The organism is Actinomadura sp. RB99 (assembly GCF_014706005.1).
Taxonomy (GTDB): Bacteria; Actinomycetota; Actinomycetes; order Streptosporangiales; family Streptosporangiaceae; genus Spirillospora.
This window is the reverse complement of the sequence record NZ_JABMCA010000061.1, coordinates 1-56964: the sequence shown is the minus strand read 5'-3', so window position 1 is coordinate 56964 and position 56964 is coordinate 1. Positions and strand designations below refer to the sequence as shown.

The window sequence follows — 56964 nt, the reverse complement described above, 5'->3', positions numbered from 1 at the left end:
AGCCGAGGGCCCACTGGCCCTCGCCCTTCTTGCGCTTGATCGCGGGTGGCACGGCGCGCGTCCTCATCTGTGGTGGTGAGGGACGCGTAGCGCACCGGCGCTCTGAGGCAGCCGGCTCGACGCTGAGCAGGATGAAGTCAAAGGTGACGCCGATGCACCACGCGCCCGGCTGAGCAAGGGGGCGTGGTCTGGGGCGTCAGCGACAGATCGCGCTGCGGACGCGGAGGAAGTCGACGTGCCGGCGCTTGGCCAGCAGCGGGTCCGCAGCAGTCATGCTCAAACTGTGACACGCCGTCTCGCGGGCTGTCCAGTGACGTCCGGAATGTGAACGAGTGAGAAGTGTCATCCTTGACGCTTCCAGTTCACGGGCGGTTCGGCGCCCTGCGCCCGCTCCCCGGACGGCGCGGTCCCCCCGGCGGGCCCGGACGGCTCCGACGGCGTCGCGGGCGCGGCCTTGTGCTGGCAGTCGCACCACGAGCCGCCACGGCACTCCCCGTGGTGGCGTTCTCGGCAGGACTGGCAGATCACCCCTTCATTGTCACCGATGGGCATCGATGCTCGCGCACCCGGCCGCGTGGGCGCGGTGCCCGTGCGCGCCGGCGGCCCACGCCCTACGGTTGGGCGGTGTGACCACCGTCTCGGACGCCGGCGGCGACTCCCCGGCCAGGGACGACGGTGCCCCTCCCGCCGACATGGGAGGCGCCGTCGGCCCGGCCGCCGCATCCCCGGGCTGCGTGCCCCCGGCGCGGAAGGGGTCGCCCGGTGCGTCGTCCAAGCGCGCGCGGGCGGACCGGAACCCCGATGACGGGGCCTCCGATCATGGGGCATCGGATCACGGGCATACCGCTCTCGTGCGTTCCGACCACGCCCCGCGCCGCGCCGCGGGCCCGGCCGCGCGCGTCCGCAGGGCGGCGGCGCGCGTCCGGGCCGCCGCCGGCCGTGTCCGCACGGCGTTCTGCGCCGCGCTGGGCGTCCTCGCGCGCTCCGGCGGCCCGGTGGGGTGGCGGCTGGTCAGGGGGACGGCGGTCGGGGCGTTCCGCTACCGGGTGACCGGGCTCGCCGCCGAGATCGCGTTCTTCGCGCTGCTGTCGCTGCCGCCGCTGGCCCTCGGGCTGATCGGCACCATGGGCCACTTCCACAGCGTGATCAGCAAGGAGACCGTCGAGGACATCCGCAACAGGGCCATCGAGCACGCCCAGACCGTGCTGACGCCCAACGCGGTGAACACGGTCGTCAGGCCGCTGCTGGACGACGTGATCAAGGGCGGCAGCCCCGACATCGTGTCGATCGGCTTCGTGCTGTCGCTGTGGGCGGGCTCGCGCGCGGTCAACGTCTGCATCGACACGATCACGATCGCCTACGGGCTGTCGGGCATCCGCGGCGTCATCCGCACCCGGACGCGCGCGTTCATCCTGTACGTCCTCGGCCTCATCGTGGGGCTGGTGGTCGCCCCGCTGCTGGTGGCCGGGCCGACGCTGGCGCGGCAGGCGGTGCCCGAGAGCGCCACGGTCGTGCAGGTGCTGTACTGGCCGGTCCTGGTGGGCCTGTCGGTGCTCTCCCTGGCGCTGCTGTACCACATGAGCGTCCCGGTGCGCACGGCCTGGTGGCGGGAGGTGCCGGGCGCGGTGCTGGCGCTGCTGATCTGGGTCGTCGGCAGCCTGGTCCTGCGGATCTACCTGAGCGGGTCGCTGAGCGGGGTGTCGGTGTACGGCTCGCTGGCCGCCGCGATCGCCGTGCTGGCGTGGCTGTACGTGGCGGCCATCGCGGTGCTGATCGGCGCCACGCTGAACGCCGAGATCGACCGGCTGTGGCCCAGCGCGGACACGGCCCGGGCGCGGGCCCTGGGGGAGGCGTCCCGCGGGCAGGGGCCGGGCGCGACCGCCGCCACGGCCGTGCCCGCGCCGGACGAGGACGCGAGCGGCGCCGGCGGCGCCGGGACGAATGGTAAAAACTGCAACGAATAAGGCTCTGAAAAGGCCAAACATGTCGTAGCCTCGCTTTCCATGACCCCCCGAGAGGACACCGGCCGGCTCCGGACCGTGACCGGCACGATCGCGACGTCCGACATCACCGGCCCGGTGCTCTCCCACGAGCACCTGGGGATGGACCTGCGCTGGCCGGCCCGGCCGCAGCAGGTGGCGTCCGACCCGGGGCGCTGGCTGGACGAGGAGAAGGGCGTCCAGCGCGAGCTGAACGAGCTGCGCAAGGAGCGCGGGCTCGGCCTCGTCGTCGACCTGACCTGCTCGGGCATGGGGCGCAACGCCGCCGCGCTGGCCCGCGTCAGCGCCGGCTCCCGGGTCGCGGTGGTCGCCGGGACGGGCGTGTTCACCGAGCCGTTCCACCCCGCGTTCGTCCGCGAGGCCCTCGCCGCCGGCCCCGGCGCGCGTCATTCTGGGGGGACGACCCCCCAGGCCCCCCGGCAAGAGCTGGAAGGCCAGTCGGGCGTGGACCGGCTGGCCGAGCGGCTGCTCGCCGAGATCGGCTTCGGGATGGACGGCACCAACGCGCTGCCCGGCGTGATCGGCGAGATCGGCACCTGGGGCGAGGCGCCGACCGAGGCCGAGGAGCTGTGCCTGCGGGCCGCCGCCCGCGCCGCCCGCTACTCGGGCCTGTCGGTGGCGACCTACGGCCGCGCCGGCCTGGCCCAGCTGGAGATCCTCACCGCCGCGGGGCTGCCCGCCGACCGCGTCGCCGTCGGCCAGCAGGACCGGGTGGACGACCCCGGCCAGCACCGCAAGATCGCCGAGTCCGGCGCGTACGTGTCGTTCGGCACGCTCGGCCTGGCGGGCGAGGACCACGCGGCGATCGGGGCCCGCGTGCGCGCGGTCATGGACCTGATGGAGGCCGGGCACGCCGACCGGGTGCTCCTGAGCACCGGCGTCTCGCGGATGGAGCAGATCGTCCGGTACGGCGGCAGCGGCTACGGCTACCTGTTCGACACCTTCCTGCCCGCGCTGCGCGCCGCCGGCGCCGACGACGCGACCCTCGACGCGGTCCTGCGGGACAACCCGCTGCGCTGGCTCACCGCGGGCTGAATCCCGGCGCGCCCGGCGGGTAGGGCTCTCCCAGGAGCTCTTCCGCGACCCCGGGAGGGGGTGCGCCGAATGTCTTGGAACAGAACGGCGAAGCGGGCGGCGGCGCCGGACGAGACCGTCCCGCTGCCCTACGCCGACCGCGCGGAGGCGGGCCGGGTGCTCGCCGCGCGGCTCGCTCCGATGGGCCTGGACGGCGCCGTGGTGCTCGCACTGCCCCGGGGCGGCGTCCCGGTGGGGTTCGAGGTCGCGCGGCGCCTGCGGTCGCCTCTGGACGTCCTGGTGACCCGCAAGATCGGGTTTCCGCCGCAGCCGGAGCTCGGCGTGGGCGCGATCGCCGAGGGCGGCGAGCCGGTGTTCGACCGCGGCCTGCTGGACCGGCTCGGCCTCACCGAGGACGACATGGCCGCGACGGTGCGCGCCGAGCGCGCCGAGCTGGAGCGGCGGGTGACGGCCTACCGCGGCGGCCGGGGCCTGCCGGACGTCGCCGGACGCGCCGCGGTCGTCGTGGACGACGGCCTCGCCACCGGCGGGACCGCGCGCGCGGCCGTGCGGGCGTTGCGGGGGCGCGGGCCGTCCCGGCTGGTCCTGGCGGTGCCGGTGGGCGCCGAGGACACCGTGCGGTCGCTGGAGGCCGAGGTGGACGACCTGGTGGTGCCCGCGGCGCCCTGGGACTTCCGCGCGGTCGGCCAGTGGTACCGCGACTTCGACCAGCTGACCGACCGGGACGTGACCGGGTGGCTGGAGCGCGCCGGAAATGGGCGCGGCGAATTCGGGTGAAAAAGCCACACGGAAGCGCCGGCTGCGGTAAAGGCGGCCGGGAAATCCGCGCGGGCCGCAACACAGATGTGACGCACATGTGACGAACGAACGCGCCAGGGCCCGGCCATGGCGGCCGGGTCCTGGGCAACGCAAACGGCCCCGCGGGGCGGGGCCGTGTCGTTTTTCGGTGGCGTGCCGGGGTGCGCGCTGGGAGCGGTTCTGGCGTGCCGTGCGACGGTCAGGCCGCGTTGGCGCGGCGCATGCGACGGCGGCGCTCGGAGGCGCGCTCGTCCTCGTTCAGACCGCCCCACGTGCCGTACTTCTCGGGCCGGGACACGGCGTAGTCCAGGCATTCCGTGCGGACCGGGCAGCCCATGCAGATCTGCTTGGCCTTGCGCTCGCGGATCTCACGCTCGGGCTGGCGCTCGCCGTCGGGGCCGAAGAAGAGCACGAGGTCTTCCCCCCGGCACGCCGCGGCGTCCTGCCAGCCCCAGCTGGGACGAGGGAGGTTTGCCTGCCGACGTACCTGAGCCATGGAACACCCACCTTGATTGGTTTCGAACAATTTCGGGACATGGACGCATCGACGTGCTTCGGGTGACATGAGTCAGAAGCGCCGAAAGTTCCAACGTCTGGAGTTGCCGCTCTGTTCCCCGTCCGGTTACTCCGGAAACCTGGGGCCGTGCGACAGGGAGACCCTCGAATGGGGCCTTCGAGAGATTACACGAGGGCGGCCGCGTTGAGAAGGGTGAGTTCCGTAACAGCGTAGGTTCTCAGGTTCTCGCCGCACGCCGGCCCGCACGCGGGCTGCTCGACGGCCTCCAGGATGACCCGGTAACGGCTCTCCTGAACGGTGACGACCGCTTCGTAGCGGGATGTCCCTGTGACCGACTCCACGGTCACGGTGTCCAGTTCGAGGCGCCCGGTGTGCGCGCGGACGAAGTGCTCCGCGGCCTGCGCGGGCTCGGGCCGCCCGGCCCGGCCGCGCAGCCGGTCGAGCACGACCTCGCCGCGCAGATAGGCGTCGATCGCGGCCACGGCCTGGGTCTCGCCGAGGTCGCCGTAATAGATCCCGTGAGGAAGACATACAAGGTTCGCTGCGAATCGGTCACCACCGACGTGGGTGGTTTCCCAGACAAGGCGGTCAAAACGTCCGGCGAGGGATCGGGCCAGCGGGGCGCCCGTCCGCGCGCAGCAGGCGTTGTGCCGGCCGTGCGCGCAGACCAGCAGGACGGGGTCCGCCTGCCGCTCGCCGAGCCCCGGCGACCGGCCCGAGGCGAGCGCGTGCAGGTCCAGCGCGGCCAGCTCCCGCGGATCGGCCAGTTCCCGGCCCTCGATCCACGCCTCGCGGCCGTACGAGAACCCCGCGTAGACCTGGACGGGCGGCGTCGCGCGGCGCCGCCCCGGCCGCCGGATGAGCTGCGGCCGCACGCCGGCCGCCTGCGCGGCCCGCACGGCCTCGGCGACCGGGTCCGGCCCGGCCAGGTCGGCCACCCGCTCGGGCCAGGGGCCCGGGTGCTCGATCAGCAGCCAGGAGCGCGCCTTGGCGGTCGCGCTCGCCAGGCACGGCCGCTCGCCGGTGTGGCTTCCCGGGCAGTGCCCGCAGCCCTTCCCGCGCGTCAAATGAGTCCCCCCGGCCGTACGGTCGCGATCATCGATGATTAGGTAAGGGTAACCTAAGCTTCGCCGGTCGCACCAGCGGGGTCCCCGGAACACCAGTCTAAATGAGGGGGTATCGGGGCCTTTAGGGGCGTCTGTCGGATGCCGGGATCTCAGTGCAGCGCGGTGCGGGGGAGGAGCGACTCCGCCGCCGGCAGGGCGGCGGCGCGGTCCGCGGCCACCAGGCCGACGCGGGTGCGCCGGTCCAGCAGGTCCCCGGCGTCCAGGGCGCCCTCGTGCAGCGCCCCCCACGCCAGCTCCACGCCGAGCACCGGCAGCCCGGGCACGACCGGCTCCAGCAGCGCCGGGTCGTCCCTCCCCAGCGCGGCCAGCAGCGGCGCCTCCGTCCCGTAGCGCTGGACGAGGCGGCGCGGCGCGTCCAGCGCGTCCAGCCGGTCCCGCGGCGCCGCGCCGACCAGCGGCAGCGACGCGGTGCGGCTCGGCCCCGCGGCCAAGCCGCGGCCCGCGACGACCGCGTCCACGGCGTCCTGCGCCATCCGCCGGTACGTCGTCAGCTTCCCGCCGACGATCGTCACCACGCCGTCCCGCGAGGTCAGCACGGCGTGCCGGCGGGACAGGTCCGCGGTGGCCCCGTCGCCGCCGTCCAGCAGCGGGCGGAGCCCGGCGAACGCCCCCAGCACCTCCGCGCGCCGCACCGGCACGTCCAGCGCCGACCCGAGGATGTCCAGCAGGAAGCCGATCTCGCCGGGCGTTGGCTCCGGCACGTCGGGGATCGGGCCGTCCGCCGGCTCGTCGGTCAGCCCCACGTAGACGCGGCCGTCGCCCTGCGGGATCACCAGCATGAACCGGCTGGTCGCGCCCGGGATCGGCACGTGCATCCCGGCGGCGAGGCCGCCCAGCGCCTCCGCGCGCAGCACCAGGTGCGTCCCCCGGGACGGGCGCAGCCGCACCCCGTCCACCAGCCCGCCCGCCCAGACGCCCGCCGCGTTGACCACCGCGCGGGCCCGGACGGCGATCTCCCGGCCGGTGAGCTCGTCGCGGACGAGCGCGCCGGAGCCGGTCAGCTCGACCGCCCGGCAGCGGGTCAGGATCCGGGCGCCGTGCGCGGCGGCGGTCCGGGCGACGGCCGTGACCAGGCGGGCGTCGTCGGCGAGCTGCCCGTCCCAGGACAGCAGGCCGCCGCGCAGCCCGTACGGGCGCAGCGCGGGCGCGAGCCGCAGCGTCTCCACCGGCGACAGCCGGCGCGGGCCGGGCAGCACCGAGCGGGGGGTGCGGGCGGCCAGCCGGAGCGCGTCCCCGGCCAGCAGCCCCGCCCGCGACACCGCCGCCTGCGACCGCGACACCAGCGGCGTCAGCGGCAGCACGAACGGCAGGGCGCGCACCAGGTGCGGGGCGGTCCGGCACATCAGCACGCCGCGCTCGACGGCGCTCTCGTGCGCCACGTCCACCTGCCCGGACGCGAGGTAGCGCAGGCCGCCGTGGATCAGCTTGGAGCTCCACCGGGACGTGCCGAAGGCCAGGTCGTGCGCGTCGATGGCGGCGACCGACAGGCCCCGGGACGCGGCGTCCAGCGCGGCGCCGGCGCCGGTCGCGCCGAGCCCGACGACCAGGACGTCCACGACCTCGTCGGGGAGGGCGGCGAGCTCGCGCTCGCGGCGGGCGGCGGTGAGCGACGCCGAGGGCGGCGCGGCGGCGGAGGTCACGGCGAGAGCATCCTCTCCAGGATGTGCCGGAGTTCGGCGTCGAAGGCGTCGGAGCGGAGCTCGGGGTCGGTCTCGTCGATCACGATCTGCGCGGACAGCCCGAAGGACTGCACGACCAGCAGCAGCGCGCGCGCCTGCCGGCCGGGGTGGTCCACGCGGATGGTCCCGTCGGCGTGCCCGGCGGCGAGCGCCTCCTCGAAGATCTCGAGGAAGGCCTGCTGGCTGGCGCCGCAGCGGTCCAGCAGGTAGGGCAGCAGCGCCTCCGGGTCGACCTCGACGATCTTGCGGAGCAGCGGGTGGTCGCGGAACATGCGGACGCCGGTGACCAGGCCGTCCACCAGCAGGGGCCGGACCGGGCGGCCGTCCTCGGCGGGCCGCATCGCGGTGCCGATCGCGGTCCACTCGCGGGTCATCAGGTCGGCCACGATCGTGCGGACGTCCGGCCAGCGGCGGTACAGCGTCATGCGGGAGACCCCGGCGCGGCGCGCGATGTCGGTCAGCGTGGTGCGGCGCACCCCGACCGCCAGCACGCAGTCGCGGGCGGCGTCCAGCACCGCGTCGTCGGCGGTTCGGGCCGCCGTCCTGTTGTGACGATTCGACGTCATGTGTCACAGTGTAAGCCCACGCGACGGGCGGACGGGAACACAGGCGGACGGAACACGGTGCCGGGAGCGGCCCGGTGAAGGGGAGGCGCCTTGACTACCAGCACTGGGACGGCGGGCACGGAAACGGCCGGCACCGGGCGGAGGCGGGACATGCTGTGGAGCGGCTGGGGCGACCCCGCCCAGGCCGCGCCGCTGCCGGAGCCGATCGTCGGGCTCCTGCGCGACCTGCTCGGCGTGAAGACCGGCGACGCGGCCCCCGTCGCCCTCGACGCGATCGAGGTCGCCGCCCCCCGGCTCGGCGAGGACGCCCTCGCCGCGCTCGCCGCGGCGGTCGGCGCGGAGCACGTCCGCACCGACGCCGAGTCCCGCGTCCGGCACACCCGCGGCAAGTCGACCCCCGACCTGGTGCGCATCCGCGCCGGCGAGACCTCGGACGCGCCCGACGCCGTCGTGCTGCCCGGCTCCCACGACGAGGTCCTCGCGGTGCTGCGGGCCTGCGCGGAGCGGCGCGTCGCGGTCGTCCCGTTCGGCGGTGGCACCTCGGTCGTCGGGGGGCTGGCCCCCGAGGGGGTGGACGCGTTCGTCGCCCTCGACCTGCGCCGGATGGACGCCCTGGTCGCCCTCGACGAGGTGTCCCGGACGGCCGTCCTGCAGCCGGGCATGCTCGCCCCGCGGGCCGAGGAGCTCCTGGGCGAGCGCGGCTACACGCTCGGGCACTTCCCGCAGTCGTTCGAGTGGGCGACGATCGGCGGGTTCGCCGCCGCCCGTTCCAGCGGGCAGGCCTCCGCCGGGTACGGCCGGTTCGACGACATGGTCACCGGCCTCACCGTCGCCACGCCGGAGGGCACCCTGGAGCTCGGCCGGGCGCCGAAGTCGGCCGCCGGGCCGGACCTGCGCCAGCTCGTCCTCGGCTCCGAGGGCGCGTTCGGCGTGATCACCTCGGTGACCGTGCGGATCCGGCCCGTCCCGCCGGAGCGGGCGTACGAGGGCTGGCGGTTCGCGTCGTTCGCCGACGGCGCCGCCGCGCTGCGCCGCCTCGCCCAGGACGGCCCGCTCCCCGTGGTGCTGCGGCTGTCCGACGAGACCGAGACCATGATCGGGCTCGCCGACCCGGCCGCCATCGGCGGCGGCTCGGCCGCCGCCGGATGCCTCGCCGTCCTCGGCTACGAGGGCACCGCCGGGGAGATCGCCGAACGCCGGGCCCGGACCGCCGCCGCGCTGCGGGAGGCGGGCGGCGAGCCGCTCGGCGCCGGACCGGGGGAGAAGTGGCGGCACGGCCGCTTCAGCGCCCCCTACCTGCGCGACGCGCTCCTCGACGTCGGCGCGTTCGCCGAGACGCTGGAGACGGCGGCGTTCTGGAGCGACGTCCCGAAGCTGTACGAGGCCGTCCGCCGCGCGCTGATCGGCACGCTGTCCGGGGCCGGCACGCCGCCGCTGGTCATGTGCCACATCTCGCACGTCTACCCGGCGGGCGCCTCGCTGTACTTCACGGTCGTCTCCGCGCAGGGCGACGATCCCGTGGCGCACTGGGACGGCGCGAAGCGGGCCGCCTCCGACGCGATCATCGACGCGGGCGGGACGATCAGCCATCATCACGGCGTGGGCACCGACCACCGCGACTGGTACGCCCGGGAGATCGGCCCGCTCGGCGCCGCGATCCTGCGGGCCGTGAAGGACCGCCTCGACCCGGCCGGGATCCTCAACCCCGGCGTCCTCGTCCCACCGGCCGCCGGGAAGTAGCCGCCATGACCACCCCCCGCGTCTTCACCGCGATCGTCAACCCGGCCGCCGGCGGATCGGCGTCCGCGTCCTCGCTGATCCCGCTCGCCCGGCTGCTGCGCGAGGCCGGCGCGGAGGTCGCCGTCGAGTACAGCCGCGGCCTGGACCACGCGCGCACCGTCGCCCGCCACGCCGCCGAGGCCGGCCGCGTGGTGCTCGGCGTCGGCGGCGACGGCATGATCGGCTGCGTCGGCGGCGCGCTCGCCGGCACCGGCGCCGTCTTCGGCATCGTGCCCGCCGGGCGCGGCAACGACTTCGCCCGCCAGCTCGGCGTCCCGGCCGACCCGGAGCGGCTCGCCCCGCTGCTGCTGGACGGGGAGCCCCGCGCGGTCGACGCGATCGAGGCCAACGGCACCCCCGTGCTCGGCAGCGTCTACGCGGGCGTGGACGCCGTCGCCAACGCCAACGCCAACAAGACCCGGCTGCTGCGCGGGTCGGCGGCCTACTACGTCGGGGCGCTGCGCGCGATCGCCTCCTGGCGCGCGGCCGACTACCGGGTGATCGTGGACGGCGAGGAGCACCGCCGCGAGGGCTACACCGTCGTCGCCGCGAACTCCGGCTACTACGGGTTCGGCAAGCACGTCGCGCCGGACGCCCGCGTGGACGACGGCCTGCTCGACGTGGTGCTCGTCCGCAACGCGTCCCGGCTGCTGTTCTTCGCGGTGATGCGGGAGCTGGAGGCCGGCACGCACGTCCGGCGGCCCCAGGTGGAGGTGCTGCGCGGCCGCGAGGTGCGGATCGAGCTGGCCGGGCCGCCCGGCCGGACGCTGCCCTACGGCGCGGACGGGGAGCTGCCGGGCGTGCTCCCGGTGACCGCGAAGGTGATGCCGGGGGCGCTCCGCGTCCTCGCCCCGTAGAACGGCGATTCCGGGCCGCCGAAAGGGCGTCCGACCTGCGCGGACGCCTGATCCACGGTTTTTGGACCCTCGTTTGGGGCGGTTTACACACCCATTACGGCCCTCCGTATAGCGTCAATTACGTCCCGCTTTCGGGACCTTGGGGTCGTCTGTGGAGGCATCATGAGAAGGCGATCGCTCGCCGTTCTGGGGGGACTCATGATGGCCGCAGGCGCCCTCCGCGTGGTGGCGCCGGCGTCTCTGGGGGTGGCGCCGGCGCCCACCACGGTCCGGTTCCGGCTCGGTCCGGTTCGCCCGGTGCCGATCCGGAGCCTCACCGCCGGACGCGCCCCGGCGCGCCCCGTTCCCGCGCGGACGGTCCGAGCCTAGGCTGAGCCGGTGCGCACCCTCCTCAATCTGATCTGGCTCGTGTTCTCGGGCCTCTGGCTGGCGATCGGGTACGCGATCGCCGGCGTCATCTGCTGCGTGCTCATCATCACGATCCCCTTCGGCATCGCCGCGTTCCGGATCGCGATGTACACGCTCTGGCCGTTCGGCTACACCGTGGCGCGCCGCCGCGACGCCGGCGCGGGCTCGGCGATCGGGAACGTCATCTGGGTGATCGTGGCGGGCTGGTGGCTCGCCCTCGGCCACCTGTTCACCGGGATCGCGCTCTGCGTCACGATCATCGGCATCCCGTTCGGCATCGCCAACTTCAAGCTGATCCCGGTCTCGCTGCTGCCCCTCGGCCGCGAGATCGTCCCGTCCGGCGACCCCCGCTCCTTCGGCGCCGCCTGAACGACCCCTCCGAGCGACACGCCGTCTCTCCACGGCGATGTCGCTTGACGCCCCAGATCGCCTCCGGACAGGCTGGGAGCACCCCCCTTCACCCCCGCCGGAGGCCCCCTTGTGCGCCGAGCAAGCCGCCGCCCCCGAGAACTCCCGCGCGTCCGAGGCGGGCGCCGGCTGGGCGTGCCGCAAGCCGGGCACGTTCCGCGATCTGCTGCCCGAGCACGTCCCCGACTTCTCCTGGCGCCGCCCGAAGGTGCTGTGGCGGTCCCGCAACGACGTGGTCGCGCGGCTGTTCGGCGACCCGTCCAACGCGATCCGCCGCCGGGCCGTGGCCGCCCTCCGGGAACGCGGGACCCCCGCGGCGTTCACCGTCCACCGCCCGGAAGAGGAGTTCTCCTTCACCCTCCTGGGCGACACGGGCGAGGGCGACCGGTCGCAGTACGCCGTGGTGCCGCCGCTGCTGCACGCGGCCGCGGGCACCGACTTCATGGTGGTCGCGAGCGACGTCATCTACCCCACCGGCGACGCGGGCGACTACCCCGAGAAGTTCTACCGGCCCTACCGGGACTATCCCGCGCCCATCTACGCCGTCCCGGGCAACCACGACTGGTACGACGGGCTCCGCGGGTTCCTGCACGTGTTCTGCGGCCTGGACGCGGACTGCTCGCCCCACTGGCGGGGGCCGCTGTCGTTCATCCCGCGCCTGTTCTGGCGGCACTCGGGGAAGGTCGACCGGCGCGCGCTCGCGGAGGCCCGGTCCCTGTACCGCGGCGCGCCGGACCAGCAGGCCGTCCAGCCCGGACCGTACTGGGCGATCGACACGCCGTCGCTGCGCATCATCGGCATCGACACCGGGATCACCGGCGGCATCGACCGCGAGCAGGGCGAATGGCTGCGCGGGGTCTCCGCGGGCCCCAAGCCGAAGATGCTGGTCACGGGCAAGCCGCTGTACGTGGACGATGAGCACCACCCGGGGCCCATCGAGGGCGGAGGGACGGTCGACGAGATCGTCCGCGACCCGGCGCACAACTACGTGCTCGCGGTCGGCGGCGACATCCACAACTACCAGCGCTACCCGGTGAAGGTGGACGCGACCGGGCGCGTCATCCAGTACGTGGTGTCGGGCGGCGGCGGGGCGTTCATGCACGCGACGCACACGATCCCGCGCGCCCGGGTGGTGGAGGAGAAGGACTTCCGCTGCTACCCGCTGCGGGGCGACTCGCTGTCGCGCTACAGCCAGCTGTACGGGCGGTGGACCCGGATGCCGGGGCTGTTCGACCTCACGCCGGAGGAGGCCACGGCCGTCATCCGGTCGCGGGTGGGGATCGAGCCGGGACGCGCCTACGACGGGCTCCAGCCGTCCCGCCGCGCCCGGTTCGTCGCGTTCGTCCTGGGCGTTCCGCGGGGCGTCCGGCGCCGCTCCCGCTTCCTGCGGCTGCCGGTGCGCCGGATGCCGCAGCGGTTCCGCTCGGAGATGGCCGACTGGGACAGCCCGCCGTTCTTCAAGAGCTTCCTGCGGCTGGACGTGACCGCGTCGGAGCTCCGGGTCCGCTGCTACGCCGCGACCGGCTGCGGTGACCACGAGGCGGCGCCGCCGATCGAGGACGAGGTGACGATCCCGCTCCGGTGAGGCGGGAGTGACGGGGGGATTGGAGAATCTGCCAGAAATGTCGACAAAATACGTCGATTTGCCGCGCGACGTGCCGTAATGCCGTTACAGTCTCAGCTCACCGACCAGGTGACCGGTAACGGACGGTCGGCCGGAGAACGACCGCGTCCCCAGGAGAGCGACTCGATGAGTTACCCCCAGCAGGGTCAGGGCCAGCCTTACCAGCAGCAGCAACAGCAGCAGGGCTACCAGGGCGGCTACTCGCCCGCCCCGGCACAGCAACAGCAGCAGGCCGTCGCGCGTGGCGCCGGCTACAACATGAAGCGCCGCAACCCCGTCGGCGCCTGGCTCGGACTGCCGATGATCACGCTCGGCGTCTACGGGCTCGTCTGGATGTTCAAGGTCCACAGCGAGCTGCACAACTACGACCGCCGCATCGACGACGCCGCCACCGGCGCGCTGCTGTCGATGATCTTCGGCTTCGTCACCCTCGGCATCTGGCCGCTCGTCGTGTGGTGCAAGCTCGGCGGGCGCATCGCCCAGGCGCAGCGCGCCGCGGGCCTGCCCGCGACCTGCAGCGGGGGCATGGGCTTCCTGCTCGGCATCCTCGGCTTCGGCGTCCTGTACTACCAGCTCCAGCTCAACAAGGTCGTCGACCGCTACGGCGAGACCCCGGCGGGCCAGCAGGTCTCCCTGGTCGCCTGACCTGACCCGCTCCAACCCCGCAAGGGGGCCCCGGCCCTGGCCTCCTGGAACGGCTCCGAACCCCCTCCGCCCCACGCGGAGGGGGTTCTGTCCTGCGGGGTGTCGGCCATCGGCATCGAGGACTTGGACTTCGCGGCCGAGAAGACCAGGGAGAAGCATGGTCGCCGCAGACGGTTCCGGCAATTGATCTCCGGTATGCCGACCGGAAGGCTGCGGGCCCGGCTGGTGGCGATGGCCGCCGAGGCCGGCATGGCGATCGTGGCCGTGGATCCGGCCTACACCTCCAGGTGGGGTGCGCAGCATTGGCGTGAGCCGATGAGCACCCCGCACCGCAAGGTCTCCCGGCACGATGCGGCGAGCATCGCCGTCGGGCGACGCGCTCTCGGGCACCCGATCCGGCGACGGACGGCACCGCCCCGCCATCACCAGAGCGATGATGCCGGGCCTCGGGCCATCCAGGCCGACCGTGGTGACCGAGGACGCGAGGGACCCCGCCACCCCGTCACGGCCCGTGCACGCGATGCACGTCGCCGGACGAGGGCAACCAGAAAGCGGGCGACCAGCGTGTCCAGCACCGTTCGGGACGCGCGCAGGCTGGGGAGATGGGTCCAGGACCCCCTCCTGTAGGAACGGTTCTGTCGTACCCGGGGGCGAGAATGGGCGGGTGAGGATCGCGGTGGCCGCCGGGGCGGGGGACGGGGGCGAACTGCGGCCGCTGGACGAGGACGGCTCGCCCGCCGGGCCCGCGTACGCCGTCGCCGACCTGGCCGGCGAGATCGCCGCCCGCGAGCGCGCGGACGCGCCGCGCTGGGTGTGGGCGTCCAGCGCCCGGCTGTACCCGCGGCTGCTGCGGGCCGGCGTCCGGGTCGCGCGCTGCCACGACCTCGAACTCGTCGAGAACCTGCTGCTGGGGCACGCCGGCCGCTATGGGGAGCCGCGCTCGGTCCGGGCGGCGTGGGCGCGGCTGCACGGGCTGCCCGTCCCGCCCGACCCGCCGCCGTCGCAGGAGGTACCGGCGCACGCCGCGCAGGCGTCGCTGTTCGGCGACGACGACGGCGGCGAGCGGGCGGCTCCGTCCGACGACCTCGGGCAGGTCGTCGAGGTGCACGCGGCGCAGCAGCGCGCCGTCGCCGGGCTGGACGGGTTCGCGCTGCTCGCCGCCGCCGAGTCCGCGGGCTCGCTGGTGGCCGCCGAGCTGGGCCACGACGGGCTGCCCTGGTCGGCCGCCGAACACGACGCGCTGCTCACCGAGATGCTCGGCCCGCGCCCGTCCGGCGGGCTGCGCCCGCGCCGGCTGCAGGAGCTCGCCGACCGGATCGGCGCCGCGTTCGGCCCGCGCACGCACGTCAACCCCGACTCCCCGGCGCAGATCCTCAAGGCGTTCGCGGCGGCGGGCCTGCCGATCCCGTCCACCCGCGCGCACGTGCTGAAGCGCGTCGACCATCCGGCCGTCCCGCTGCTGCTGGAGTACAAGGAGCTCGCGCGCCTGCACGCCGCGCACGGCTGGGCGTGGCTCGACACGTGGGTGCGCGGCGGGCGGTTCCGCCCCGAGTACGTGGTGGGCGGCGTGGTGTCCGGGCGGTGGGCGACCAACGGCGGGGGCGCGCTGCAGATCCCGCGCGTGCTGCGCAGGGCCGTCGTCGCCGACCCCGGCTGGTGCCTGGTGGTGGCGGACGCGGCGCAGCTGGAACCGCGCGTCCTCGCGGCTCTCGCGGGCGACCGCGCGTTCGCCGACGCGGCCGCTCACGGCGACCTCTACGAGGCGCTGTCGGACGCGTTCCGGTCGGACGAAGCGACGGGCGGGCTGTCCGCGCGCGCGAAGGCCAAGCTCGCGCTGCTGTCGGCGATGTACGGCGGCGGGACGGGCGAGGCCGTGCAGCTGCTCGGCGTGCTGAAGAGCCGGTTCCCCGACGCGTTCGAGTACGTCGAGGCCGCCGCCCGCGCGGGGGAGCGGGGGCGGCTCGTCCGGTCGCTGCTCGGCCGGACGTGCCCGCCGCCGTCGGCGGGCTGGCGCGAGCTGACGCTGGCCGCCGACGACGAGGGCGACGCGCCCGACCCGTCCGCGGCGGCGGAGGGGGCAAGGCGTCCGGCGACGGCCGCGCAGGCGCTGCGCAGCCGGGGCCGCTTCACCCGCAACTTCGTCGTGCAGGCGACGGCGGCCGACTGGGCCCTCGCCCTGCTCGGCTCGCTGCGCCGCCGCCTCACCGCGCTCGGCCCGCCCCGCCTGGTGTTCTTCCAGCACGACGAGGTCATCGTGCACGCGCCGGCGGAGCTCGCGGACGCCGTGACCGAGGCCGTCCGCGCCTCCGCCGAGGAGGCGCGGCGGCTGCTGTTCGGCGCGACGCCCGTCGCCTTCCCGATGGAGATCGCGGTGGTGGACCGCTACGCCGACGCCAAGTGAGCGGCGAGCGCGCGGACCGTGTTCGCGGCGGCGAACGCGTGCCCCCGGGCGTTGAGGTGGAGCCGGTCGGCGCTGTAGATGCCGGGGTCGGCCGCGACGGGGTGGCCGGGCGGGTTGTCGACGTGGCAGGCGCCGTGCTCGGCGGCGACCTCGGCGGCCAGCTCGTTCAGCCGCCGCGTGCGCGCCGACAGCACCTCCCGGAAGCGGGCCGGGCCGAGCCCCGCGGCGGTGATGTCCAGCAGCCCGATCGTGGCGACGTCGGCGCCGGCGGACCGGAACGCGCGGACCATCGCGGCCAGCTCGCGCCGCACCTCGTCCTCGTCGAAGTGCGGGCGGAGCATGTCGTTGCCGCCCGCCACCACGAACGCCAGGTCGGGCCCGAACTCCAGGGCGGGCCCGAGCTGCTCGGCGGCGACCCGCGCCGCGACGAGGTCGCGGCGGCCGAGGTTGAGCGCGGCGAAGCCGTCCGTCACCGCGCCGAGCGCCTCCTCGACGCGGTCGGTCCAGGACAGGTCGCGGTAGCCGGGCACCGGCTCGCGGACGCCCTCGGCGACGCTGTCGCCGACCGTCACCATCCTCTTCCACGGCGCGTCGGCCAGCAGCGCGGCGGACTCGGCGGCGGTCAGCACGGCGGGGTCGGTCCACTCGGTCAGGGGCTCCGCGGCCGTGCTCGCGGGCGTCGTCTCGGTCATGTCGTCTCCCATCAGGACGTGCTCGGGCGGACGGTCAGGAACGCCCCCGCGAGGCCGGCGCCCGCGGCGGCGAGGGTGCAGAACAGGTAGACCGCGGTGTAGTCGCCGTGCACCGCCCGGTCCGGCAGCATCGCGGCGAGCGCCGCGATGCCGAGCGCGCCGCCGAGCTGGCGGGCGGTGGTGTTGAGGCCGGTCGCGCCCGCGAACCGCTGCGGGCCGGCCGACAGCGCGGCGGCGGACGCGGTGCCGGTGGTGACCATCCCCATGCCCGTCCCGGCCAGCAGGCCGAGCGGCAGCCAGAACGTGAGGAAGTGCGGCTCGGCCGGCAGCCCGGCGACCGCCCAGATCCCCGCGACGACCATGATCAGGGCGCCGCCCGACACGGCGGGACGGACGCCGATGCGGCCGGTGAGGCGGCCCATCGTGACCGCCGCGGCGGTGGCGGTGAAGGCGCCGGGCGTCGAGGCGAGCCCTGCCTTGAGGATCGAGTAGTGCCACTCGCCGGTCAGGTAGAGGACGCCGAGCAGCAGCCAGGAGTACAGCGCCGTCCCGTACAGGAACGAGGCGGCGTTGGCGAGGGCGAACCCGCGGGCGCGCCACATCCCGATCTCCAGGGCGGGCACCGGGTGCCGGGCCGACCGCCACAGCGCCAGGGCGGCGAGGACGGCGCCGCCGAGCAGCAGCGCGAGCGTGCGGGCGTCGGTCCAGGACCAGTCGCCGGCCTGGGTGACGCCGAGCGCGATGCCGGCGACGCCGGCGCCGAGCAGGACCGTCCCGGCGAGGTCGGGCAGCCGCCCGGCGGTGCCCGCGGTGCGCGGCAGCCGCAGCCCGCCGAGCAGCATCACCAGGCCGAACGGGACGTTGATGACGAACAGCGCCCGCCAGCCGAACCGGTCCACGAGGACCCCGCCGAGGCCGGGGCCGACGGCGGCGGCGAACGCGCCCGCGGCGCTCCACAGCCCGATGGCGCCCGCGCGCCGCGCGACGGGGGTGTCGTGGAGCAGCAGGGCGAGCGACGCCGGGATCATCGCGGCCGCGGCGGCGCCCTGCACCCCGCGGGTCGCGAGCAGGACGGGCACGTTCGGCGCGGCGGCGCAGGCCAGGGACGCGAGCGTGAACAGCCCGGTGCCCCACAGGTAGAGCGAGCGGCGGCCGACGAGGTCGGCGAGGCGGCCGGCGGGGGCGAGCAGCGCCGCGAACAGCACCGCGTAGAGGGTGACGATCCAGGTCAGGCCGGAAAGCGAGGCGTCCGGGAAGTCGGCGTGCAGGTCGGGGACGGCGAGGTTGGCGACGGTGGCGTCGAGCATGGCCAGGAACGTCGCGCCGGCGGCGAGCCAGGGCACGTCCCGCCGCGCGGCCGTCGTGAGGGGCGGCGCCGTGGTGGCGGTCATGGAAGGTCCTCCAGAAAAGAACGAACGGTCGTACACTCTTCTCTGGACAAGCCTCCCGTCAAGGGGTTTACCGGATTGACTTTGTACGAACGGTCGTGCAGATTAGGTCGCGTGAGCACTGACGGACGCGTTCTCAAGGGCGAGCGGACGCGCGCGGTCATCCTCGGCCGCGCCGCCGACATCGCCTCGGCCGAGGGACTGGAGGGCCTGTCGATCGGCCGGCTCGCCACCGAGCTGCGGATCAGCAAGAGCGGCGTCTTCACGCACTTCGGCTCGAAGGAGGAGCTGCAGCTCGCGACCGTCGCCAAGGCCGTCGAGGTGTTCCGCGCGCACGTCGTGGAGCCCGCCCTCGTCGTCCCCGAGGGGCTCGGGCGGGTCCGCGCGCTCCTGGACGCCTGGCAGCGCTACCAGCGGCAGCCGGTCTTCCCGGGTGGCTGCTTCTTCCACTCCACGATGGCCGAGTTCGACGCCAGGCCCGGCCGCGTCCGCGACGCCATCGCCTCGTCCCAGCGCGACTGGCGGGCCTTCCTGGAGCGCTGCCTGCGCGAGGCGCGGGACCGGGGCGACATCGACGCGTCCGCCGACGTGCCGCAGCTCGCCTTCGAGCTGGACGCCGTCTGCCGCACCGGAGCCGCCCACGCGCTGCTCCACGACGACCCGTCGCTGTACGACCGCGCCACCCGCGCCGCCGACACTCTGCTGGCCGCCGTGACCCCCGGGGCCCCGGGCACTGACCCCGGGGCCCCGGCTCAGGCGTCGCCTACGCGGCGGGTCAGCGGACGACCGTGTACGACGGGCGGCCGTTGAGCGCCTCGGCGTCGACGAACGACGTCTTGCGGTAGGCGCCGGTGATCCTGGTCAGCTCCTCCGCGGTCAGGACGTCCTCGATCGCGTCGAAGCCGTCCGGCGCGCGCTCGCTCACCATCCGCAGGATCCGCTCCGCCGGCATGTCGCGGCAGGCCAGGACGACCGCGTTGGCCGCCTCGCGGCGCTCCCGCTCGTAGCCGAGCAGGCCCTCGCCCGGGTCGGCGGCGCGGGCCAGCTCGTAGGCCAGCACCCGCGCGTCCAGGACGGCCTGGGAGCCGCCGTTGGAGCCGATCGGGTACATCGGGTGCGCGGCGTCGCCGAGCAGCGTGACGCGGCCGAAAGTCCAGCGGTCCAGCGGCTCCCGGTCCACCATCGGGTACTCCAGGATCTCCTCGGAGCCCTTGATCAGCGCCGGGACGTCCAGCCAGTCGAACGTCCAGTCCTCGAAGTGGGGAAGGACGTCCTCGAGCCGGCCCGTCCGGTTCCAGTCGGCGGTCCGGTCGAGCCGGTCGTCGGCGAGCTTGACCTCCGCCACCCAGTTCAGCAGCGCCCGCCCGCGCCGCTCGGCCCGCATCGAGATCGGGTAGACGACCATCTTGGACGTGGCGTTGCTGCCCGCGACGGCCAGCGTCCGGCCGGTGAGGAACGGCTCGCCCTCGGTGACGCCGCGCCACATCCGGATGCCGTTCCACAGCGGCGCGGGCTCGTCCGGGTACAGCTGCGCGCGGACCGTGGAGTGCAGCCCGTCCGCACCGATCAGCACGTCCGCCTCCACGGTCTCGGCGGTGCCGGAGGCCCGGTCGAGCAGGCGCGCCCGGACCCGCCCGCCCTCCTGCTCGAAGTGTTCGAGCGCCGTGCCGGTGCGGACGGCGTCCTTGCCGAGCCGGGTCAGCACCGCGTCGAGCAGCGCCATCTGCAGCTCGCCGCGGTGGATGGAGTACTGCGGCCAGTCGTAGCCGAGCGCGCGGCCGCGCGGGTCGCCCCAGATCCGCCCGCCGAACCGGTCGAAGTGCACCATCTCGGAGGTCGGGATGCCGATCTCGGCGAGGTCGTCGCCGAGGCCGAGCTCGGTCAGCTCGCGGACCGCGTGCGGCAGCAGGTTGATGCCGACGCCGAGCGGCCGCAGCCGCCGCACCGAGTCGACGACGAGCGCCTCGATCCCGGCCTCGTGCAGGCTCAGCGCGGTGGTCAGCCCGCCGATCCCCGCCCCCACGATGAGTACGCGCATGAATCGCCCTTCGTGTTCCCCGGAGCGGGGGCCGGAGTCGCGGGCCCCCGCTCCGCTCTCGTTTCACGGCCGCTCGTGGCGGCGCTCGTTCGTCAGGCCGGGTCGGCCTTGCCCCTGGTCTTGCCCGCCGGCTTCCTCGAAGCCTCGGCCGCGGTCCCGGAACCCGCCTTCGCCGGAGCCTCGTCCTTGGTCGCGGCGTCCTCGTTCTTCGCCAGGGCGTCCACCTTGGCCGGGGCGTCCGCCTTGGCCGAGGCGTCCGCCTTGGCAGGGCCCTCCTTCTCGGCCGGGGCGTCCACCGCGTCCGCGGGCGCGGCGCCCGGCACCTTGGCGCCGCCGCGGACCAGCCGTCCGACCTCGGCGCGCAGCCGGACGAACTCGGGCAGCCCGCGGGTCTCGATCTGGTCCCGCGACGCGGGCAGGCCGACCGGGATGTCGGCGTGCACGCGGGCCGGCGACCGGTTCAGCACGACCACCCGGTCGCCGACGTAGACGCTCTCGTCGATGTCGTGGGTGACCAGCAGGATCGTCATCTTCCCGGTGCGGTGCACGCCGAGCACGAGGTCCTCGAGGTCCTCGCGGGTCTGGGCGTCCACCGACCCGAACGGCTCGTCCATCAGCAGCAGCGACGGCCGGTAGGCCAGGGCGCGGGCGATCGACACCCGCTGTTGCATGCCGCCGGACAGCTGCCAGGGGTACTTGCGGCCCGCGTCGGGCAGGCCGACCGACTCCAGCGCCTCCTGCGCGGCGGCGCGGCGCGCGGCGCGTCCCATGCCGCGCCTCCGCAGCGGCAGCGCGACGTTGTCGCGGACGGTCAGCCAGGGGAACAGCGAGCGGCTGTAGTCCTGGAACACGACGGCGAGGTCGTCGGGCACGCCGCTGATCGGCGCGCCGTTCAGGGTGAGGGTGCCGGCGGTCGGCGCGATCAGTCCCGCGATGCAGCGCAGCAGCGTGGACTTGCCGCAGCCGGACGGGCCGACGATGCTGAGCAGCTCGCCGTCGGGGACGGTGAGGTCCAGCCCGTCGATGGCCTTGTGCCCGTCGGCGTAGGAGTGCGTGAGGCCGGTTATCTGAAGCATCGCGGCCGCCTTTTCTGTGTGGTGACTTCCGGCATGCGGGCCGCCGGCGGGGTCGCCGCCGGCGGCCGGGTGGTGGTGGGGGCGGGCGTCGCCGGTTCCATCGTGCGCATCAGCTCGTCAGCCGGCGGGCGCCGGCGTGCCAGGACAGCAGCCGCCGCTCCAGCAGCATGAACAGCCCGTTGAACAGCAGCCCGAGGACGCCGAGCATGACGATCCCGGCCCACATGGCGGGCATCTCGAACGTGCGCTGGGCGTTCAGCAGCTCCGCCCCGATCCCGGACGTGCTGCCGACGATCTCGGAGATGACCATCAGGATCAGCGCGAACGACAGCGCGACCCGCAGCCCAGCGAAGATCTTCGGCGCGGCGGCGGGCAGGATGACCACCAGCAGCCGGCGGAACCGGGAGACGCCGAAGACCTTGGCGGTCTCCAGCTGGAGCGGGTCCACGGTGCGCACGCCGTCGGCGGTGTTGAGCAGCACCGGCCACACCACCCCGAACGCGATCGTGACGATCTGCATGGTGGCGCCGATCTGGAACACGACGATGAAGAACGGCAGCAGGGTGGGCGGCGGGACGGCGCGCAGGAACTGCAGCACCGGGTCCAGCAGGTCGCGCGCGACCGTGGAGCGGCCGATCGCGGTGCCGAGCACCACGCCGGCGGCGCCGGCGGCGGCCCAGCCGATGAACAGGTGCGTGAGGCTGCTGGAGAAGTCGTCGACGGCCTTGTCGGTGAGGAACAGCTTCGACGCCGGCCCGGAGAACCACAGCTCGTGCAGCGCGTCGACGATCTTGGTGGGCGGCGGGAAGTAGGTCTCCTCGACCGTGCTGGTGACGACCTGCCACGCGATGACGGCGGCGGCGACCAGCCAGATCCGCTCGGCGAGGCCGCGGCCCAGTCTGAGCGCCCTCATGCGATCCCCTCCGCGCGGGCGGTGTGCCAGCGGAACGCGAAGCGCTCGAGGCCGATCAGCACGCCGTTGGCGAGCAGCCCGAGCACGCCGGCCCAGCAGGCGCCGGCCAGCAGCACGTCGGTCTGGCCGCCGCCGGACTGCGTGTCGTTGAGATAGATCCCCATGCCGTTGTCCCCGCCGACCAGCAGCTCGGTGCTGATCACGACGACGAGCGCGACGGAGGCGGCGATGCGGACGCCGGTGGCGATGAACGGGGCGGCGCTCGGCAGCGACACCCGCAGCAGTACCGCGGGCGTCCCGAACCCGAAGCTGCGCAGGCTCTCCTTGGCGACCGGGTCGACGTCGCGCAGCGCGTAGAGCGTGTTGACGAGGATGGGCCACAGGCAGGCGTAGAAGACCAGCGACATCTTCGTCTGGTCGGGCGAGCTGAACAGCAGGATGGCCAGCGGGATCAGCGCGACCGACGGGATGGGCCGGCACAGCTCGACCACGGCCCGGGAGGCGGTGCCGAGCAGCGGCACCGAGCCGAGCAGCACGCCCAGCGGCACCGCCACCACCACCGCCAGCAGCAGCCCGAGCAGCCACGCCTTCACCGTCGCGCCGACGTCGGTCAGGAACTCCTGGTCGACGGCGAGCTTGCCGGCCTCCCTCAGCACGGTCGACGCCGGGGGGAGGGCGGTGTCGTCCACGAGGCCGGCACGGCTGACGGCCTCGAGGACGGCGACCACCGCTACCACCCCGGCGGCGCCGAGGGCGATGCGGCGAGGGTTCATGAACTCGCCGAGAACAGCAGCGGCTTGACGTCCATCCGGTTGGGGATGTAGCCGAACTGCTGCATGACGTCGGCGACCCGCTGGAGCCGGGTCGCGCTCGTGGAGGTCGGGTAGGAGCCGTAGCTCATCGTTGAGGCGACCTTGGCGTCGATGCCCTTGGCGTAGGTGGGCAGGGTCTGCTGGACGAGCTTGCGGTCGGCGGCCATGCCCTCGGCCTTGACCAGGGCGCGCTGGAACGCCGCGACGGTCCTGGGGTTCTTGTCGGCGAACTTCGAGGTGGCGGCGTAGCCGCCCATCGGGAAGTCGGCGGTCGGGCCGCTGGACAGGTCGGAGATCATGCGGGCGCCCATGTCCTCCTGCATCTGCGTGCCGAAGGGCTCGATCGCCTGGACGGCGTCGACGCTCTTGCTCTTGAGCGAGGCCTCCATGTTGGGCGGCGGGATCTCGACGAAGTTCTTGTCCTCGTCGAAGTCGACGCCCTGCGGCTTGGCGGCGGCGCGCACCAGCAGCGTGCTGACGTTGTGCTTGGTGTTGACGCCGATCTTCTTGCCGGCCAGGTCCTTGATGGTGTGGAAGGGGGAGTCCTTGCGGACCATCAGGGTGTGCGTCTTCGGGGCGCTCTGGAAGCCCTCCGCGACGACCTTGGGCTTGAAGCCCGGGTCCTTGGACGCGGCGGTGAACAGGGAGACGTAGTTACCGAAGGTGATGTCCAGCTGGCCGGCCTTGAGCAGCGGGATCGCCTCGGCGCCGCCGCTGACGACGCGGGTCTTGATGGTCAGTCCCTCGGCCTTGAACAGGCCCTTCTGGATCGCGATCTGCAACGGCGCGGTGTCGGCGATCGTCATCGTGCCGACCGTGATCGTGGACTTCTCCAGGCCGTTGGCCGACTTCTTGTCGTCTGAGCCGCCGCAGGCGGTGGCCGCGAGCGCTACCGCGATGGCGAGCGCGCCACCGAGGGCGGCACGGCGGTGGGAAGCAGACATGAGCAACGCTCCATTTGCGGGGGAGTTGGCTGAAAGCTGATCTTTCAACGAGGCGGGAGCGTAGCGCACGGTGACCCGCCTGGGGGGCGAGATGCGAGCTTTACGTCGGTTTATGTGAACATACCTAAACAATCCGTGACATTCGTATCCTCCGCATCACAAGTGCAGACCTATGTGATCATTCGGGTTGGCCATGTTGGTGGCTCTGTGTTGCAATGTTCCGCGCTCGCCCGCAGTGGCGCGGAGCGGGCGTCGCGACCCGAATCGCATTCGGGTCACCGTGCGCCGCGAGCGAACGACCCATTGAGAGGTAGCGGAGGGCAGTGCGGAAAGCCGAAGGGGCCGACAGCGCCCCGCAGTCCCCCGAGCAAGCCCCGTCTGCCAGCGTCGACGCCCCGAAGAGACGCTCGCTGGGAGGCCGTTTGAAGCTGCGCAACTGGCGGGTGACGACGCGCCTGTTCGCCCTCATCGCGGTGCCCACCGTCGTCGCGGCGCTCCTCGCCGGCTACCGCGTCTCGGTCTCCATGGACAACGCCCAGTCCTATGGCCGCACCGGGAAAATGGCTACGCTCGGTAAGCAACTGACCGCGCTCGCGTACGAGATGGAGAACGAGCGCGACGCGATGGCCGAGCACGCGGCCAACCACCGCGCCGTCACCACGGCGACCCTCAAGGCCGACCAGGCCCGCACGGACGCCGCGGCCGGCAAGGTCCGCGCCGCCGCCTCCGCCGTCAAGCCCGACTCGGCCGCGCTGCGCCTGGCCATCGGCAATGTCGTCAACCGCGTCGACGAGCTGGCCTCGCTGCGCACCCTGGCGATCCGGCTGGCGCCCGGCCCGGTCATCGACAAGTACACCGAGTTCATCGACGACTTCGCCAACTTCCACCTGCTGGTCTCGCAGGACGCGCCGACGCCCGAGCTCGCGCAGAGCGCCCTGGCGCTCGCCGACCTCGCCCGCGCCAAGGACGCCGCGTCGCGCGAGCGCGCGCTCATCGCCTCGGCCCTGTGGGCGGGCCGGTTCGAGCCGCTCGACCGCACGGCCGTCGACGACGCCCGCGCGGAGATGAACACCAGCATCACCGCGTTCCGCAGCTCCGCCACCCCCGCCCAGCTGCGGCTCTACGAGGACACCGTCACCGGCCCCGAGCTCGACCGCGCCGAGGTCACCCGGCTGGAGACGCTCGCCCTCGCCGACGCGAGCTCGCAGCTGAAGGTTCCGCTCAGCACCCGCACGGCGCGCGGCTGGACGTCCGACGCCGGCGTCCGGGTCGACCGGATGCGGACCGTCGAGCAGAAGATCGCCACCGACCTCGCCGACTCGGCGGGCACGGCCGAGAGCGACGCGCGGACCGCCGCGATCCGCGACGGGTCGCTGCTGTTCCTCGTCCTCGCCGTCGTCCTCGTGCTGCTGATCATCGTGGCGCGGTCGCTGGTGCGGCCGCTGCGCCGGCTGCAGACCGGCGCCCTGGAGGTCGCCAGCAGCCGGCTGCCCGGCCTGGTCGACCGGCTCCGCGACCCCGAGGCGGCCGCCGGCGGCATCGAGGTCGCGCCGATCGAGATCGACTCCACCGACGAGATCGGCCAGGTCGCCCGCGCCTTCGACGAGGTCCACCGCGAGGCGGTCCGGCTGGCGGCGGACGAGGCCGTCCTGCGCGGCAACATCAACGCGATGTTCGTCAACCTGTCGCGGCGCAGCCAGTCGCTGATCGAGCGGCAGCTGCGGCTCATCGAGGAGCTGGAGCAGAGCGAGCGCGACGAGGAGCAGCTGTCCAGCCTGTTCCGGCTGGACCACCTCGCCACCCGCATGCGCCGCAACTGCGAGAACCTGCTGGTCCTCGGCGGCCAGGAGCAGGCCCGCCGGTGGAACAAGCCGGTCCCGCTGATCGACGTCGTGCGCGCCTCGCTGTCGGAGGTCGAGCAGTACGAGCGGGTCGCGCTGCGCGTCCAGGGCGACATGACCGTCGCCGGGCCCGTCGTCAACGACCTCGTCCACCTGCTCGCCGAGCTGGTGGAGAACGCGCTGGTGTTCTCCTCCGAGAACACCAAGGTCACCGTCTCCGGGCAGTTGCTCAGCGGCGGCGGCTCCATGCTGCAGATCACCGACAACGGCGTCGGGATGTCGCCCGAGGAGCTGGAGCAGGCCAACTGGCGGCTGGCGAACCCGCCCGTCATCGACTTCTCCGCGGCGCGCCGCATGGGCCTGTTCGTGGTCGGCCGCCTGGCCGTCCGGCACGGCATCCGCGTCGAGCTGCGGGCCGCGCAGGGCGGCGGGCTCACCGCGTTCGTCGTGCTGCCGGACGTCGCGGTCACCCCTGGCGAGCCCGCCGGCGTCGGCGCCCGCGGCCTCGGCTCCCGCGACACCGGTGGCCAGGGCCAGCTCGCCGCGCTCACGACCACCGCCGCCGAGCCGCCCGCCGCCGGCGGAGGCTTCCGCCAGGACGACTTCGGGCCCGCCGCCGGATTCGGCGCGGGCACCGGCGGCAACCCGATGGTCGGCCACACCGGCCCGCTGCGCCCGCTGCGCGGCGCCACCGGGCCGCAGCCGATGATGGGCGGCCCCCTCCACGCGGGCGACGGCACCGGACCGCAGTCGCCCCTGACGACGGGCCCGCTGACCCCGGCCGCCGGCACCGGAGCGCACGCCGCCCCGGGCACCGGCCCGCTGCCGGTCGTCCCGCCGGACATGCCGCGGCCCGCGGACGGCGCGCCGCCGAACGACCCGTACGGCGCCGGCGAGGCGCCGGGCTCGCGCCCGCCGGGCGAGCTGCCCGTCCGCCGTCCCGGCGCGCAGCTGCGCGGCCGGCAGGCCGAGGCCGGCCGGCAGGACAACGTCTTCCAGCCGCCCAGCGAGCGGGCGCGGAACGCCGCCGCCAACGGGTACCAGGACGCGTCCGGCGGCTACCCGGACGCGGCCAACGGGTTCCGCGACGGGGGCGGACGGCACACCGGGCCGCAGCCCGTGGTGCCCGAGGCGCAGCCCGTGGTGCCCGAGCCGGGCTCCCGGCGCCAGCAGATCCCCTGGGAGACCGGGCCGCTGGAGCAGGTCGCCGGGGAGGGCCCGTACGCCGACGGCTCCCGCGACGGGGCGCCGGCCCGCGGCCGCGCCGCGGACCCGCGGCGCCGCGAGCCCGTCCCGGAGCCCCGCGTCCCCGAACCGTCGGGTTACGAGCAGAACGGCTACGAGCGGAACGGCTACGAGCGGAACGGTTATGATCAACCCGCTCCCTCCGCGCATCAGCCGCCGGCGCCGGCCGGAGCGAAGCCGCCGCCGCGGGTGCCCGAGCGTTCGCCGATCTTCGATGCGATGCAGTCGGAATGGTTCCAGCGCCGGACGGGAGGGGACGTGGCCGAGGATCCGGGCAAGGGCTGGGAGTCCCCCGCGGACGAGGGCTTCCGCGCCGCCGAGGCGATCCGCGAACCCGTCGCGGGCAGCCGCACGCAGGTCGGGCTGCCCAAGCGCGTCCCCGGCAAGAACCGCATCCCCGGGGCGGTCGGCAACCGGCCGGCCGCGGGGGGCGGGCAGCAGCCCCAGGCGGCGCCGCCCGCGGGCGGCGGCCGGACGCAGCCGGTGCCGCGTCCGGGGGCGCCCGTGCAGGACCAGCAGTCGTCCGGCCAGTCGGCCGACGTCGTGCGCAACCGTTTCGCGAGCCTGCAGCGCGGCGTCCATCGGGGCCGCAACGAGGCTCGTGGCGGGGGCACGTCAGGTGAGGTGCCGTCACAGGGTGACGGCGAGACGGGAGGCACCCGGTGAGCGGGCAGGATCTCAACTGGTTGGTGACGAACTTCGCGGACCGTGTCGCGAAGGTCGCGCACGCCGTCGTGGTCTCCTCCGACGGATTGCCGATGGCCTACTCCGCGGGCTTCCCGCCCGAGCGGGCGGACCAGCTGTCGGCGATCGCCTCGGGGTTGATGAGCCTGACCCAGGGCGCGGCGAAGATCTTCGACGCGGGTGGCGTGAACCAGACGGTCGTGGAGATGGACCGCGGCCTGCTGTTCGTGATGTCCATCGCGAACGGGTCGGTGTTCGCGGTGCTCGCGGCGCCCGACTGCGACCTCGGGCTCGTGGCCTACGAGATGACGCTGCTGGTCGAGCGGGTGGGCCGGGTGCTGACGCCGGCGCTGCGCGCGCAGGAGCAGCAGCAGCCGTACGGCGGCCCCTCGGTGACCGAGATGGGCGCCGGCCCCGCCCGCTTTTGACCGTGACTGACTCTGACGGAGGTCGGCGACATGGATCGAGGCAGTCCCTTCGGAGGCGGTCCGGGAGGTCCCGGGCGCTGGCCCGGTGATCCGCGCTCGGTGCAGGACCGGCCCGGAGGGCGGGACGAGGGGGACAGCAGTTCGCTGGTGCGCCCCTACGCGGTGACCGGCGGGCGCACCAAGCCGCGGTACGACCTGGCGATCGAGGCCCTGGTGACGGCGGCGCCGTACCCGCCGCGCGACGTCGCCATGCTGACCCCGGAGTACCGGGCGATCATGGACCTGTGCCGGTCGGCCCGCTCGGTGGCCGAGGTGTCCGCGCTGCTGCGGATGCCGCTCGGGGTGGCCCGGGTCCTCGTCGCGGACATGGCCATGGAAGGGCTGCTGCGCCTGCACCAGTCGACCCCCACGACGGCCGGCGGCCAGCCGGACCTCCGCTTGCTAGAAAGGGTGCTCAGTGGCCTTCGGAAGCTCTGACCAGGTCCCGCCCCCGGGGCCGCACGGACCCGAGGCGGAGCTGACCTCGGTGAAGATCGTCGTCGGCGGCGGGTTCGGCGTCGGCAAGACCACCTTCGTCGGATCGGTCTCGGAGATCATGCCGCTCACCACCGAGGCGGTGATGACCGCGGCCAGCGCCGACGTGGACGACCTGTCGGCCGTCCCGGACAAGACGACCACCACGGTCGCGATGGACTTCGGCCGCGTGTCGCTGGACAGCGAGCTGATCCTGTACCTGTTCGGCACCCCCGGCCAGCACCGCTTCTGGTTCATGTGGGACGACCTGGTCCGCGGCGCGATCGGCGCCGTCGTGCTGGTCGACACCCGGCGGCTGGAGGACTGCTTCGCGGCGGTCGACTACTTCGAGGAGCTCGGCCTGCCGTTCGTGGTGGGCGTCAACGGGTTCCACGGCGAGTTCCAGTACGCGATCGAGGACATCCGCGAGGCGCTGTCGATCAGCGGCCACGTGCCGATCGTGCAGTGCGACGCGCGCAGCCGCGAGTCGACGAAGCAGGTGCTGATCACGCTCGTGCAGCACGCGATGTCGGTGCACGCCGCGGGCGCCCCGGCGGGCGCCCCCGCGCCGCCCGCCGCGTCCGGCGGGCAGCTCGGCTCGGCGTCGCCGAGCTGGACCTGACGCGGGGCCGGATCCCGGACCGGATCCGGCGCCTCGCGATCGGCGGGCCCCGCCGGTGTCGGCTGTCCCACATCCCGGATGGTTACGGTCGCGTAGATTGTGTGCACGATGCATGATTGTCTGACGTGACCGACTTTGAATCAGTGCCAGGGCCCGCGATGGACGAACTGGAGAAGATCCGTACCTACGTGGCCATCGGCGACAGCTTCACCGAGGGCTTGAACGACCCCTACCCCGGCGAGGACGACCGCTTCCGCGGCTGGGCCGATCGGCTCGCCGAGCACCTCGCCGAGCACACCCCCGGCCTGCGCTACGCGAACCTCGCGGTGCGCGGCAAGCTCGTCCGGCAGATCGTGGACGACCAGGTGCCCCGCGCCGTCGAGCTGAACCCCGACCTGGTGACGTTCTGCGCGGGCGGCAACGACATGATTCGCCCCGGCGCCGACCCCGACGCGCTCGCGGTGGTGTTCGACGACGCGGTCCGGCGGCTGCGCGCCACCGGCTCCCGCGTGGTGATCTTCACCGGGTTCGACACCCGCGGGCTGCGCAGCGGCTCGCGCATCCGCGGCAAGGCCGCCACCTACAACATGCATCTGCGCGCCATCGCCGACCGCCGCGGCTGCTCGGTGGTCGACCTGTGGTCGCTGCGGATCTTCAACGACCCGCGCGCCTGGTACGAGGACCGGCTGCACCTGTCGCCCGAGGGGCACCGCCGCATGGCGCTGGTCGTCGCGGGCGTCGTCGGCGTCCCGGTGAAGGACGACTGGCGCGAGCCGTGGCCGCCGCTGGACCCGGTGGACTGGCTCACCTCGCGCCGAGAGGACCTGCACTGGGCCCGCGCCTACCTGCTGCCGTGGATCGGCCGCCGGGCGACGGGCCGCTCGTCCGGCGACGGGCGCGGCCCGAAGCGGCCGCTCCCGACGGAGCTGCGGTCGCGGGAGACGGCGGGCTGACCCGAGGGCCACGTTTCCCGGGCGGGCGCGCTAGGCGCGGGGGGCCTCGTGCGCCGCGCCCGACGGGGCCGGGGGCTCGCCGTCACCGCCGGCGGCGCCGCGCGGGGGGTTGGGGGCGGCGGTTCCGTGCGCGGACAGGGCCGCCTCCAGCGACGCCTGGACGGGGATGCGGCGGTGCAGGCCGGTGATCTCCAGGGCGCGCCGGACGACCGGACGCGGGCCGGCGAGGGTGAGGCTGCCGCCGGCGGCGGTGGCGGCCTTGTAGCAGCCGACGATGACCGACAGGCCCTGGGAGTCCATGAAGTCCAGCTCGGCGAGGTCGAGGATGAGGTGGTCGCCGTGCTCGCGGCGGGCGGCCTCCAGGTGCCGGCGCAGCTCGTCCGAGCCGGCGATGTCGAGTTCGCCGCGCAGGCGCACGACGGCGCGTCCGGCGTGCGAGCGGGCGGTCACTTCGAGCGGTGGCACGGGGGTTTCCGCCTCCTCGGGGGCCGGGCGCCGCCGGGCGCGGCGCCCGGCGGTTATTTTCCGTATGACAACTATCGCCGAGGAGCGGCCGTGTGCCAACCCGGCGCGACGGGATGTGCGTGATCGCGCCGGGTCGTAGGGTGCTTGCCAGACGTGACGTCCCCGCCCCGCCGCATAGGAGAAGGACCAGGTGCGTTCCCCCCGGCTGCCGGACCATCTCGAACTGCTGCTCACCGAGGAGCCCGTGCTCGACGTGTACGCCCACGGCCCGTGGCGCGTGCCCGACGGGCTCTACGAGCGCATGCGGGAGCGGGCGGTCGCCTACAACGCCGACCCCCGCGCGGCGCTGCTCCCGCGCCGGCTGAGCGACTTCTACGGGGAGGGGACGAGCGCGGCGGGCGCCGAGCAGTGGTCGCTGCTGACGTTCCTGCTGGGCGCGTCCGCGGTGCGCGGCGGGTCCCGCGGCGACGTCGACTACGAGCTGCTGTCGGACTTCCTGGCGACGCCGGAGCCGGCCGTCCGCGAGCCGGTCGCGTGGTTCACCCAGGGCGGGCGGTGGCGCCCGCCGGGCCTGTGGCTGCCCGAGCCGGCCGGAGACGACCGCGAGCTGCGGACGGTGATGCTGGAGCTGGCGCGCGACGGCCTGGACGTCTTCGACGGCCTGGAGCCGCTGGAGCGGCGCCGGCGGGCGCTCGCGGGCCTGTTCGACCGGCGGGCCGCCGATCCGGAGCTGCGGGAGCTGGATCTGACGGTCCCGCAGGAGCGGCTGGAGGAGGTGTGGACGGCCGGGCTGACCGACGAGGAGCTGGCGGTCCTGCCCGAGCTGGCCGGGCCCGTCGGGTACCTCGGCTGGGCGTGCGACGGGCTCGACGCGGCGCACGCGCGGCTGTCGGAGGCCGTCCTGGACGGCGACGGCGCGGACGCGGCGCTGGCGAAGCTGCTGCTGGCGGCCGAGGCGGCGGCGGTTCCGGCGGAGTTCGCGGTCGCGCTCGGGGCCGACCGCTACGAGAACCTTCAGGAGCGGTTCCGCGCGGTCCGCGCCGGGTTCTCCGTCGAGGCGTGGCAGCAGGACGTGCGCGGCTGGCTGGCGCGCGGGCTGGTCGCGGGGGAGGCGGACGCGGCGCGGGCCTGGCTGGACATGGCGGTCCGCGTCACCGGTGCCGTGCAGGGCCTGCCGGACGCGCCGACGAGCCCGCGCTGCCGCGTCCCGGTGCGCCCGTTCCAGTCGGATCTGCGAAGGCTGTTCGCGGCGCGCCGCGTCGTCAACCCGCTGGTCGGCCTGCTCTCCCAGGAGGCGCCGGGCGAGGCCCGCCCGGAAGATCCGTCCGGGCGGGGCGAGGGCGCCCAGGACGGTCCGGCGCAGGACGAGCCGGGCGACGAGCTGGTCGGGCAGCCGGAGCTGGCGCGGGCCGTCCGGGACGCGCTGGCGGCGCGGCTGGCGGGGGAGCGGCCCGTCCGGCTGCTGATCGCCGGTCCGGAGGGCACCGGCAAGGGCACCGCCGTCGAGCTGCTGGAGCGGCGGCTGGCCGCGGGCGGCGCCGTCCGCGAGGCGCTGTGGGTCTCCGACCAGGTGTTCGCCTCGCTCGGCGTGAGCGACGCGGCGCTGTGGCTGCAGGCCCGCGTCCGTGACTGCGTCGAGGGCCGGATGCTGCTGATCGTCGACGACCTGGAGCGGCTGGTCTCCTACGAGCGCTGCGGTGCCGCGGCGGTCGAGGAGCTGCGCCGGCTCATGGCGCGCTCGCCGCGCCTGGACGTCGTCGCGCTGTGCCGCCCCGGGGGCGACCGGCGGCTGTTCGACGCCAATCCGGCGCTCGTCCGGGCGTTCGATGTGGCCCGCACGCACGACTTCGCCGAGGACGACTTCGCCGAGCTGTTCACCCGCGCCGTGCGCGCGCGGGGCGCCGTGGTGCCGGACGAGGTCGCCGCGACCGCCGGTGTGCTGCTCAGCCGGACGCCGCCGCTGCTGAACCTGCGGGGCGCGCGGCTGGCCGAGCACACCGCGGCGCAGTGCGTCGCGTCCGCGCGGGCCCGCGGCGACCGGGACGTCCCGGAGGTGACCGCCGCCGACCTGCCGCAGCGGCTCATCCCGGGGCGGCCCGCCGAGACCGACCCGTTCGCCGAGCTCGCCGCCTGCGCCGGCATCGCGCCGGTCAAGCGGGAGGTGGACGCGCTGGTCGCCGAGGCCAAGGCGGCCCGGCTGCGCCGCGAGGCGGGCATGGCGCTCGCCGCGCGCCCCCGGCACCTGGTGTTCACCGGCAACCCCGGCACCGGCAAGACCAAGGTCGCGCGGATCCTCGGCCGGATCTACGCCGGCCTCGGCGTGCTGTCGTCCGGGCACATGGTGGAGGTGGAGCGCGCCGACCTGCTCGGCGAGTACGCCACCGAGAGCGTGCTGCGGGTGCGCCGCGCCGTCGAGCAGGCGCTCGGCGGGGTCCTGGTCGTCCGGGACGCGCACGCGTTCGTCGCGGCGGCGGCGGTGGACGCCGTTCGGGGCCGCGAGGTCCTGGACGTGCTCCTCACGACCGTCCAGGCGCACGCCGACGACCTGGTGGTCGTGCTGACCGGGCCGCAGGCGGAGATGAACGGGCTGCTGAAGTCCCATCCCGACCTCGCCGCGCTGTTCCCCCGCACCGTCCACTTCCCCGACCTCACCGACGACGAGCTGGTGCAGGTGTTCGCGGGCAAGGCCGCCGACGGCGGGTTCGCGCTCGCCCCCGGCGTCCTCGACAAGGTCCGCGCGCTCGCCCAGGCCGCGCCGCGCGACAACGGCTTCGGCAACGCCCGCATCATGATCAACCTGCTGGACCGGGCGGTCGCGATGCAGGGCCGCCGGGTGCTCGCCGACGGCGTCGTCGACGAGACCGAGTCGCTCGACGAGATCCTCCTGGAGGACGTCCCCGACGCCCTCGCCCGCGCCGGCGGCGACGTCTCCTCCGACCCGCTCGGCGAGATCGCCCGGCTCATCGGGCTCAAGGAGATCAAGCGGCAGGTGGACGCGCTGGTCGCCGAGGCCCGCGCCGAGCAGATGCGCCGCGACGCCGGCGTGCCGCTGACCGCCCCGACCCGGCACATGGTGTTCATGGGCAACCCGGGCACCGCGAAGACGACCATCGCGCGGCTGATCGCGGCCGTGTACGCCCGGCTCGGCCTGCTGTCGTCCGGGCACCTGGTCGAGGTGACCCGCGCCGACCTCGTCGCCGAGTTCATCGGGCAGACCGCGCCCCGGGTGCGGAGCGCGGTCGAGCGGGCCCTCGGCGGCGTGCTGTTCATCGACGAGGCGTACGCGCTGACCTCGGCGGGCGGCGGCGACCAGCGCGACTTCGGCCACGAGGCGATCGCCGAGCTGCTGCGGCTGATGGAGGAGCACCGCGCCGACCTGGTGGTCATCGTCGCGGGCTACGACGCGGAGATGGAGCGCTTCCTGAAGTCCAACCCGGGCCTGGAGTCGCGCTTCCCGCAGGTCCTGCGCTTCCCCGACTACTCCGACGACGAGCTCGTCACGATCTTCGAGCTGATGGCGGCGACGGCCGGCCTCACGCTGGACCCCGGGGTCCCGGGCGCGCTGCGCCGGATCGTCGCCGCCCAGCCGCGCGGCTCCTCGTTCGGCAACGCCCGCCTCGTCCGGAACCTGCTGGACGCGGCGGTGTCCCGGCAGGCGCAGCGCATCACCGCCGCCCACGACGCGGACCCCGCCGCCATCGACCCCGCCGAGGTCCGCCTCCTGCGCCCGGAAGACCTCCCCGAGACGCCCCCGGAGGACACGGGCGCCAACGCCTTCGGCCCCTACATCTGACCGTTCCGGCCCGGCCCCGCGGGGGAGCGCCGCGGGGAGAACCAGTGCCGCGGGTGGCGGGTCAGGTTGTACCCCCCGACGGCGGCGACGGCGGCCAGGACCCCGCCGCCGAGCGTCCACCACCACCGGCTGGACGGCCAGGAGAACCAGCCCTTGACGCGCTCGGACGGCTTCGGCGCCGAACTGGCCGCGGATGGCGACGCCTCCGGCGCGGCGCCCGGCGGGAGCGTCGCCCCCGGGTTGACGGCCGGGGACAGCGGCGACTTCAGCTTCGCCCCGGCCGGCTGCGCGTCGCCGTTCCGCGCGCTGATCCTCACGTCCGCCTGGATCCGCTGCCCGAGGTCCTGCTCGGGCAGGCTGGTCGCCGACAGGCGCAGGTAGTAGGTGCCGGGCAGCGGGTCGTCCGACCACGGCTCGGCCCAGGCGCGGATCTGCCGCAGCGTGCAGCGGAGCCGGACGCTCGCCGCGCCCGCGGCGGCGGTCGCGTTCTGCGGCCCGGCGGTGCACGCCTGGCGGCGTCGCAGTCCGTCGTAGACGTCGGCCGTGTACGTCGCGGCGCCGTGCCGGCTCGCCGCCGGCGGCAGCGTGACGGTCACGGTGACGCGGTCGGTCTGCCCGGCGGAGGCCGCGAACGACCAGTACAGGTGGTCGCCGGTCGACGCGGACACCTGGACCGGCTGTCCCGGTTCCACGACTGTGGCCGTCAGGAAGGACGTCCCGGCCGTGCCGACCGTCGGGCGGGGGCTGGGCGAGCCTCCGCCGGCGGAGGCCGGCCCGGCGGAGAGGAGAAGGAGGAGACCGCCGGCGGTGGAGGCGGCGAGCAGGGATCCGGCGAGGCGGGAGGTGGCGCGCACGGTCAGTTCTCCTTCCAGACGGCGATCCGCCAGCGGGCGAGCCATCCGATGATCAGGCCGGCGGCGAGGCCGGTCACGGTGAGCACGACCAAGAGGAGCCAGCCGCGGCCGAGGTCGGGGCCGCCCGGGGCGTCCGAGGACGGCACCAGGTCGACGGTCAGCTCCACCGGCATGCCCGGCGCCGCCGCCCGCACCGCGCCGGGAGCGGAGAAGGAGTTGCTGACCACCATGCAGACCGGGTCCCCGCCGGTCCCGCCGTCCGGCGAGGGTGACGCGGACGCGTCCGCCGCGTCCTTCTTCTGGTCCGACCAGCGCAGGCCGGTGGAGAGCACGTCGGTGCGCCCGCTGCCCGCGTCGGTGCCGCGGACGAGTTCCTGCCCGTCCTGGGACACCGCGCGCAGCAGCACCCCGTAGTCGGGGTTGAGCCGGCGGTCGAGCGAGACGCTCACGGAGGCGCGCAGCTCCTGACCCGGCGCCACCACCACCCGGTACCAGCGGTGCTCGCCGAACCGCTCCCGGTCGGTGTAGACGCCGGGCGAGAGCACCGGGGCGTCGGCGCACCCCGCGCCCCCGTCGACCGCGCGCGGGGTCCGCTTGTAGGTCGTGCCGGCCCGCTGGACGAGCTGGTTGAGCCGGCCGGTCAGGTCCTGCTGGTGCCGGACGGCCGTGTACGTCCCGCCGGTGGCGTCGGCGATGCAGGTGAGCTGCTGCCGGACCTTGGCGTCCAGGGTGAGCCCGAGGGTGTCCACGACCAGGTGCGTCCCCTGGGCGGCCAGCTCGCGGGCCACGTCGCAGGGGTCGGGCGGCGAGCAGGTGTCCTCGCCGTCGGTGATGAGGACGATCCGCCGCGTCGTCTCGCCGGTCCCGAGATCCCTGGCCGCCGCGCGGAGCGCGAGCCCGATCGGCGTCCAGCCGGTGGGGCGCAGCGTCGCGATCGCGGCCTTCGCCTCGACCTTGTTCACCGGCCCGACCGGGGCGATCTGCCGGGTGTCGCGGCATCCGACGGACTTGGGGCTGCCAGGGAACCGGTACTGCGAGCCGAGCACCCGGATGCCGAGCTGCGTCTCGGCGGGCAGGGCGTCGACCACCTCGCCGAAGGACCGCTGGGCGACGGCGATGCGGCTGAGCCCGTCGATGTCCCGGGCGCGCATGGAGCCGCTCACGTCGAGCACGAGCTCCACCTTGGGCGGCTCCGCGGTGCCGCCGTCGTCGGCGGCGACGGGGGGCGCCCCGGACATCGTCAAGGCGGCCGCGAGGGCGAGCAGGCAGCCGCCGGCGAGGGGTCGTCTGATGATCACCGGAGGATCCTAATGACGCCGGACGGCCCGCGGGACCAAGATCAGATACTCCGGTCCGGCACCGGCCGCCGCCGCTCCGGCCGGGTCTGCGGGAGGCCCCGGATCCGCCCGGCCGGACCCGGGCGGAGGGCGAGGTCAGACGTCCTCCACCCGGTAGGCGGCGGCTTGCAGGCCGTAGAGGTCGGCGTAGAGCCCGCCGGCCGCCATCAGGGCCGCGTGGTCGCCCTCCTCGGTGATCTTGCCGTGCTCCAGCACGTAGATCCGGTCGGCGTAGCGGACGCTGGCGAGCCGGTGGGTGATGAGCAGGACGGTGCGTCCGGCGGCGTGGTCGCGGATCCTGTCGAACAGCAGGTGCTCGGCGCGGGCGTCGAGGCTGGCGGTGGGCTCGTCGCAGATCAGCAGCGGCGCGTCCCGGTAGAAGCCGCGGGCCACGGCGAGCCGCTGCCACTGCCCGCCGGACAGCTCGGCGCCGCCCCGGAAGCGGCGGTCCAGGAGCGTGTCGTAGCCGCGGGCGAGGTCCGCGACGACCTCCTCGGCGCCGGACGCGCGGGCGGCGGCCAGCACGGCGGGGTCCTCCGGCTCGCCGGGGCGGCGGTCGGGGCCGCGGCCCATGGTGATGTTCTGCCGGGCGGTCATCGGCCAGTGCGTGTACTCCTGCGCGATGACGGCGACGCGGCTCCACACCTCGTCCTGGGGGACGTCGGCGAGGGACACGTCGTCCCAGCGGACCTCGCCGCCGTCGGGGTCGTAGAGCCCGGCCATGATCCGGGAGAGGGTGGTCTTGCCGGACCCGTTCTCGCCGACGAGCGCGACGACCTCGCCACGGCGCATCTCCAGCGAGACGCCGTTGAGCGACGGGGCGTCGGAGCCGGGATAGGTGAAGGTGACGTCCCGGACCCGGATCCGGTCGAACGCGGCGGGCAGGACGGGCCGCTCGGCCCGGGGGCCGGGGCCGGGCGGCGCCGCGAGGGCGCGGCGCGGGATCAGGGCCTCCGCCGCGTCGCAGAAGGCGAGGTAGTCGCCGAAGTACAGGCCCTCCTCGTAGCACTGGTTGACCGCGAACACGAGGTTCGCCAGGGACGTCTGCCCGCTCCTGATCGCCAGGACGGCCGTGCCGGCGACGGCCAGCGGCACCCACCCCTGCCACAGCATGACCCCGAGCGCGACGTAGACCCCGGCGGTCGCGACGCCCTTCAGCGCGTCCCCGGTGATCTTCACGTAGGTCTGCCGCCGGGCCAGGCCGAGCTCGACGCGGCGCTGGTAGGCGGCGAACCGGTCGTACTCGCCGAGCAGGAACGGCCGCATGGTGAAGGCGCGGACCTCGGCGGCGTGCCGCCGCTCGGTCATCAGGTCGGACAGGATCCACTTGCGCCGGGCGACGCCGACCAGCGCGAGCATCGTCTCGTACCGCATCCGGGCGCTGCGCACCGACGCCCAGCCCTCCGGGACCGCGGTGAGCAGGAGCAGCGGCAGCAGCAGCGGGTGCAGCACGCCGAGCGTCCCGGCGGCCGCGACCATCCCGACGGCGCCGGTCAGCACGTCCACGGCGTGCTGGACGACCTGGGGCGCCGCGCTCATCCCGCGGGTCTCGGCGCGCTGCAGGTCGTCCAGGAACGCCGAGTCGTCGAGGGCGGTCAGGTCCGCGGCCGTGGTCGCCTCGTACAGCCGCAGCTCGACCAGCCGCTGCACCTGCGGCTGGAGGCGGGCCTGCGTCCAGCCGGCGGCGGCCTGCAGGCCCGACCGCAGCGCCACCGAGCCCGCGACGAGCGCCAGCGACGGCAGCGCGTCGCGGACCCGGCCGGGCGTCGGCCCGGCGGCGAACAGGGCGGTGAGCACGCCGGTCGTGGCCAGCAGCCCGAACGCGGTGAACAGCCCGGCCGCGAGGTTGAGGGAGATCGTCGCGGCCGTGTCGGCGCGGCTCGCGCGCCAGGCCAGCCCGGCCGCCTGCGCGATCACCGCGGGGAGCCGGCGGGCCATGGTGCCCATCCCGGTCTCGGCGAGCTCGCCGTCCTTGGCGTGCCACACGTGCGCCGACAGCTCCGGCAGCTGCGACTCGGACAGGTCGTCCGGCCCGGCGCCGGTCGGATCCGGCCGGCGCCGGCGTGCGAGCAGCGGGAACCTCCGGGCGATGCGCAGCCTCGCACCCATGCGCCGCCCTCCGCGCGTTTGTGCCATCGAAGGGCAGTGTGCGCCTTAAGGGGGACGCTGTCCGCTTCACATGTCACATAACGCGGTGATTTGGAGGTGTGGACAATCATGCGCCGGATGGACGCGGCACTCCGCGCGTTTGTCTAGGGTCTACGGCATGACCGGCGGCCGGGCCCGGTGGCCGGACACGGAGGAAGGACGACGGCGTGGCCCGCGACAGGCACGACTCCGTACGCGCGGAGCACCAGCACGCCGCCTACGGGCGGGAGGCGTACGGCGACCCGTACGACGATCCGTACGCGGGCGACCAGCTCGCCGGAGGCCGGGTGTACCCCGACGGGCCGGCGGGCGGCCCGCCGGCGCGCCGCCGCAGGCGGCGCCGCTGGCCCCGGATCCTCGGCGTGATCGCCGCCGTGCTCGTCCTGCTGATCGTCGGCGGCTACTTCTACCTCGACTCGCGGCTGGAACGGGAGTCGGTCCTCGTCGACTACCCGGGACGGGTCGCCGACACCCCCGGCACCAACTGGCTGATCGTCGGCTCCGACAGCCGCAAGGGCCTGGACAAGGCGGCCCAGAAGAAGCTCCACACCGGCTACGCGTCCGGGCGGCGCACCGACTCGATGATGCTGCTGCACTACGGCGCCGGCGGCACGTCCCTCGTCAGCCTCCCGCGCGACTCCTACGTCCCCATCCCGGGGCACGGCTCCAACAAGCTGAACGCGGCGTTCGCGTTCGGCGGGCCGAAGCTGCTCGCGCAGACGGTGGAGAAGGCGACGGGCGTGCACATCGACCACTACGCGGAGATCGGGTTCAACGGGTTCGTGGGCGTGGTGGACGCCGTCGGCGGCGTCAACATCTGCGTCAAGGAGGACCTCAAGGACCCCAAGGCCGGGATCGACCTGAAGGCCGGCTGCCAGAACCTCAAGGGCAGCGACGCGCTCGGCTACGTCCGCAGCCGCCACTACGCCCGCGCCGACCTGGAGCGCGTCGAGCACCAGCGGCAGTTCTTCGGCGCGCTGATGAAGAAGAGTTCGAGCCCGGCGACGCTCCTCAACCCGTTCCGCAGCGTCCCGCTCGCCCTGCACTCCACCAGCAACTTCCTCGTGGACGACGGCGACCACCTGTACGACCTGGTGCGGATGATGTGGGCGATGCGCGGCGTGTCCAACGGCGGCGTGACGACGACCGTCCCGATCGGCGGCACCGGGTCCTCGCCGAGCGTCGGCGCCTACATCACCTGGGACAGGACCAAGGCGTCCGAGCTGTTCGGCGCGCTGAAGCAGGGGCAGCCCATCCCGTCCGACCTCGTCCAGAAGTGAGCCGCGCGCCGGTCGGGGCCTGCGGGCCCCGACCGGGCGCGGGCGTGGCATAGAGTCGGTCCATGGCGGATGTGACGTCTGAGGACGGAAAGCAGGACGACCTGTCGACCCTGTCGTCCAAGGAGCTCCACGACCGGGCGATGGAACGCGCCAAGGAGCGGCACGACGTGGGCTTCCTGTGGGACCTGCTGCGCGCCATCCCGGCCGCCGCCGCGGCCACCGGCGAGGTCGACCGCGCCGAGTTCGACCTCCTCCACGGGCTGTCGCTGCTGCGCGAGTTCACGCACGCCGGGCAGGGCGAGATGGCCGACGCCCTCCGGCCCTTCTACATCGAGTACCTCACCGAGCACGGCGGCTGAGCCCGCGTCCGCGGTCAAGCGGACCTGACCCCGACTTTGCCCTGCCTTGATCTCCGTGCGGCCACCCTTGGGAACTACACTCCGTAGGCATCCGATCGCAGAGGGTGGTTGACGTGAACAAGAAACATCTGAAGGTGGCCTCTATCGCCTTCGTTGCGTGGTATGTCATCAGCAGGCCGGAGGGGGCGGCGAATCTGGTGAACAACGCCCTGAGCGGGTTGGGGACCGCGGCCGAGTCGTTGTCGCAGTTCATGAGCGCGATACCCAACTAGGAACCGCTCCCAGGCCCCGTACCCGCGGCGGGTGCGGGGCTTTTTCGCGCGCGGCAAGCAAGCGCTCTCCCCCGCGTCACAGTAAAATCCCGCTTTGCGAGCAGACGCGGCTGGGCATCATTGGATCGGGTCAATGTGTCGCTGCGCTACAACAGGGACGGCGTACGGATGAAGAAGAACCTCCGCTATGTGGCCATCGCCTTCGTCATCTTCTACCTGCTGAGCTCACCCCGGGACGCGGCCGGCTTCGTCAACAACGCGTTCACGCAGCTGGGAAGGGCGGGTGATCAGGTCTCCTCGTTCGTGAGCAGCCTGGACCTGTCCCCGTGACCCTCCGCCTGCGGATGCGATCCGGGCGGTGCGGGCCGGGGGTGATCGCCTAGGATCGGCCACATGTCCTTCTATGACGTGGAGATCGAGGGTCTGCGGGGCGGTTCCGCGGACCTCGGACAGTACCGGGGCAAGGCCGTGCTCGTCGTCAACGTCGCCTCCAAGTGCGGCCTGACCCCGCAGTACGCCGGCCTGGAGCGGCTGCAGGAGCGGTTCGCCGGGCGCGGCTTCACCGTCCTCGGCGTCCCCTGCAACCAGTTCATGGGCCAGGAGCCGGGCAGCGCCGAGGAGATCGCGGAGTTCTGCTCGGCGACCTACGGGGTCACCTTCCCGATGACCGAGAAGATCGAGGTCAACGGCGACGGCAGGCACGCGCTGTACGAGGGCCTCGTCGGCACCCCCGACGCCGAGGGGCACACCGGCGACATCCGGTGGAACTTCGAGAAGTTCCTGATCGCCCCGGACGGCGCGGTCGCCGCCCGGTTCGCGCCGCAGACCGAGCCGGAGTCCGCCGACGTCGTCGCCGCCATCGAGAAGAACCTTCCGGCCTGAGACGCCCCCGGAGGCGCCGGCCGCGCCCCATCGATCCCGATCCGCCGCCGGCACTGTGAATCGCGCCACACGGGTTGTTGCTATTACATCGGGCGTCTAACTTGTGAGGTCGCGTCAGAACGTGGAGGTGCGCATGAGCGGGTGGACGGCGGCCGACATCCCCGATCTGCAGGGCCGGCGGGCGATCGTCACCGGGGCCAACAGCGGCATCGGCTACCACACGGCGCTGCAGCTCGCCCGGCACGGCGCGTCCGTCGTGCTGGCCTGCCGCAGCGCCGAACGCGGCCAGGCCGCTTTCGACCGGATCAGGGCCGCCGCGCCCGGCGCCGACGTCGTCCTCGGCGCCCTCGACCTCGCCGACCTCGCGTCGGTCCGCGCGTTCGCCGCCCGGCACGGCGAGGCGCCGCTGGACATCCTGGTCAACAACGCGGGCGTCATGGCGCTCCCGCGCCGCACCACCGCCGACGGCTTCGAGATGCAGTTCGGCACCAACCACCTCGGCCACTTCGCGCTCACCGGCCTGCTGCTGCCCGCGCTGCGCGCCGCCGCGGCCGCCCGCGTCGTCACGGTGACGTCCGGATTCGCGTGGAGCGGCCGGTTCCGCTTCGACGACCTGCACGGCGAGCGCCGCTACAGCAAGTGGGGCGCCTACGGCCAGGCCAAGCTCGCCAACCTCGTCTTCGCCCGCGAGCTGGACCGCCGCGTCCCCGAGGTCACCAGCGTCGCCGCCCACCCCGGCTACGCCGCCACCAACCTCCAGGAGGCCGGCCCGAAGATGGCCGGCAACTCCGTCATGGAGAAGGCCATGGTCGTCAGCAACGCCGTGGTGGCGCAGCCCGCCGCCGCCGGGGCACTGCCGTCCCTGTACGCCGCGACGGCGCCGGACGTCGAGGGCGGCGCCTGCTACGGCCCGCGCCTCCTGCAGTTCCGCGGCAGCCCCGTCAAGGTATTCACGCCACCGCAGGCCGCCAAGGCCGGCCTGGGCGACCGGCTCTGGCGCGTCTCCGAGGCCCTCACCGGCGTCGAGTACGCCCCAGCCTCCGCTTAGCGCGGCGGCCTCGGCTTAGCGCGGCGGGCTCGCGATGTCCCAGTCGAGGGTGGCGGGGATCGAGCCTTCGAGCGTGAGCAGCCAGCGCTTGACCTCGACGCCGGAACCGCCGCTGTAGCCGCCGATCCCGTTCGAGGCGACCACGCGGTGGCACGGCACGATCAGCGGGATCGGGTTGCTTCCCATCACCTGCCCGATCACCTGGGCGTGCACGCCGGTGCCGCTGCGGTCGCCCAGCTCGCCGTAGGTGATCGTCCGCCCGTAGGGGACGGTCTCGTACAGCGTGGTGAGCACCTGCCGCTGGACGTCGCCCGTGAGCCGCCAGTCGATCGGCAGCTCGAACGTCTTCAGGTCGCCGGCGAAGTAGTCGCGGAGCGCCGCGAGCGCCGGGTCGAGCCGGCCGGGCGCGTCCACCACCGGCAGGCCCGTCTTGCGGGCGGCCCGCTCGCGCGCCGCCGGGGTGTCGCGGAAGTCCAGCGATACGATCCCCGACTCGGTCTCGCTCACGAGCAGCCGTCCCAGCACGGTGTCGACCGTGCCGAACGCGAGTGTCTCGGTCATCGTCGGGCGCTCCCTTCCGGTCCGTCCAGCCTGCCATCCGAGTCCGACATTCTCATCAACACCGCGGCGGCCCGTCAGGTTGCGGCCGCGAGGGTCCGGTGCAGCCGGCCGGCCTCCTTCACCAGCCGGCTGGATCCGCCCCGCCCGGCGGCGGCCTCCAGCGCGGGGACCGTGCCGCGCGCGCCGATCGTCTCGGCGGTCCGGGTCCCGAGCGCCAGCAGGTCGGGAAGGCCGCCCGGGGCGCGCTCGCCGGGCGCGGGAAGCAGCTCGGGGAGCGCCGCGGCGACCAGCGTCCAGACGTCCGCGAGCGCGCCTGCGTCCGCGGCGGTGGTGAGCGCCTTGACCACCCTGCCGAGCTTGATCCGGTCGAAGGCCGCGAGCCGGCCGACCGCGACGCCGGCCTCCGCCGCGGGCAGGACGCCGCGCGCGCTCAGCGCGAGGAGGGCCTCGACCGCGTCGGCGCGGTGACGCTCGTGCCGGTTGGCCAGCGTCAGGGCGAGCAGCGTCCCGGTGGCGGCGCCGGCGGGCCCGTCGGCCTCGGCGAGGGCGAGCACCGTCGCGCCCTGCGCCTGGTTCTCATCGGTCAGGCACGCCTGGTAGGGGACGAGGTGCGCCGCGGCGATCTCCCGGTGCGACGGCGTGATGCCCGGCCACCACGCGAAGGACGAGCGGTACGACGGCCGCCCGAAGTCCCGCCATCCCTCCTCGGGGAAGGCGCACAGGCGCGCGACGTCGGAGTCCCCGGGCATGGAGACGACGGAGAGGATCCGGGACGGGAGGCGGAGTTCGCGGTCGCCGACGGTCGCGATCGGCTTCTCGAGCACCTCGCACCGCACGTCCGGGTCGGCCGGCGGGCCCGCGGCGAGCCAGGCGGCCATCGCCCGCCCCGCTGGCGACGCCAGGTTCCCGGCCCGGGCGGCGGCCGCGGCGTCGATCTCGCGCGGTACGCGGAGCATCGCCTGCGCCAGTTCCGCCCGCCCCGGTTCGGCGCCCGCCGCCTCCAGCCTCTCGAGCCGCTCGACGAGGACCACCGGATCGATCAGGCCGCCGGCGGTGGTCGGGGCCGCCAGCAGCACGGGCGCCTTGCCCACGGACGCGGCGATCTCCCGGCCGCGCAGGGCGAGGAACCGGTCCATCTGGGGATCGAAGACGGTCGCCCCCTTGCGCGCCCAGCCCTTGACGAACGAGGCGAGCGCTTCGACCAGCCGGTTGGGCGCCTTCGCGACGAACAGGGACCGGACGGCCCAGAGCGGCCAGTTCGCCTCGTGGTGAGCGCCGAACGAGGCGTCCGGGTCGATCAGCCACGGCATCGGGGCCACCACGGGGCGCAGGGCGTCGCGGGCGGCGTCGGCGTCCTCGTGGGCGAACGCGACGAGCGCGGCCAGGAAGCGTTCCACCGCGAGCCAGTCCGGATGCTCGGTGCGCAGCAGGGCGTCGAACTCCGCCGCCATCTCGGCGGGGGACGCGATCGGCGCGGGCGTCTCGCGCGGCACGAACGGCGGGGGACCGGGCACCGCCGGTGCGTCGGACTCCACCTCGCCGTACGCGGCGGCGATCGTCTCGCGGAGCGGCCCTTGCAGCGCCGAGGCCGCGGCGCGGACCTCCTCGCCCGCCTCCGCGGACGCCTTGCCCGCGTGCTTGGCGGCGATCTTGACGGCGCGTTCCCGCAGGTCGAGGGAGTCGGAGGAGAAGACGGCGGTGACCGCGCGGAGCGTGGCGTCCACCCGGCCGCGCTTGCGCGCGGTCCGGTCGGCCCAGGTCAGCCCGGCCCGGACCAGCTTGGCCTCCGGCCGGAACAGCACCGCGCCCGCCGCCTCCTCGAACAGCGGCCCGTCGACCCGCTCCAGCTCGTCGGCCCGGCGGACGGCCCGCAGCGCCAGGTCCGCGACCGTCGAGGGCGCGGCCGGCAGCAGCCGGGCGTAGTCGCGCACGCGCGCGACCACCTCGTCGTCCGCGGGCTCCAGGAGCTCGTGCAGCTGCACGAACCAGCGGAGCTCGTGCGGCGTGCCGCCGCGCAGGAACCGCCGGACGCAGCCGTCGATCAGCGTCTCGCGGGCGATCCGCCCGGTGGCGGCCAGGTCGGCCAGGGCGCCGGCCCAGGTCCTGCGCTCCCGGTCCCACTCCGCGCTGCTCCGGTCGAACGCGAGGGCCGCGCCGACGCCGTCCGCCTCGAACAGCCGGGGGACGAGCGCGTCGAGGAACGGGTCGTCGGCGAGCGCCCCGGTGTCGGCGCCGCCGCTCGCCCACATCACGACGAACCCGTCGGCCGCCGGCGGCTCCGCGCCCGCCGACAGGGTGAGGCCCGCCGCCATGTGCCACCGCGGGAGCACCTCCTCCGCGAAGTCCGTCACCCGGATGCGCTCGGCGATGCGGCGGCCGACGTCGGCGCGCCACTCGGCGGGGCGGCCCGCGGTGACCTTGTCCAGGTCCTTGCGCAGCTCCGGGCCCTGGGAGCGCAGCCACCACGAGTCGAACTCGCGGCGGCACAGCCATGCCGCCGCCGCGGCGGCCCCGCCGATCGTGCCCGCGCCCGCCAGCATCAGCGGCCGGTGGAAGCCCCTCTCCAGGTCCCCGAACCGGGTCGTGTCGCGCATCTCCTTCAGCCTGCCGGGCAGCCGGCCGGCGACCTCCTTGCGCCCCGCCGCGTCCAGCCGGGAGACCAGCGCGATCAGCCGGCCGGCGTCCTTGGCGTCGATCGCCGCCCGGATCCCGTCCCAGCTCATCGCGCCGCCTCCGCGTCCACGGCGGTGCCCAGGCCGGCCACCGTCCGGCCGTCGCGCCGGACGATCGTGGCCGCGAGGACGTGCTTGCACGGGCCGCGCCCGCCCCGGTGATCGAACCACCACGGGCACGTACAGGTGGTGCGGTCCTCCTCGAACCGGACGAGCCGCTCGCCGCCGTCGGTCGTCACGACCGCCGCCGCGTCGCCGGTGAACCTCACAGCGCCGTCCGCGACCAGCGCCCGCGCCGACCGCAGGCGCGGGTTCAGCCCCGCCACCAGCGCCGGGTCGTAGGGCAGCTCCCGGTGGAAGAAGGCGGCCTCGGCGGTGTCGAAGCCGACCCGGCCGGACGTCCCGAGCTGGGTCAGCGCCGCCTTCGTCCGGCCGGGCGGGAGCCCGGACCGCTCGGACAGCAGGTCCGGGTCCACGCGCGGCTCGAACGACAGCAGCGCGCCGATCAGGTCGGCGTCGCCCGCGGCCTCGTCGGTCGCCAGGGCGCCGAGGACGGCGCCCTCCCCGGAGAAGCCGCGCGACGGCTCCGGCGACAGCGTCAGGAAGTAGCGCATGCCGGGCAGCTCCAGCTCCCACACGCTCGCCGCGGGCCCGCTCGCGGCGGTGGCCGGGGGCCCGTAGGCGCGCAGCGCGCGGGCGAACCGCAGCAGCGGCAGCATGGTCCGCAGCCGGTCGGGCCCGGCGAGGCACACCGCCCCCGGGGCCGGGCGCGACGACAGCCGCAGCGTCCGGCCGGCCGGCGCCGCCCACAGCGCCCCGCGCGAGCGGGCGGGCAGCGACCGCAGGAACCGCACGGCGTCCGGGCCCCGCAGCTCGGCCCGCGGGTCGAACCCGGCGGTGATCACCTGGACCTCGGCGAACCCGCGCAGCCACCGCTCCGGCAGCGGCACCTTCTTCTCCACCACCGCGCCGTCCAGCGTGGTCACCGCCAGCTCGTCGGCGCCCACCGCCAGGTGCAGCGGGTCCGACCCGCCGACGCGGGCGAGCGCCTCCCGCAGCGGGCCGTTGACGTCCACGTTCGTGGTGCCGCGCGCCAGGACGTCGCCGTCCAGCGCCGGCTCCAGCACGTCCAGCCGCGCGTACACGCCGCCGCACGCGGAGAACGACTCCATCCGCAGCCGGTCGCCGTTGCAGGTGACCACCGGGTCGCGGAAGCCGGTGGGGCGCGGCTGGAAGTACCGGGTCCGCGCCACGTCGGCCAGCGCGATCAGCCCCGCCGCGGCCGGCGCCGCCTGGGTGAGCACCCCGCTGAAGAAGTGCGGGTGGGCCTGCGGCCCGCCGCTCGTCGTCCCTCCGGACGTCGACAGCCCGAGAAGGCCGCCGTCGAGTCCGGAGGGACGCGTGTAGGAGTACGCCTGTGCCGCCGTCGCGCTGCTCGCCATGCCTCCACAAGGTAGAGATCACCAGCGACAAAAGCGCCGGAACCGGCGAATCACTCGATGGCCCCCGGGAACAGAAGGGCCAGCTCGCGGGGGTACCGCGCGATGAGCCGGAGCTCGTCGTCGGTGAGGGGGCGGCCCGTCTGGGCGTTGCAGAGCTGGACGAGCCTGAACGACAGCTCCTCGTCGGCGGGCTCCACGCCGAGGCCGTCCATGACGTGCCGGAACCCGGCCTTGCCGCCGTACTCGCCGGTCAGGACGACGCGTCCGGGCCGCGCGTGCCAGTCGTCGGGGAACGGGCCGAGGGTCTCCTCGTCGTACAGCTCGTAGTTGCCGTGGTCCTTCAACGCCCCGTCGGCGTGGATGCCGGACTCGTGCGCGAACGCGTTCCGCCCGACGCCGACCTGGTTGTAGGGGAGCGGCTGGCCGAAGGCGTAGCTCGCCCACAGCGCGAAGCGGCGCGCCCAGGACAGGTCGATCGGGTCGCCGATCTCGGCGCCGGTCACCTGCGGGTCGAAGGCGTGCCGGAACGCGAGGATGGTCGACAGCAGGTCGGCGTTGCCGGACCGCTCGCCGATCCCGTTGACGCACGTGTTGATCCAGGCGTCCTGCCCGGCCTGCAGGTCGCCGAGCGCGCCGTGGATGGAGTTGGCGACGGCGAGGCCGAGGTCGTTGTGGCAGTGCGTCTCGACGGGGATGCCGATCGCGGAGGCGAGCTTGGCGAACCGCTCGCGGATGCGGTCCGGGGTGTCGCCGCCGATGGTGTCGCAGTAGCGGACCCGGTCGGCGCCGGCCTCCTTCGCGGCGAGCGCGAACTCGGTGAGGAACCCGTCGTCGGTGCGGGAGCCGTCCTCGGCGTTGACGCCGACGGTCCGCGCGCCGCCCGCCTTGGCCGCGCGGACGGCCGCGGCCATCTCGCGGATGACGGCGTCGCGGTCGAGCTTCCCGCGGAACTTGTTCGCGAGCATGTAGTCCGAGGTGGAGATGGACAGGTTGTAGTGCGCGAGCCCGGTGCCGCCCGCCCGGACCTGGACGGCCTTCTCCACGTCCTGCGGCACGCCCCGGCACCAGCCGGACAGCCGCAGGTCGCCGAACGCGCCCGCCTCCGCCAGCGCGATCTGCGCCCGGACGTAGGGGACCTCGTGGAACAGGAACGGGAAGCCGATCTCGGACTGCGCGACACCGAGCCGTCCCAGGTAGAAGTTCACCATCGTCTTGCCGAACTTCGACAGCCCGGTCCGGGCGGTCTGGACGCCGTCGCGGTTGGTGACGTCGAGGAAGTGAATCTGTGGCATGCCCTCAGATTGACAGTCGGATCCATATGTATCAATATTGATGAAAATCAATATCAATGGAGCGGGTATGGGCGAGAACGACCAGGTGGGCGGGTGGATCGACGCGGCGGCGGCCGCCGAACGGCTCGGTGTGAAGCCCGCCACGTTGTACGCCTACGTGAGCCGCGGCGTGCTGCGCCGCCGGCACGCCCCCGACGGCCGCCGCAGCCTGTTCGACGCCGCGCAGGTCGAGGAGCTGGCCCGGCGCGGCAGGCCCCGCCGCGGGCCCGGCCCGGGGGAGCTGGCGATCGAGTCGGCGATCACGGCGCTCGGCGCGGACCGCCCCTACTACCGGGGCCGCGACGTGCTCGGCCTGGCCGAGCACGGGTCGTTCGAGCAGGTCGCCGGCTGGCTGTGGACGGGCCGCGACGAGCCGGCGGAGGCGCCGTGGCGGGCGCGGGACGAGGGCGTCGCGGCGGCCGCCGCCGCGCAGTCCGGCCTGCCCGAGGAACTGCTGCCGATGGACCGCCTCCAGGTGATCGTCGCCGCGCTCGCCGCCACCGACCCCCTCCGCCACCACCTCGACACGGAGGGCGTCACCGCCACCGCCCGCTCCCTCATCGCCGGCCTCGTCGACGCCCTCCCGCCCGCCGGCCGCGCCCACGGGAGCGGCTCGCCGCCGCTCGGCGGGGAGGGGGTGGCCGCTCGGCTGTGGGGGCGGCTGTGCCCGGGGCCGGCTGAGGTGGGAACGCTGCGCGCGCTGGAGGCGGCGCTGATCCTGCTGGCCGACCACGAGCTGGCGGCCTCGACGCTGGCCGCGCGGGTCGCCGCGTCCGTGCGGGCCGACCCGTACGCCGTCGTCGCGTCCGGGCTCGGCGTGCTCAGCGGGCCGCTGCACGGCGGCGCGTCCTACGGGGCGGAACGGCTGATCGCGGAGGTGACCGATCCCGCGTCGGCCGCCCAGGCGGTCGGCGCGCGGCTGCGCGCCGGCGAGCGCGTCCCCGGGTTCGGGCACGTGGTGTACAAGTCGGGCGACGGGCGCGCGACGCTGCTGCTGGACCTGGTCCGCGCGGCGGCGCCGGGGCACCCGCGGCTCGCCGCCGCCGAGGCCGTCCTGGACGAGGCGGAGCGGCGCCGGCTGCCCTCGGCGAACATCGACTTCGCGGTGGCGGCGCTCGGCGCGGTCGCCGGGTTCGTCCCTGGCGCGGGCGAGGCCGTGTTCGCGGTCGCGCGCACCGCCGGGTGGCTCGCGCACGCCATCGAGGAGTACGGCGGCGCGCACCCGCTGCGCCCGCGCGCCGTCTATACCGGGCCGCCGCTTCCGGACGCCGCCTCCGCGCCGCGCCGGCCCGGGCGTTCGCGCTGACCACCGCCTTGCCCGCGGCCGTCCGGGGGTTGTGCACGGCCGGCGCGGGACCGGGGGTACGCTCGTTGACGTGCGACGGTTCCTCACCCCGGCCTGGCTCGGCCTGCATGCGATCGCGGTCGTGCTCTGCGGCGCGTTCATCGGCTTCGGCTGGTGGCAGTACGACCGCGCCCAGGAGGGCAACGACCGCAGCTGGGCGTACACGTTCGAATGGCCGATCTTCGCGATCTTCGTGATCGTGATGTGGGTCAAGATGATCCGCGACGAGAAGGCCGGCGTGACCCCGGCGCCCAAGGTGATCGAGGAGCCGGCGGAGGCCGCGGTCAAGCGCGAGATCATCCGGCGGCAGGAGGAGGAGGACCCCGCGCTGGCGGCCTACAACCGCTACCTCGCGCGGCTCAACTCCCAGACCGACCGGCGCGGCTGACCGCGCCGCCGGCGGGCGCCCCGGCCGCCGCGGGGCCGTCCGAGGTGTGCGGGCCGCCGGAAGCGGCCGGCCGATGAAAGGGTGTGAACTGTGGAAGGCGCGGTGACCCGGTACCGGATCCTCGCCCTGCTCGTCGGCAGCCTCCTGGTGCTGCTGGTGATCGGCATGATCCTCAAGTACGGTCCGACCGACATGCCCGCGTTGGCGGGCATCGTGGCGCCCGTCCACGGGCTGTTCTACATGGTCTACCTCGTCGCCGCCTACGACGTGTGGCGGCGGGCGGACTGGCCGCTGACCAAGATGGTGCTGATCGTGCTCGGCGGCGTCGTGCCGCTGATGACGTTCTGGGTCGAGCGCAAGATCGTCACCGAGGCGCGCGAGGTGCGGCCCGCGGCGGCGCCGGCCGAACCCGAGCCGACCGGCGCCGACTCGACCCGCGCCTGACCCTCGTTCCCGCACCGGCCCCCTCCGGGGGCTGGATCCGGGGCCCTGCCCGGGAGTAACGTTTGACTCAGTCAAACGTGGGAGGGCGAGCATGGAGGCGACGGCGGCGGACGTCGGCACGGTCCGCGCGTTCAACCGGTTCTACACCGGAGTGATCGGAGTGCTCGGCGAGGGCCTGGTGCGCTCGCCCTACTCCCTCACCGAGGCCCGGGTGATCTTCGAGCTGGCGCAGCGGGAGGACACCGAGGTGCTCGCCCTGCGGCGCACCCTCGACCTCGACCCCGGCTACCTCAGCCGGATGCTGACCCGTTTCGAGAACGACGGCCTGGTCGTCCGCGAACGCGCGCCCGGCGACGCGCGCCGGCAGATCGTCCGGCTCACCGGCCGGGGCCGCGAGGTGCAGGCGATGCTCGACGAGCGGTCCAGCGCCGAGATCCGCGCGCTGCTGGACGGCCTCGCCGAGGACGACCGCCGCCGGCTCCTCGCCGCGATGCGCACGGTGCAGGGGATCCTCGGCGAACGCGCCCGCCCGGACGGCGCCGTCCTGCGGCCGCTGGGCCCCGGCGACCTCGGGTGGGTCGTGGAGCGCAACGGCGCCCTCTACGCCGAGGAGTGCGGCTGGGACCGCACCTACGAGGCGCTCGTCGCCCGCGTCGTCGCCGGCTACGTCGAGGACCACGACCCCGAGCGGGAGTGCGCCTGGATCGCCGAGGCCGGCGGCGAGCGGGTCGGCGCGGTGTTCTGCGTCCGGCGCGAGGAGGACGTGGCCCAGCTGCGGCTCCTGCACGTCGAGCCCGTCACGCGGGGCATGGGCGTCGGCGCGGCGCTGGTCGAGGAGTGCTGCCGGTTCGCCACGGACGCCGGATACCGCGAGATCATGCTGTGGACGACGGCGCTGCAGCGGCCCGCGCACCGGATCTACGAGCGGGCCGGGTTCGTCCTGGAAGAGGAGGAGCCGCCGGTCGCCCGCTTCGGCGACGTGGTGCACGGCCAGGTCTGGCGCAAGAAGCTCTGACCCTTTCCGAGGGCTCCCCGCGAATCTGCGAAGGCTTTCCGCGTATCTCCGAGGGCTCCCCGCGAACGAACCGAGGCCCGTGAAGGCGCTCTTGCCTTCACGGGCTCGGCTCCGCAGCGATCCCTTACTGCGTGTGGGCGGCCGGGACGGGGGTCGGACGGAGTTCCGGCCGCCTGGTGCACCGGCATGGCGCCGGCTCGGATCGGGGCTGATTCCCACCTCCCTTCCGTGCCCGGCCGGACGGGGGCGTGACGGCCCGTCCGGCTTCAGGGGGCGGGCACCGCAGGGGCGCCCGATCGAACGGGGGCGTTGGGGCCGGGCCGGCGGCGCAGGTCGGCGGGGCCGCCGGCCCGGCGGTGAGGGGCGCCGGCGCCGCGGGGGCGTACGGCACCGGCGCCCGATGGCGGTCGCGACGGGAGGCCCGGTCCGGTCCGGGGCGGCCGAGGACCCGAGGTGTGTCGCCGTGACCGGCCGGCAGGGCGCGCGTCGGGGGACGCCGCGTGCCCTGCCGGCCGGTGACGGGAACGCCCTCGGCCGCTCCGGCCGGGCCGTGCGGCGAACGGTGCGCGGGACCGGCGGGGCGGTGCTCACGCTGTGTGCCCTTCATCGCCCACCTCCCCGATCCGACCTGGGACTTTGCCGTCCCAGGGGCTTGGCGTTCACCGTGTGTCACGAACTCGTTGCGGTAAGTACCCGCACGTCATGAGGGCGTAAACCGGGGGTGCGCAAAGAATCGTGATCGCGCGGCGGACTTTGCCGGCGCATTGCCCGGTGACAGCCGGATGATCCGTTACGCCCGGCGGTCCCGGTCCCGGCCCCGGCTACGGAGCGTGAGCGCCGCGGCGCACAGCAGCACGCCGCGCGTGGTGCGCGGGTCGGCTCCGGTGAGGCGGGCGATGCGGGCGAGCCGGTTGTCGACGGTGTTGGGGTGCACGGCGAGCGCGGCGGCCGCCCTGCGGCGGTCCATGTCCGCGTCGAGGAAGGCGCGGAGCGTGTCCAGCAGCTCGGGGCGCGCGCCGAGCGGGTCCAGGACGGCGGCGACGGCGGGGCCGCTGTCGCCGGGACCGGTCAGGTGGTAGTCGAGCAGCACGTCGCCCAGCTCGTACACGCCCGCGGGGCGCCCGGCGGCCTCCGCGATGCCGGCGATCCGGGCCGCCCGCCGGGACGCGTCCGGGACGTCCGCCGTGCCCTCGGAGCGGGCCGCGCCGGCGATCACCGGTCCGGCCGCGGTGCCCGCCCCGGTGAGCAGCCGTTCCAGTTCGGGAAGGCGTTCCGCCGCGGCCGACGGCAGTAGGACGTGCACGCCGCGCTCGTCCCGCAGCAGCAGCGGCGTCCCCTCGCCGAACCCTTCGAGGCCCGCGCGGATCCGCCGCAGCACGCGGCGCTCGGCGATGCCCGCGCCGGCCACGCCGGCCGCGGCGCCCGTGGCGGCGCCCGCGCCCGTGGCGGCGCCCGTGCCGGCGAAGCGCAGGTGCAGCACCAGGTAGGCGTCCGCGAGCGGTATCCCGAACCGGTCCGCCGTCGCGCGCGCCGGCTCCCCGGCGAGCAGCGCCCGCGCCACCTCCCGGACGGCCTCGCGGCGCTCGTCCAGGATCGCCGCCCGCTCCGCCTGGTACGCCTCCGTCACCGCGACGACGACCCGGTTGGTGCCGCGCAGCTGCAGCCGCGCCAGCATCGGCAGCGCGGCCAGCTCGTCCGGGCGGGCCTCGGCGACCAGCGCGTCCCAGACGACCTCGGCGCCGATGTAGTACGAGGCCAGCAGGTTCGCGAGCGGCATGCCCTCCTCGGCGCGCTGCGCGGCGCGCTCGCGGAACAGCCGCAGGTCGTCCTCGTCCGCCGGCGCGCCCTCGGCCAACCGCAGGAACCGCCTGATCGCGTGCCGCGCGGTCGCCGCGATCTCCACGTCCCGCATGTCCGCCGGGAGGTCCGCGTACTCGGGGATCGCGGCGAAGCGCCGCTGCGTCAGCTCCCGCGCGAGCCGGTTCACCTGGCCCTCGCAGCGCGCCGCAAGGTCCGCCGCGACCTGCCGCACCCGGTCCTTCTCGATGGCGACCTCCCCGCCGCCGATTGTGACATGTCACAGCCGAACGGGACGAACGCGGGAGAAGCGCCGGTTGTCGCGGTGCGCCGTCCCGCAGCAGGGTGATCCGTACCACCACCCGCCGCCCGAACGGAGCCCCGCCATGGACATCGAGAACCACGCGGACATCAAGGACTACGCGGACCGGGTCTGGCGCGGCGCCGCCGACGACAGCATCGTCCACACGGGCATGGGCGGCTCCGGCGTCATCGAGATCGCCGACGGCCTCGGCTGGCAGCCCGGCTTCGGCAACGTCATCGCCTTCCGCGGCCGGGGCGAGCTGATGCTGTTCGACACCGGCAACCAGATGACCGCCGCGAGGCTGCACGATCGCGTCCGCGCCTGGACGTCCGACCCGCTCACGCTCGCGTTCTACTCGCACGGCCACATCGACCACGTCATGGGCATGGGCCCGTTCGACGCCGAAGACGGACCGCGCCCCCAGGTCGTCGCGCACGAGCTCGTCCGCGACCGCTTCGACCGCTACGTCCTCACCGCCGGCTACAACTCCGTGATCAACCAGCGCCAGTTCCAGGCCCCCGGCCTGCGCTGGCCCACCGAGTACCGGCAGCCCGACGTCACCTACCGCGACGCGCTGACCGTCACCCGCGCCGGCCTCACCTTCGACCTCTTCCACGCCAAGGGCGAGACCGACGACGCCACCGTCGCCTACGTCCCCGAGTACAGGCTGCTCCTGCCCGGCGACCTGTTCATCTGGCTCACCCCCAACTGCGGCAACCCGCAGAAGGTGCAGCGGTACCCCCGCGAATGGGCGCACGCCCTGCGCCGCATGGCGGCCCTCGGCGCCGAGATCATGATGCCGTCGCACGGCGCCCCCGTCTTCGGCGCGGACCGCATCGCGCAGGCCCTCACCGAGACCGCCGAATGGCTCGAGAGCATCGTCGACCAGACCCTCGCCATGCTGAACGAGGGCCGCCGCCTCGACGACATCGTCCACGCCGTCGCCCCGCCCGCACACCTGTCCGACCGCGTCTACCTTCAGGCCAAGTACGACGAGCCCGAGTTCATCGTGCGGAACCTGTGGCGCATGTACGGCGGCTGGTACGACGGCAACCCCGCCCACCTCAAGCCCGCCCGCGACGCCGACCTCGCCCGCGCCGTCGCGGCCCTCGCCGGCGGCGCCGCCAAGGTCGCCGACGCCGCCCGCCGCGCCACCGACGGGGGCGACCTGCGCCTCGCCGCCCACCTCGCGGAGATGGCCGTCCAGGCCGACCCCGGTGACGCGTCCCTGCACGAGGCCCGCGCCGAGGTCTACGCCGCCCGCGCCGAGTCCGAGCCGTCCCTCATGGCCACCGGCGTCTTCAAATGGGCGGCCGACGAGTCCCGCCGCGCCACCGGCCGGCCCGACACCCCCGCCACCGTCGGCAAGCTGATCTCCTGACCGCACCGGCCGGGCTCGGGGAAGTCGCGAGGAGGGCGAGGGCCGTGTCCAGGGGCTGGGCGTTCGGGGGAGGCGCGGCGGTGGTGTTCCACCAATGGACGGCGCTGATCTCTTCGTTCGGGACGAACCGGTGGCGGGCGGTGACCTGGCCCGTGTAGACGGCGGCGTACTCGTCGCGGGGCGGGTCGACGAGGCGGAAGCGGGCGTGGCCGGCGAGGTCGAGGGCGGGGAGGTCGAGGCCGGTCTCCTCGCGGAGTTCCCGGACGGCCGCTTGCCAGGACGTCTCGCCGGGGTCGATCCGGCCGCCCGGGAGTTCCCACTGGCGGCGGTGGCGGTCGAAGACCAGGAGGACGGACGTCCCGTGGCGGACGGCGGCCAAGGCGGCGGGCATCGGGGCGTCGGCCGGCGCGTTGGACGTGGATACGGCAGGCAGGAACGCGGTCAGGGCGTTGCCGTTCGCGTCCGTCGCCAAGGTCCGGCTCATGGGGTCAGGGTATGTCCGTTCCGCTTTAACGTTGCAGGAGCGCGGCGGGCTGAGCAGCGGGCTGCAAGGTAAGTCCGGACGGTGGCGCGATCTTGTTCGGCTTTACTTTGCGGTTTCGGTGGAGTTCGAAGTTCGCGAGGTCCCATGAGGCCGATGCTCCGGTTCGCCAGGGACGCGCCGAGGGTGGGAGTTTGGCGTGGCCCCTGTTGATCACCTTCTTGTCGTCGAGTACGCGAAGGCGGTGGCCAACAGGTTTGCGGTTGCCCTGGGAATCCTTGGCCGTACGCTTCAGATCATGTGTGCCGACAGAGCACGGCAATGAAAAGGAGCATTTCACATGCGCCTGCTGGGCTTGCTGGACAAGTGGATCGCCAACACCCAGCGCAAAGCGGCCCAGGGGCCGTCCGCGCCGACGACATGGCAGCAGGTACAGGCCGTGTGCACCAGGGAGCAGCCCACGTCGCAGGCGAACGGCAGCACCAACAAGGGCTGAGTGACAACAGCCGCAGCGCCCCCTCCTGGGGGCCCTCTTTCTCAGCCCTTGCGGTGCGGCCGTCAGACTGCGCATGCAACCCAGGGAGATTCGCTTCCGACGTCTCGAACATATTGCGGACGTGGGGAGCGCGAAGGATCCCTCCAGCTCGCGTTCGAAGCAGGGGGCAGGTCCCCCGCTTAAGCTATGTCGATGTTGGGTGCTGTGGCGCAGTGTTCCAGGCGAGCATGCGCAGGGGGTCTTCGAGCATGTCGCCGACGTCGCGGAGGACGCGGGAGCCGAGCTCGCCGTCGACGATGCGGTGGTCGAACGACAGCGCGAGCGTGGTGACCTTGCGGATCGCCAGCTCGCCCTCGTGCACCCACGGCATGTCGCGGATCTGGCCGAAGGCCAGGATCGCGGCCTCGCCGGGGGTGAGGATCGGGGTCCCGGTGTCCACGCCGAACACGCCGACGTTGGTGATGGTGATGGTGCCGTCGGACAGGTCGGCGGGGGACGCCTTGCCCGCGCGGGCCTTCTCCGTCAGCTCGGTCAGCGCGCGTGCCAGGTCGGGCAGGGACATGTCCTGCGCGTCCTTGATCTTCGGGACGATCAGCCCGCGCTCGGTGGCGGCGGCGATGCCGAGGTTGACGTAGCGCTTGACGACGATCTCCGCGCCGGACGGGCCGTCCGCCCAGGTGGAGTTCACCATCGGGTGGCGTGCCACGGCCGTGAGCAGCGCGCGCGCGACGAGCAGGAGCGGGGAGACCTTGGTCCCGGCGAAGTCGGGGAGTGCCCGGAGCCGGGCCACCGCCTCCATCGTGCGGGTCACGTCGACCTGGAGGAACTCGGTGACGTGCGGCGCGGTGAACGCCGATCCCGACATCGCGGCGGCGG

The 56964-nt window shown here is 74.4% G+C and carries 51 protein-coding genes (1 of these 51 only partly in view); 28 read left to right on the top strand and 23 right to left on the bottom strand.

The genetic code is table 11. From position 1 onward, the window contains the following. Positions 1–67, bottom strand: partial view of a nitrite/sulfite reductase gene (locus tag amrb99_RS37475; RefSeq protein WP_190865371.1) — the 5' portion only. It extends 1601 nt beyond the left edge of the window; 67 of the gene's 1668 nt are visible here — the first part of the coding sequence; its start codon is at positions 65–67; its stop codon lies off the left edge, out of view. A gap of 784 nt (positions 68–851) precedes the next feature. Between amrb99_RS37475 and amrb99_RS37470 the strand changes: the two genes are divergently transcribed. The 3 genes from amrb99_RS37470 to amrb99_RS37460 all read left to right on the top strand — a co-directional run bounded on the left by amrb99_RS37470 (position 852) and on the right by amrb99_RS37460 (position 3812). After that, complete coding sequence (locus tag amrb99_RS37470) at positions 852–1964, top strand: YhjD/YihY/BrkB family envelope integrity protein (RefSeq protein WP_190865369.1); 1113 nt, start codon at positions 852–854, stop codon at positions 1962–1964. A gap of 39 nt (positions 1965–2003) precedes the next feature. Continuing rightward, positions 2004–3035 (top strand): aryldialkylphosphatase, encoded by a 1032-nt coding sequence (locus amrb99_RS37465; RefSeq protein ID WP_190865367.1) that lies wholly within the window; start codon positions 2004–2006, stop codon positions 3033–3035. Positions 3036–3104: 69 nt separating this feature from the next. Further along, entirely contained in the window at positions 3105–3812 is a 708-nt protein-coding gene (locus tag amrb99_RS37460) for a phosphoribosyltransferase family protein (protein ID WP_190865365.1), read from the top strand. Between the two features lie 220 nt (positions 3813–4032). On the opposite strand, the gene amrb99_RS37455 is transcribed toward amrb99_RS37460, so the two are convergent. The 4 genes from amrb99_RS37455 to amrb99_RS37440 form a co-directional block, all read right to left on the bottom strand. Beyond that, positions 4033–4329, bottom strand: coding sequence for a WhiB family transcriptional regulator (locus amrb99_RS37455; RefSeq protein ID WP_021600082.1), 297 nt, complete (start codon positions 4327–4329; stop codon positions 4033–4035). 185 nt (positions 4330–4514) lie between these two features. Continuing rightward, complete coding sequence (locus amrb99_RS37450) at positions 4515–5417, bottom strand: sucrase ferredoxin (protein ID WP_190865363.1); 903 nt, start codon at positions 5415–5417, stop codon at positions 4515–4517. 149 nt (positions 5418–5566) lie between these two features. Then, positions 5567–7117: an FAD-dependent oxidoreductase gene (locus tag amrb99_RS37445; RefSeq protein WP_190865361.1), complete on the bottom strand. Its 1551-nt coding sequence runs from the start codon at positions 7115–7117 to the stop codon at positions 5567–5569. Beyond that, positions 7114–7722 carry a TetR/AcrR family transcriptional regulator gene (locus amrb99_RS37440; protein ID WP_190865359.1) on the bottom strand — a complete coding sequence of 203 codons (609 nt, stop codon included), beginning with the start codon at positions 7720–7722 and terminating at the stop codon, positions 7114–7116. The genes amrb99_RS37445 and amrb99_RS37440 overlap by 4 nt, the downstream gene beginning before the upstream one ends. 150 nt (positions 7723–7872) lie before the next feature. Between amrb99_RS37440 and amrb99_RS37435 the strand changes: the two genes are divergently transcribed. From amrb99_RS37435 to amrb99_RS37410, 6 genes are all read left to right on the top strand, one after another. After that, positions 7873–9462 carry an FAD-binding oxidoreductase gene (locus amrb99_RS37435; RefSeq protein WP_190865391.1) on the top strand — a complete coding sequence of 530 codons (1590 nt, stop codon included), beginning with the start codon at positions 7873–7875 and terminating at the stop codon, positions 9460–9462. 5 nt (positions 9463–9467) lie between these two features. Further along, complete coding sequence (locus amrb99_RS37430; protein ID WP_190865357.1) at positions 9468–10358, top strand: YegS/Rv2252/BmrU family lipid kinase; 891 nt, start codon at positions 9468–9470, stop codon at positions 10356–10358. Positions 10359–10736: 378 nt separating this feature from the next. Beyond that, positions 10737–11135 (top strand): YccF domain-containing protein, encoded by a 399-nt coding sequence (locus tag amrb99_RS37425; protein WP_190865355.1) that lies wholly within the window; start codon positions 10737–10739, stop codon positions 11133–11135. Between the two features lie 109 nt (positions 11136–11244). Continuing rightward, on the top strand, positions 11245–12759 hold the full coding sequence (locus amrb99_RS37420) for a metallophosphoesterase (protein WP_241756290.1): 1515 nt from the start codon (positions 11245–11247) through the stop codon (positions 12757–12759). 165 nt (positions 12760–12924) lie between these two features. Beyond that, the gene (locus tag amrb99_RS37415; RefSeq protein ID WP_190865352.1) at positions 12925–13443 is read left to right on the top strand and encodes a DUF4234 domain-containing protein; all 519 of its coding nucleotides are present in this window, start codon (positions 12925–12927) and stop codon (positions 13441–13443) included. 664 nt (positions 13444–14107) lie between these two features. Beyond that, positions 14108–15844, top strand: a complete 1737-nt coding sequence (locus amrb99_RS37410) for a bifunctional 3'-5' exonuclease/DNA polymerase (RefSeq protein ID WP_347257019.1) — start codon at positions 14108–14110, stop codon at positions 15842–15844. On the opposite strand, the gene amrb99_RS37405 is transcribed toward amrb99_RS37410, so the two are convergent. Next, positions 15826–16536, bottom strand: coding sequence for an SGNH/GDSL hydrolase family protein (locus tag amrb99_RS37405; RefSeq protein WP_190865351.1), 711 nt, complete (start codon positions 16534–16536; stop codon positions 15826–15828). The two genes, amrb99_RS37410 and amrb99_RS37405, sit on opposite strands and share 19 nt — an antisense overlap. 11 nt (positions 16537–16547) lie before the next feature. Further along, positions 16548–17927, bottom strand: a complete 1380-nt coding sequence (locus amrb99_RS37400) for an MFS transporter (RefSeq protein WP_190865350.1) — start codon at positions 17925–17927, stop codon at positions 16548–16550. A gap of 111 nt (positions 17928–18038) precedes the next feature. Between amrb99_RS37400 and amrb99_RS37395 the strand changes: the two genes are divergently transcribed. Continuing rightward, the gene (locus amrb99_RS37395; protein WP_190865349.1) at positions 18039–18734 is read left to right on the top strand and encodes a TetR/AcrR family transcriptional regulator; all 696 of its coding nucleotides are present in this window, start codon (positions 18039–18041) and stop codon (positions 18732–18734) included. Here the strand turns inward: amrb99_RS37395 and amrb99_RS37390 are convergent. The 5 genes from amrb99_RS37390 to amrb99_RS37370 form a co-directional block, all read right to left on the bottom strand. Further along, positions 18700–19962, bottom strand: a complete 1263-nt coding sequence (locus amrb99_RS37390; RefSeq protein WP_190865347.1) for a flavin-dependent oxidoreductase — start codon at positions 19960–19962, stop codon at positions 18700–18702. The two genes, amrb99_RS37395 and amrb99_RS37390, sit on opposite strands and share 35 nt — an antisense overlap. A 92-nt stretch (positions 19963–20054) precedes the next feature. Continuing rightward, entirely contained in the window at positions 20055–21038 is a 984-nt protein-coding gene (locus amrb99_RS37385) for an ABC transporter ATP-binding protein (protein ID WP_190865345.1), read from the bottom strand. Between the two features lie 109 nt (positions 21039–21147). Then, positions 21148–21951 (bottom strand): ABC transporter permease, encoded by an 804-nt coding sequence (locus tag amrb99_RS37380; RefSeq protein ID WP_190865343.1) that lies wholly within the window; start codon positions 21949–21951, stop codon positions 21148–21150. After that, positions 21948–22724, bottom strand: coding sequence for an ABC transporter permease subunit (locus tag amrb99_RS37375; protein ID WP_190865341.1), 777 nt, complete (start codon positions 22722–22724; stop codon positions 21948–21950). Before amrb99_RS37375 ends, amrb99_RS37380 begins: the two co-directional genes overlap by 4 nt. Continuing rightward, positions 22721–23707, bottom strand: a complete 987-nt coding sequence (locus amrb99_RS37370) for an ABC transporter substrate-binding protein (RefSeq protein ID WP_190865339.1) — start codon at positions 23705–23707, stop codon at positions 22721–22723. Before amrb99_RS37370 ends, amrb99_RS37375 begins: the two co-directional genes overlap by 4 nt. 422 nt (positions 23708–24129) lie before the next feature. Here amrb99_RS37370 and amrb99_RS37365 point away from each other — a divergent pair, with 422 nt between their 5' ends. From amrb99_RS37365 to amrb99_RS37345, 5 genes are all read left to right on the top strand, one after another. Then, a complete protein-coding gene (locus amrb99_RS37365; RefSeq protein ID WP_190865337.1) occupies positions 24130–27459 on the top strand; it encodes a nitrate- and nitrite sensing domain-containing protein in 3330 nt (1109 codons plus the stop codon). Beyond that, positions 27456–27905, top strand: a complete 450-nt coding sequence (locus amrb99_RS37360; protein ID WP_151595997.1) for a roadblock/LC7 domain-containing protein — start codon at positions 27456–27458, stop codon at positions 27903–27905. Before amrb99_RS37365 ends, amrb99_RS37360 begins: the two co-directional genes overlap by 4 nt. A gap of 30 nt (positions 27906–27935) precedes the next feature. Further along, positions 27936–28382, top strand: coding sequence for a DUF742 domain-containing protein (locus tag amrb99_RS37355; protein ID WP_190865335.1), 447 nt, complete (start codon positions 27936–27938; stop codon positions 28380–28382). 40 nt (positions 28383–28422) lie between these two features. Further along, positions 28423–29040: an ATP/GTP-binding protein gene (locus amrb99_RS37350; RefSeq protein ID WP_190865387.1), complete on the top strand. Its 618-nt coding sequence runs from the start codon at positions 28423–28425 to the stop codon at positions 29038–29040. Between the two features lie 158 nt (positions 29041–29198). Beyond that, positions 29199–29993, top strand: coding sequence for an SGNH/GDSL hydrolase family protein (locus amrb99_RS37345; RefSeq protein ID WP_190865385.1), 795 nt, complete (start codon positions 29199–29201; stop codon positions 29991–29993). Positions 29994–30023: 30 nt separating this feature from the next. Here the strand turns inward: amrb99_RS37345 and amrb99_RS37340 are convergent, their stop codons facing one another. Then, on the bottom strand, positions 30024–30458 hold the full coding sequence (locus amrb99_RS37340) for an STAS domain-containing protein (protein ID WP_190865333.1): 435 nt from the start codon (positions 30456–30458) through the stop codon (positions 30024–30026). A 190-nt stretch (positions 30459–30648) separates the two neighbouring features. On the opposite strand from amrb99_RS37340, the gene amrb99_RS53450 reads away from it, so the two are divergent. After that, the gene (locus amrb99_RS53450) at positions 30649–34251 is read left to right on the top strand and encodes an AAA family ATPase (RefSeq protein ID WP_190865331.1); all 3603 of its coding nucleotides are present in this window, start codon (positions 30649–30651) and stop codon (positions 34249–34251) included. Here the strand turns inward: amrb99_RS53450 and amrb99_RS37330 are convergent. The 3 genes from amrb99_RS37330 to amrb99_RS37320 form a co-directional block, all read right to left on the bottom strand. Beyond that, complete coding sequence (locus tag amrb99_RS37330; RefSeq protein ID WP_190865329.1) at positions 34242–35105, bottom strand: peptidase; 864 nt, start codon at positions 35103–35105, stop codon at positions 34242–34244. The genes amrb99_RS53450 and amrb99_RS37330 overlap by 10 nt on opposite strands. Positions 35106–35107: 2 nt before the next feature. Beyond that, positions 35108–36403, bottom strand: coding sequence for a VWA domain-containing protein (locus amrb99_RS37325; RefSeq protein WP_347257018.1), 1296 nt, complete (start codon positions 36401–36403; stop codon positions 35108–35110). A 135-nt stretch (positions 36404–36538) separates the two neighbouring features. Then, positions 36539–38551, bottom strand: a complete 2013-nt coding sequence (locus amrb99_RS37320) for an ABC transporter ATP-binding protein (protein WP_190865327.1) — start codon at positions 38549–38551, stop codon at positions 36539–36541. 206 nt (positions 38552–38757) lie between these two features. Between amrb99_RS37320 and amrb99_RS53445 the strand changes: the two genes are divergently transcribed. The 6 genes from amrb99_RS53445 (at position 38758) to amrb99_RS37290 (ending at position 42431) form a co-directional block, all read left to right on the top strand. Beyond that, a complete protein-coding gene (locus amrb99_RS53445) occupies positions 38758–39870 on the top strand; it encodes an LCP family protein (protein ID WP_190865325.1) in 1113 nt (370 codons plus the stop codon). 62 nt (positions 39871–39932) lie between these two features. After that, positions 39933–40229 (top strand): hypothetical protein, encoded by a 297-nt coding sequence (locus tag amrb99_RS37310; RefSeq protein ID WP_190865323.1) that lies wholly within the window; start codon positions 39933–39935, stop codon positions 40227–40229. A gap of 113 nt (positions 40230–40342) precedes the next feature. Beyond that, positions 40343–40501, top strand: a complete 159-nt coding sequence (locus tag amrb99_RS37305) for a hypothetical protein (RefSeq protein WP_190865321.1) — start codon at positions 40343–40345, stop codon at positions 40499–40501. Positions 40502–40669: 168 nt separating this feature from the next. Beyond that, entirely contained in the window at positions 40670–40831 is a 162-nt protein-coding gene (locus tag amrb99_RS37300; RefSeq protein WP_190865319.1) for a hypothetical protein, read from the top strand. Positions 40832–40894: 63 nt separating this feature from the next. Continuing rightward, a complete protein-coding gene (locus tag amrb99_RS37295; protein ID WP_190865317.1) occupies positions 40895–41383 on the top strand; it encodes a glutathione peroxidase in 489 nt (162 codons plus the stop codon). Positions 41384–41516: 133 nt separating this feature from the next. Then, a complete protein-coding gene (locus tag amrb99_RS37290; protein ID WP_190865315.1) occupies positions 41517–42431 on the top strand; it encodes an oxidoreductase in 915 nt (304 codons plus the stop codon). Positions 42432–42446: 15 nt separating this feature from the next. Here the strand turns inward: amrb99_RS37290 and amrb99_RS37285 are convergent, their stop codons facing one another. From amrb99_RS37285 to amrb99_RS37270, 4 genes are all read right to left on the bottom strand, one after another. Continuing rightward, positions 42447–42992, bottom strand: coding sequence for a methylated-DNA--[protein]-cysteine S-methyltransferase (locus tag amrb99_RS37285; RefSeq protein ID WP_190865313.1), 546 nt, complete (start codon positions 42990–42992; stop codon positions 42447–42449). A gap of 74 nt (positions 42993–43066) precedes the next feature. After that, entirely contained in the window at positions 43067–45715 is a 2649-nt protein-coding gene (locus amrb99_RS37280) for a DUF6493 family protein (protein ID WP_190865311.1), read from the bottom strand. Then, complete coding sequence (locus tag amrb99_RS37275; protein WP_190865309.1) at positions 45712–47106, bottom strand: SWIM zinc finger family protein; 1395 nt, start codon at positions 47104–47106, stop codon at positions 45712–45714. Before amrb99_RS37275 ends, amrb99_RS37280 begins: the two co-directional genes overlap by 4 nt. 50 nt (positions 47107–47156) lie before the next feature. Beyond that, positions 47157–48398, bottom strand: coding sequence for a hypothetical protein (locus amrb99_RS37270; RefSeq protein WP_190865307.1), 1242 nt, complete (start codon positions 48396–48398; stop codon positions 47157–47159). Positions 48399–48465: 67 nt separating this feature from the next. Here amrb99_RS37270 and amrb99_RS37265 point away from each other — a divergent pair, with 67 nt between their 5' ends. The 4 genes from amrb99_RS37265 to amrb99_RS37250 all read left to right on the top strand — a co-directional run bounded on the left by amrb99_RS37265 (position 48466) and on the right by amrb99_RS37250 (position 51629). After that, complete coding sequence (locus tag amrb99_RS37265) at positions 48466–49743, top strand: citrate/2-methylcitrate synthase (RefSeq protein WP_190865305.1); 1278 nt, start codon at positions 48466–48468, stop codon at positions 49741–49743. Between the two features lie 70 nt (positions 49744–49813). Beyond that, entirely contained in the window at positions 49814–50170 is a 357-nt protein-coding gene (locus amrb99_RS37260; protein WP_190865303.1) for a hypothetical protein, read from the top strand. 90 nt (positions 50171–50260) lie between these two features. Then, a complete protein-coding gene (locus amrb99_RS37255) occupies positions 50261–50614 on the top strand; it encodes a DUF3817 domain-containing protein (RefSeq protein ID WP_190865301.1) in 354 nt (117 codons plus the stop codon). Positions 50615–50705: 91 nt separating this feature from the next. Next, positions 50706–51629, top strand: coding sequence for a helix-turn-helix domain-containing GNAT family N-acetyltransferase (locus tag amrb99_RS37250; RefSeq protein WP_190865299.1), 924 nt, complete (start codon positions 50706–50708; stop codon positions 51627–51629). Between the two features lie 790 nt (positions 51630–52419). On the opposite strand, the gene amrb99_RS52755 is transcribed toward amrb99_RS37250, so the two are convergent. Next, a complete protein-coding gene (locus amrb99_RS52755) occupies positions 52420–53661 on the bottom strand; it encodes a helix-turn-helix domain-containing protein (RefSeq protein ID WP_190865297.1) in 1242 nt (413 codons plus the stop codon). A 151-nt stretch (positions 53662–53812) separates the two neighbouring features. On the opposite strand from amrb99_RS52755, the gene amrb99_RS37240 reads away from it, so the two are divergent. Further along, complete coding sequence (locus amrb99_RS37240) at positions 53813–55111, top strand: alkyl sulfatase dimerization domain-containing protein (RefSeq protein WP_241756288.1); 1299 nt, start codon at positions 53813–53815, stop codon at positions 55109–55111. On the opposite strand, the gene amrb99_RS37235 is transcribed toward amrb99_RS37240, so the two are convergent. Continuing rightward, the gene (locus tag amrb99_RS37235) at positions 55032–55595 is read right to left on the bottom strand and encodes an NUDIX hydrolase (RefSeq protein ID WP_190865295.1); all 564 of its coding nucleotides are present in this window, start codon (positions 55593–55595) and stop codon (positions 55032–55034) included. The genes amrb99_RS37240 and amrb99_RS37235 overlap by 80 nt on opposite strands. Before the next feature lie 337 nt (positions 55596–55932). Here amrb99_RS37235 and amrb99_RS37230 point away from each other — a divergent pair, with 337 nt between their 5' ends. Beyond that, positions 55933–56088 (top strand): hypothetical protein, encoded by a 156-nt coding sequence (locus amrb99_RS37230; protein WP_190865293.1) that lies wholly within the window; start codon positions 55933–55935, stop codon positions 56086–56088. 184 nt (positions 56089–56272) lie between these two features. On the opposite strand, the gene amrb99_RS37225 is transcribed toward amrb99_RS37230, so the two are convergent. After that, on the bottom strand, positions 56273–56964 hold a 692-nt coding region (locus amrb99_RS37225; RefSeq protein ID WP_190865290.1), incomplete at its 5' end, for a dihydrolipoamide acetyltransferase family protein.

Bases quoted from the DNA above. Each gene is read 5' to 3' on its own strand.
- amrb99_RS37345 (WP_190865385.1), top strand. From the start codon at position 29,199: ATGGACGAACTGGAGAAGATCCGTACCTACGTGGCCATCGGCGACAGC.
- amrb99_RS37405 (WP_190865351.1), bottom strand. From the start codon at position 16,536: ATGACCGAGACGACGCCCGCGAGCACGGCCGCGGAGCCCCTGACCGAG.
- amrb99_RS37400 (WP_190865350.1), bottom strand. From the start codon at position 17,927: ATGACCGCCACCACGGCGCCGCCCCTCACGACGGCCGCGCGGCGGGAC.
- amrb99_RS37300 (WP_190865319.1), top strand. From the start codon at position 40,670: ATGAAGAAGAACCTCCGCTATGTGGCCATCGCCTTCGTCATCTTCTAC.
- amrb99_RS37270 (WP_190865307.1), bottom strand. From the start codon at position 48,398: ATGCCACAGATTCACTTCCTCGACGTCACCAACCGCGACGGCGTCCAG.
- amrb99_RS37295 (WP_190865317.1), top strand. From the start codon at position 40,895: ATGTCCTTCTATGACGTGGAGATCGAGGGTCTGCGGGGCGGTTCCGCG.
- amrb99_RS37320 (WP_190865327.1), bottom strand. From the start codon at position 38,551: ATGGGTGCGAGGCTGCGCATCGCCCGGAGGTTCCCGCTGCTCGCACGC.
- amrb99_RS37250 (WP_190865299.1), top strand. From the start codon at position 50,706: ATGGAGGCGACGGCGGCGGACGTCGGCACGGTCCGCGCGTTCAACCGG.
- amrb99_RS37390 (WP_190865347.1), bottom strand. From the start codon at position 19,962: ATGCGCGTACTCATCGTGGGGGCGGGGATCGGCGGGCTGACCACCGCG.
- amrb99_RS37430 (WP_190865357.1), top strand. From the start codon at position 9,468: ATGACCACCCCCCGCGTCTTCACCGCGATCGTCAACCCGGCCGCCGGC.
- amrb99_RS37375 (WP_190865341.1), bottom strand. From the start codon at position 22,724: ATGAACCCTCGCCGCATCGCCCTCGGCGCCGCCGGGGTGGTAGCGGTG.
- amrb99_RS37275 (WP_190865309.1), bottom strand. From the start codon at position 47,106: ATGGCGAGCAGCGCGACGGCGGCACAGGCGTACTCCTACACGCGTCCC.
- amrb99_RS37235 (WP_190865295.1), bottom strand. From the start codon at position 55,595: ATGAGCCGGACCTTGGCGACGGACGCGAACGGCAACGCCCTGACCGCG.
- amrb99_RS37435 (WP_190865391.1), top strand. From the start codon at position 7,873: ATGCTGTGGAGCGGCTGGGGCGACCCCGCCCAGGCCGCGCCGCTGCCG.
- amrb99_RS37415 (WP_190865352.1), top strand. From the start codon at position 12,925: ATGAGTTACCCCCAGCAGGGTCAGGGCCAGCCTTACCAGCAGCAGCAA.
- amrb99_RS37280 (WP_190865311.1), bottom strand. From the start codon at position 45,715: ATGAGCTGGGACGGGATCCGGGCGGCGATCGACGCCAAGGACGCCGGC.
- amrb99_RS37240 (WP_241756288.1), top strand. From the start codon at position 53,813: ATGGACATCGAGAACCACGCGGACATCAAGGACTACGCGGACCGGGTC.
- amrb99_RS37460 (WP_190865365.1), top strand. From the start codon at position 3,105: ATGTCTTGGAACAGAACGGCGAAGCGGGCGGCGGCGCCGGACGAGACC.
- amrb99_RS37285 (WP_190865313.1), bottom strand. From the start codon at position 42,992: ATGACCGAGACACTCGCGTTCGGCACGGTCGACACCGTGCTGGGACGG.
- amrb99_RS37265 (WP_190865305.1), top strand. From the start codon at position 48,466: ATGGGCGAGAACGACCAGGTGGGCGGGTGGATCGACGCGGCGGCGGCC.
- amrb99_RS37290 (WP_190865315.1), top strand. From the start codon at position 41,517: ATGAGCGGGTGGACGGCGGCCGACATCCCCGATCTGCAGGGCCGGCGG.
- amrb99_RS37440 (WP_190865359.1), bottom strand. From the start codon at position 7,722: ATGACGTCGAATCGTCACAACAGGACGGCGGCCCGAACCGCCGACGAC.
- amrb99_RS37385 (WP_190865345.1), bottom strand. From the start codon at position 21,038: ATGCTTCAGATAACCGGCCTCACGCACTCCTACGCCGACGGGCACAAG.
- amrb99_RS37455 (WP_021600082.1), bottom strand. From the start codon at position 4,329: ATGGCTCAGGTACGTCGGCAGGCAAACCTCCCTCGTCCCAGCTGGGGC.
- amrb99_RS37465 (WP_190865367.1), top strand. From the start codon at position 2,004: ATGACCCCCCGAGAGGACACCGGCCGGCTCCGGACCGTGACCGGCACG.
- amrb99_RS37310 (WP_190865323.1), top strand. From the start codon at position 39,933: ATGGCGGATGTGACGTCTGAGGACGGAAAGCAGGACGACCTGTCGACC.
- amrb99_RS37355 (WP_190865335.1), top strand. From the start codon at position 27,936: ATGGATCGAGGCAGTCCCTTCGGAGGCGGTCCGGGAGGTCCCGGGCGC.
- amrb99_RS37370 (WP_190865339.1), bottom strand. From the start codon at position 23,707: ATGTCTGCTTCCCACCGCCGTGCCGCCCTCGGTGGCGCGCTCGCCATC.
- amrb99_RS37230 (WP_190865293.1), top strand. From the start codon at position 55,933: ATGCGCCTGCTGGGCTTGCTGGACAAGTGGATCGCCAACACCCAGCGC.
- amrb99_RS37380 (WP_190865343.1), bottom strand. From the start codon at position 21,951: ATGAGGGCGCTCAGACTGGGCCGCGGCCTCGCCGAGCGGATCTGGCTG.